This is a genomic window from Thioalkalivibrio sp. ARh3, assembly GCF_000377265.1.
Taxonomy (GTDB): Bacteria; Pseudomonadota; Gammaproteobacteria; order Ectothiorhodospirales; family Ectothiorhodospiraceae; genus Thioalkalivibrio; species Thioalkalivibrio thiocyanoxidans.
The window spans coordinates 1-57,671 of the sequence record NZ_KB897954.1 but is presented as its reverse complement, the minus strand read 5'-3'; the positions used below and the strand labels follow the sequence as shown (position 1 = coordinate 57,671).

Annotated in this window: 48 protein-coding genes and 1 pseudogene (1 of these 49 running past the window's edge); 23 read left to right on the top strand and 26 right to left on the bottom strand. The window is 67.4% G+C overall.

Going from position 1 to position 57,671, the window contains the following annotated elements; translation table 11 throughout:
* Positions 1–917, bottom strand: partial view of a DNA topoisomerase IV subunit A gene (gene parC / locus C995_RS0112805; protein ID WP_018865323.1) — the start only. 1,345 nt of this gene lie to the left of the window's left edge; the window shows 917 of its 2,262 coding nt (coding positions 1–917); the start codon lies at positions 915–917; its stop codon lies beyond the left edge, outside the window.
* A 108-nt stretch (positions 918–1,025) separates the two neighbouring features.
* Here parC and C995_RS0112800 point away from each other — a divergent pair, with 108 nt between their 5' ends.
* Together C995_RS0112800 and C995_RS0112795 are read left to right on the top strand one after the other, a co-directional pair.
* A complete protein-coding gene (locus tag C995_RS0112800) occupies positions 1,026–2,450 on the top strand; it encodes a phospholipase D-like domain-containing protein (protein ID WP_018865322.1) in 1,425 nt (474 codons plus the stop codon).
* Between the two features lie 107 nt (positions 2,451–2,557).
* Positions 2,558–5,449, top strand: a complete 2,892-nt coding sequence (locus C995_RS0112795) for an EAL domain-containing protein (protein WP_018865321.1) — start codon at positions 2,558–2,560, stop codon at positions 5,447–5,449.
* Here C995_RS0112795 and C995_RS0112790 read toward each other — a convergent pair whose 3' ends face one another.
* A complete protein-coding gene (locus C995_RS0112790) occupies positions 5,450–7,177 on the bottom strand; it encodes a diguanylate cyclase domain-containing protein (protein ID WP_018865320.1) in 1,728 nt (575 codons plus the stop codon). It abuts the gene before it with no gap.
* Between the two features lie 156 nt (positions 7,178–7,333).
* Here C995_RS0112790 and C995_RS0112785 point away from each other — a divergent pair, with 156 nt between their 5' ends.
* The gene (locus tag C995_RS0112785) at positions 7,334–7,813 is read left to right on the top strand and encodes a DUF3293 domain-containing protein (RefSeq protein WP_018865319.1); all 480 of its coding nucleotides are present in this window, start codon (positions 7,334–7,336) and stop codon (positions 7,811–7,813) included.
* A gap of 53 nt (positions 7,814–7,866) precedes the next feature.
* Here the strand turns inward: C995_RS0112785 and C995_RS0112780 are convergent, their stop codons facing one another.
* Positions 7,867–8,337, bottom strand: a complete 471-nt coding sequence (locus tag C995_RS0112780) for a CopD family protein (protein ID WP_018865318.1) — start codon at positions 8,335–8,337, stop codon at positions 7,867–7,869.
* Between the two features lie 147 nt (positions 8,338–8,484).
* Here C995_RS0112780 and C995_RS0112775 point away from each other — a divergent pair, with 147 nt between their 5' ends.
* Complete coding sequence (locus C995_RS0112775) at positions 8,485–9,561, top strand: SO_0444 family Cu/Zn efflux transporter (protein WP_018865317.1); 1,077 nt, start codon at positions 8,485–8,487, stop codon at positions 9,559–9,561.
* Complete coding sequence (locus C995_RS0112770; protein ID WP_018865316.1) at positions 9,533–10,195, top strand: O-methyltransferase; 663 nt, start codon at positions 9,533–9,535, stop codon at positions 10,193–10,195. Before C995_RS0112775 ends, C995_RS0112770 begins: the two co-directional genes overlap by 29 nt.
* Before the next feature lie 22 nt (positions 10,196–10,217).
* Here C995_RS0112770 and C995_RS13650 read toward each other — a convergent pair whose 3' ends face one another.
* Positions 10,218–10,634: a hypothetical protein gene (locus tag C995_RS13650; protein ID WP_018865315.1), complete on the bottom strand. Its 417-nt coding sequence runs from the start codon at positions 10,632–10,634 to the stop codon at positions 10,218–10,220.
* Positions 10,635–10,735: 101 nt separating this feature from the next.
* Between C995_RS13650 and C995_RS0112760 the strand changes: the two genes are divergently transcribed.
* The 3 genes from C995_RS0112760 to C995_RS0112750 all read left to right on the top strand — a co-directional run bounded on the left by C995_RS0112760 (position 10,736) and on the right by C995_RS0112750 (position 14,150).
* Positions 10,736–11,314 carry a hypothetical protein gene (locus C995_RS0112760; protein WP_019623688.1) on the top strand — a complete coding sequence of 193 codons (579 nt, stop codon included), beginning with the start codon at positions 10,736–10,738 and terminating at the stop codon, positions 11,312–11,314.
* A complete protein-coding gene (locus tag C995_RS0112755) occupies positions 11,311–11,877 on the top strand; it encodes a cytochrome c (RefSeq protein ID WP_018865313.1) in 567 nt (188 codons plus the stop codon). Before C995_RS0112760 ends, C995_RS0112755 begins: the two co-directional genes overlap by 4 nt.
* 215 nt (positions 11,878–12,092) lie before the next feature.
* Positions 12,093–14,150: a bifunctional diguanylate cyclase/phosphodiesterase gene (locus tag C995_RS0112750; RefSeq protein WP_018865312.1), complete on the top strand. Its 2,058-nt coding sequence runs from the start codon at positions 12,093–12,095 to the stop codon at positions 14,148–14,150.
* A gap of 25 nt (positions 14,151–14,175) precedes the next feature.
* Here the strand turns inward: C995_RS0112750 and C995_RS0112745 are convergent, their stop codons facing one another.
* Entirely contained in the window at positions 14,176–16,926 is a 2,751-nt protein-coding gene (locus C995_RS0112745) for a cation-transporting P-type ATPase (protein ID WP_018865311.1), read from the bottom strand.
* Positions 16,927–17,249: 323 nt separating this feature from the next.
* Positions 17,250–17,795: an outer membrane beta-barrel protein gene (locus tag C995_RS0112740; protein ID WP_018865310.1), complete on the bottom strand. Its 546-nt coding sequence runs from the start codon at positions 17,793–17,795 to the stop codon at positions 17,250–17,252.
* A gap of 317 nt (positions 17,796–18,112) precedes the next feature.
* On the opposite strand from C995_RS0112740, the gene C995_RS0112735 reads away from it, so the two are divergent.
* From C995_RS0112735 to C995_RS0112725, 3 genes are all read left to right on the top strand, one after another.
* On the top strand, positions 18,113–18,436 hold the full coding sequence (locus C995_RS0112735; protein WP_018865309.1) for a high-potential iron-sulfur protein: 324 nt from the start codon (positions 18,113–18,115) through the stop codon (positions 18,434–18,436).
* Positions 18,437–18,697: 261 nt separating this feature from the next.
* Positions 18,698–21,916, top strand: a complete 3,219-nt coding sequence (locus C995_RS0112730) for an EAL domain-containing protein (RefSeq protein WP_018865308.1) — start codon at positions 18,698–18,700, stop codon at positions 21,914–21,916.
* A 3-nt stretch (positions 21,917–21,919) separates the two neighbouring features.
* Complete coding sequence (locus tag C995_RS0112725) at positions 21,920–23,011, top strand: DUF3524 domain-containing protein (RefSeq protein WP_018865307.1); 1,092 nt, start codon at positions 21,920–21,922, stop codon at positions 23,009–23,011.
* Between the two features lie 10 nt (positions 23,012–23,021).
* On the opposite strand, the gene C995_RS0112720 is transcribed toward C995_RS0112725, so the two are convergent.
* The 4 genes from C995_RS0112720 to C995_RS0112705 form a co-directional block, all read right to left on the bottom strand.
* Positions 23,022–23,651 carry a triacylglycerol lipase gene (locus C995_RS0112720; RefSeq protein ID WP_026279114.1) on the bottom strand — a complete coding sequence of 210 codons (630 nt, stop codon included), beginning with the start codon at positions 23,649–23,651 and terminating at the stop codon, positions 23,022–23,024.
* Between the two features lie 21 nt (positions 23,652–23,672).
* Positions 23,673–25,457, bottom strand: coding sequence for an aspartate--tRNA ligase (gene aspS, locus C995_RS0112715; RefSeq protein WP_018865305.1), 1,785 nt, complete (start codon positions 25,455–25,457; stop codon positions 23,673–23,675).
* Positions 25,458–25,557: 100 nt separating this feature from the next.
* A complete protein-coding gene (locus C995_RS0112710; protein WP_018865304.1) occupies positions 25,558–26,208 on the bottom strand; it encodes a DUF502 domain-containing protein in 651 nt (216 codons plus the stop codon).
* 3 nt (positions 26,209–26,211) lie between these two features.
* Entirely contained in the window at positions 26,212–26,496 is a 285-nt protein-coding gene (locus tag C995_RS0112705; RefSeq protein WP_018865303.1) for an FmdB family zinc ribbon protein, read from the bottom strand.
* Between the two features lie 181 nt (positions 26,497–26,677).
* Between C995_RS0112705 and C995_RS0112700 the strand changes: the two genes are divergently transcribed.
* The 3 genes from C995_RS0112700 to C995_RS0112690 are packed head-to-tail and all read left to right on the top strand — an operon-like array spanning position 26,678 to position 29,322.
* Positions 26,678–27,055 (top strand): DsrE family protein, encoded by a 378-nt coding sequence (locus tag C995_RS0112700; RefSeq protein ID WP_018865302.1) that lies wholly within the window; start codon positions 26,678–26,680, stop codon positions 27,053–27,055.
* Positions 27,056–27,065: 10 nt separating this feature from the next.
* Positions 27,066–27,920 (top strand): SDR family oxidoreductase, encoded by an 855-nt coding sequence (locus C995_RS0112695; protein ID WP_018865301.1) that lies wholly within the window; start codon positions 27,066–27,068, stop codon positions 27,918–27,920.
* A gap of 28 nt (positions 27,921–27,948) precedes the next feature.
* Positions 27,949–29,322, top strand: coding sequence for a nucleoside recognition domain-containing protein (locus C995_RS0112690; RefSeq protein ID WP_018865300.1), 1,374 nt, complete (start codon positions 27,949–27,951; stop codon positions 29,320–29,322).
* A gap of 21 nt (positions 29,323–29,343) precedes the next feature.
* Here the strand turns inward: C995_RS0112690 and C995_RS0112685 are convergent, their stop codons facing one another.
* The 4 genes from C995_RS0112685 to C995_RS0112670 all read right to left on the bottom strand — a co-directional run bounded on the left by C995_RS0112685 (position 29,344) and on the right by C995_RS0112670 (position 34,262).
* On the bottom strand, positions 29,344–29,550 hold the full coding sequence (locus C995_RS0112685; RefSeq protein ID WP_018865299.1) for a hypothetical protein: 207 nt from the start codon (positions 29,548–29,550) through the stop codon (positions 29,344–29,346).
* A gap of 32 nt (positions 29,551–29,582) precedes the next feature.
* Complete coding sequence (locus tag C995_RS0112680; protein ID WP_018865298.1) at positions 29,583–29,801, bottom strand: hypothetical protein; 219 nt, start codon at positions 29,799–29,801, stop codon at positions 29,583–29,585.
* A 113-nt stretch (positions 29,802–29,914) separates the two neighbouring features.
* Positions 29,915–33,220: an efflux RND transporter permease subunit gene (locus C995_RS0112675; protein WP_018865297.1), complete on the bottom strand. Its 3,306-nt coding sequence runs from the start codon at positions 33,218–33,220 to the stop codon at positions 29,915–29,917.
* Positions 33,213–34,262 carry an efflux RND transporter periplasmic adaptor subunit gene (locus tag C995_RS0112670; RefSeq protein ID WP_018865296.1) on the bottom strand — a complete coding sequence of 350 codons (1,050 nt, stop codon included), beginning with the start codon at positions 34,260–34,262 and terminating at the stop codon, positions 33,213–33,215. Before C995_RS0112670 ends, C995_RS0112675 begins: the two co-directional genes overlap by 8 nt.
* Before the next feature lie 228 nt (positions 34,263–34,490).
* On the opposite strand from C995_RS0112670, the gene C995_RS0112665 reads away from it, so the two are divergent.
* Genes C995_RS0112665 through C995_RS0112655 form a run of 3 tightly spaced genes read left to right on the top strand, consistent with a single transcriptional unit; the run spans position 34,491 to position 38,482 of the window.
* Positions 34,491–34,832 (top strand): phenylpyruvate tautomerase MIF-related protein, encoded by a 342-nt coding sequence (locus C995_RS0112665; protein ID WP_018865295.1) that lies wholly within the window; start codon positions 34,491–34,493, stop codon positions 34,830–34,832.
* 58 nt (positions 34,833–34,890) lie between these two features.
* The gene (locus C995_RS0112660; protein WP_018865294.1) at positions 34,891–36,603 is read left to right on the top strand and encodes a proline--tRNA ligase; all 1,713 of its coding nucleotides are present in this window, start codon (positions 34,891–34,893) and stop codon (positions 36,601–36,603) included.
* Positions 36,604–36,619: 16 nt separating this feature from the next.
* On the top strand, positions 36,620–38,482 hold the full coding sequence (locus tag C995_RS0112655) for an SLC13 family permease (protein WP_018865293.1): 1,863 nt from the start codon (positions 36,620–36,622) through the stop codon (positions 38,480–38,482).
* A 30-nt stretch (positions 38,483–38,512) separates the two neighbouring features.
* Here C995_RS0112655 and dnaQ read toward each other — a convergent pair whose 3' ends face one another.
* Genes dnaQ through C995_RS0112640 form a run of 3 tightly spaced genes read right to left on the bottom strand, consistent with a single transcriptional unit; the run spans position 38,513 to position 40,458 of the window.
* Complete coding sequence (gene dnaQ / locus C995_RS0112650) at positions 38,513–39,229, bottom strand: DNA polymerase III subunit epsilon (RefSeq protein ID WP_018865292.1); 717 nt, start codon at positions 39,227–39,229, stop codon at positions 38,513–38,515.
* A 10-nt stretch (positions 39,230–39,239) separates the two neighbouring features.
* Complete coding sequence (rnhA, locus tag C995_RS0112645; protein WP_018865291.1) at positions 39,240–39,701, bottom strand: ribonuclease HI; 462 nt, start codon at positions 39,699–39,701, stop codon at positions 39,240–39,242.
* Positions 39,694–40,458 (bottom strand): hypothetical protein, encoded by a 765-nt coding sequence (locus tag C995_RS0112640; protein WP_020008834.1) that lies wholly within the window; start codon positions 40,456–40,458, stop codon positions 39,694–39,696. Before C995_RS0112640 ends, rnhA begins: the two co-directional genes overlap by 8 nt.
* On the opposite strand from C995_RS0112640, the gene C995_RS0112635 reads away from it, so the two are divergent.
* Positions 40,457–42,043: a LysM peptidoglycan-binding domain-containing protein gene (locus C995_RS0112635; protein WP_018865289.1), complete on the top strand. Its 1,587-nt coding sequence runs from the start codon at positions 40,457–40,459 to the stop codon at positions 42,041–42,043. The two genes, C995_RS0112640 and C995_RS0112635, sit on opposite strands and share 2 nt — an antisense overlap.
* A 39-nt stretch (positions 42,044–42,082) precedes the next feature.
* Here C995_RS0112635 and hflX read toward each other — a convergent pair whose 3' ends face one another.
* The 7 genes from hflX to C995_RS0112600 all read right to left on the bottom strand — a co-directional run bounded on the left by hflX (position 42,083) and on the right by C995_RS0112600 (position 50,289).
* Complete coding sequence (gene hflX, locus C995_RS0112630; RefSeq protein WP_018865288.1) at positions 42,083–43,408, bottom strand: ribosome rescue GTPase HflX; 1,326 nt, start codon at positions 43,406–43,408, stop codon at positions 42,083–42,085.
* Positions 43,409–43,443: 35 nt separating this feature from the next.
* Entirely contained in the window at positions 43,444–43,698 is a 255-nt protein-coding gene (gene hfq, locus C995_RS0112625) for an RNA chaperone Hfq (protein ID WP_018865287.1), read from the bottom strand.
* A gap of 92 nt (positions 43,699–43,790) precedes the next feature.
* A complete protein-coding gene (gene miaA / locus C995_RS0112620; RefSeq protein ID WP_018865286.1) occupies positions 43,791–44,738 on the bottom strand; it encodes a tRNA (adenosine(37)-N6)-dimethylallyltransferase MiaA in 948 nt (315 codons plus the stop codon).
* Positions 44,738–46,618 carry a DNA mismatch repair endonuclease MutL gene (gene mutL, locus C995_RS0112615; RefSeq protein WP_018865285.1) on the bottom strand — a complete coding sequence of 627 codons (1,881 nt, stop codon included), beginning with the start codon at positions 46,616–46,618 and terminating at the stop codon, positions 44,738–44,740. The genes miaA and mutL overlap by 1 nt, the downstream gene beginning before the upstream one ends.
* A gap of 124 nt (positions 46,619–46,742) precedes the next feature.
* Positions 46,743–48,086: an N-acetylmuramoyl-L-alanine amidase gene (locus tag C995_RS0112610; protein ID WP_018865284.1), complete on the bottom strand. Its 1,344-nt coding sequence runs from the start codon at positions 48,084–48,086 to the stop codon at positions 46,743–46,745.
* Between the two features lie 212 nt (positions 48,087–48,298).
* Positions 48,299–48,766 (bottom strand): tRNA (adenosine(37)-N6)-threonylcarbamoyltransferase complex ATPase subunit type 1 TsaE, encoded by a 468-nt coding sequence (gene tsaE / locus C995_RS0112605; RefSeq protein WP_018865283.1) that lies wholly within the window; start codon positions 48,764–48,766, stop codon positions 48,299–48,301.
* Positions 48,763–50,289, bottom strand: coding sequence for a bifunctional ADP-dependent NAD(P)H-hydrate dehydratase/NAD(P)H-hydrate epimerase (locus C995_RS0112600; RefSeq protein ID WP_026279113.1), 1,527 nt, complete (start codon positions 50,287–50,289; stop codon positions 48,763–48,765). The genes tsaE and C995_RS0112600 overlap by 4 nt, the downstream gene beginning before the upstream one ends.
* 19 nt (positions 50,290–50,308) lie before the next feature.
* On the opposite strand from C995_RS0112600, the gene queG reads away from it, so the two are divergent.
* From queG to C995_RS0112585, 3 genes are all read left to right on the top strand, one after another.
* Entirely contained in the window at positions 50,309–51,451 is a 1,143-nt protein-coding gene (queG, locus tag C995_RS0112595; RefSeq protein ID WP_018865281.1) for a tRNA epoxyqueuosine(34) reductase QueG, read from the top strand.
* A gap of 100 nt (positions 51,452–51,551) precedes the next feature.
* Positions 51,552–53,987: an EAL domain-containing protein gene (locus C995_RS0112590; protein WP_018865280.1), complete on the top strand. Its 2,436-nt coding sequence runs from the start codon at positions 51,552–51,554 to the stop codon at positions 53,985–53,987.
* A gap of 104 nt (positions 53,988–54,091) precedes the next feature.
* Positions 54,092–54,883 (top strand): ferredoxin--NADP reductase, encoded by a 792-nt coding sequence (locus C995_RS0112585; protein ID WP_018865279.1) that lies wholly within the window; start codon positions 54,092–54,094, stop codon positions 54,881–54,883.
* Between the two features lie 3 nt (positions 54,884–54,886).
* Here C995_RS0112585 and C995_RS0112580 read toward each other — a convergent pair whose 3' ends face one another.
* Both C995_RS0112580 and C995_RS0112575 read right to left on the bottom strand, forming a co-directional pair.
* Positions 54,887–55,492 carry a DNA-J related domain-containing protein gene (locus tag C995_RS0112580; RefSeq protein ID WP_018865278.1) on the bottom strand — a complete coding sequence of 202 codons (606 nt, stop codon included), beginning with the start codon at positions 55,490–55,492 and terminating at the stop codon, positions 54,887–54,889.
* Positions 55,489–55,896: a YchJ family protein gene (locus C995_RS0112575; RefSeq protein WP_018865277.1), complete on the bottom strand. Its 408-nt coding sequence runs from the start codon at positions 55,894–55,896 to the stop codon at positions 55,489–55,491. The genes C995_RS0112580 and C995_RS0112575 overlap by 4 nt, the downstream gene beginning before the upstream one ends.
* Before the next feature lie 132 nt (positions 55,897–56,028).
* Between C995_RS0112575 and C995_RS0112570 the strand changes: the two genes are divergently transcribed.
* A complete protein-coding gene (locus C995_RS0112570; RefSeq protein WP_018865276.1) occupies positions 56,029–56,874 on the top strand; it encodes an SDR family oxidoreductase in 846 nt (281 codons plus the stop codon).
* Between the two features lie 588 nt (positions 56,875–57,462).
* Positions 57,463–57,671, top strand: a pseudogene (locus C995_RS13645) (IS110 family transposase); the annotation flags it as partial.

Sequence of the window (57,671 nt, the reverse complement as noted above, 5' to 3'; positions counted from 1 at the left end):
AGGCGGGTCGGGTGCTCGTGGTCGGACTCGTCGCGCAGGTCCTCGACCATCGGCAGCTTCTTCGCGCGGATCTGGCTGGCGATCTGTTCCAGCAGCTTGGCCCCGGAGACCTGGTTCGGCAGCGCGGTGACCACGATGTCGTCGCCTTCGCGTTCATAGCGCGCCCGCGCGCGGATCGAACCCTGCCCGGTCTCGTAGACCTTTCGCAGCTCCGCGGGCGGGGAAATGATCTCGGCCTCGGTGGGAAAGTCCGGCGCCGGCAGGTGCTCGCACAGCTCCGCGACCGTCGCCTTGGGGTTTTCCAGCAGGTGCACGCAGGCCGCGGCCACCTCGCGCAGATTGTGCGGCGGGATGTCGGTGGCCATGCCCACCGCGATCCCGGAGCCGCCGTTCAGCAGCACGTTCGGCAGCCGCGCCGGGAGCATCTTCGGCTCCTCCAGCGCGCCGTCGAAGTTCGGCACCCAGTCCACCGTGCCCTGCCCCAGCTCCGAGAGCAGCAGCTGTGCGTAGCGCGACAGGCGTGACTCGGTGTAGCGCATCGCGGCGAAGGACTTGGGATCGTCCGGCGAGCCCCAGTTGCCCTGCCCGTCGACGAACGGGTAGCGGTAGGAGAAGGGCTGCGCCATCAGCACCATCGCCTCGTAGCACGCCGAGTCGCCGTGCGGATGGAACTTGCCGAGCACGTCACCGACGGTGCGCGCCGACTTCTTGTACTTGGCCGTGGCCGAGAGCCCCAGCTCGCTCATCGCGTAGATGATGCGGCGCTGCACGGGCTTGAGTCCGTCGCCGATGTGCGGCAGCGCACGGTCCAGGATCACGTACATGGAGTAGTCCAGGTACGCCTTCTCGGTAAAATCCTTCAGCGGCAGCTGCTCGCCACTGTTGGCGAACAGGCTGGGGGTCTCGATATCGGTCATCGGCTCTCTCGAAGGGCGGATGGATCACCATGGCGGCCTTTTACCGCACGCCCGGCCCGCGTACTGTAGCGATCACGCCGCCACCGTTCCATTCCCGGGGAGAATGCCGTGCTGGGTACCGGCTGGACCGCCAGTATCACTGCCTTTGCCGCTTTTGCACTGGCCGCCGCCAGTGTGATGCACGCACTGCTCCAGCGCCGCGAGACCGGCACTGTCATCGCGTGGGTGGGCCTGATCGTTCTGCTGCCGGTGGCAGGATCGATCCTGTACTGGATGTTCGGGGTCAACCGCATCCGGCGCCGCGCCCACGCCCTGCGCGAGGGCCATCTGCTGGTCGACCCCGCGGCGCACAACACCAACGAGACGGGCATTCCGCCACGCTGGTCACGACTGCTCGGCTGTGGCGATCGGCTCGCGCCGTTTCGCGCCAGCACAGGCAATTCGGTACGCCCGCTGCTCAGCGGAGACCAGGCCTACGCGGCGATGCTCGAGGCGATCGATGGCGCGTCACGGAGCATCACCCTGGCGACCTACATCTTTGATTACGACGTGGTCGGACAACGCTTCGTGCGCCACCTCAAAGCGGCCCGCGACCGCGGTGTCGAGGTGCGTGTGCTGATCGACGGTATCGGTGCCCGCTACAGCCGCCGCAATACCCTGCGTTTTCTCAGGCGGGCCGGCATCCCGGCCGCCGCCTTCATGCCCGTGCATCACCTGCCGCGCACCCTCGCCGCATTCAATCTGCGCAATCACCGCAAGATGCTGCTGGTGGATGGCGAACACGGCTTCACCGGCGGCATGAATATCCGCCGCGGGCACAGCGCGAGCGATCCGGGACCGCACCCTATACAGGATCTGCACTTCGAGGTTCGCGGACCGATCTGCCTGCAGCTCCAGCGGATATTCGCGGAAGACTGGCAATTCAGCACCCAGGAGAAACTGGAAGGTGCACCCTGGTTCCCGGAGATGTCGCGCCCGGCCGGTGCGCTCTTGTGCCGCGCCCTGCCGGACGGCCCCGATGAGGACTTCGAGGTCATCAAGTTCACCCTGCTGGCCGCAATCGCGGAGGCGCGCGAACGCATCACCGTGGTCACGCCCTACTTCCTGCCCGACCTGGAGCTGCTGGGGGCCCTCAAGGCCGCAGCGTTACGGGGTATCGAGGTTGATCTGCTCCTGCCCGCACGCAACAACCTGCGCCTGGTCGAATGGGCCGGCCGCCCGCTGCACGGAGAGATCCTCACGCGCGGGTGCCGCATCTGGCTAACGCCCCCTCCGTTCAACCACTCCAAGCTGATGCTGGTCGACCGTGAATGGATCCTGGTGGGATCGGCCAACTGGGACCCGCGCAGCCTGCGGCTCAACTTCGAGTGCAACCTCGAATGCCTGGACCGCGAGCTGGCACAACAGCTGGCCGACTGGGCGGAGGACCTGCGTTCGCGTTCCCACCCGCTGACGCTGGACGATGTTCACGCCCGCAGCCTGCCCGCCCGACTGCGCGACGGCGCCGCACGCCTGCTGACCCCGTACTTGTAAGTCGCCCCCGCGGCGCGCAAACCGGCCCCGGCTGTGCTTAACTCTCAAGAGAGTATGGGTTTTCGCCGCTAACACTAAAGGGAAAACCCTGACCCAGGGGGTCGATCATGGACGGTCCACTGATCGCAGCGCTGTACCTGCTCGCCGGGCTATGCGTATACGCCACGGCGACCCACCTGCTGCACGCCACCCAAAGCCTGCGCCGCGCGGAACACCTGCTGTTTGCCGCGATGTGCCTGCTGGTTGCAGGTGCCGCGATCAGCGTTGCCCTGTCGTACCAGGCAGCAACCATTGAGGCCTATACCGGCCCCATCAAGGCGTATTACGCCCTGATCGCGCCTCTGTATGTGCTGTTCGCTGCCTTCATCGCACGCTATACCGGCACCCCCGCGCGCGGCCTGCTCGTAATCCTGGGGGCCCTGGTGGTCGTCGTCTGGGTCGTCAATGTCCAACAGCCCTATGGGTTGCAGCTGGGCGAGGCCGCGGAGCTGCGCACGGTGACCCTGCCCTGGGGCGAGACGGTATCGCTCGCGGCAGGCCCCTCGAGCCCGTGGTTTCTGCTGGGGCTGTCCGGTCTGCTGCTGGTGTTCGGCTTCGCCCTGTGGGCACTGTTGCATCGGTGGCTGCGCGAGGGTGGCACGAGCCCCCTGGTCCTGCTGGGAGCGATCGTGCTGTTCCTGCTGGGGACGGCCCAGGGCGCCCTGGTACGGCTTGGTGCCATCGATTCCATTCCCCTCGCGGTGTTCGGCTATCTGGGTATGATCCTGGTCATGAGCCTGGCGCTGCACCGGGAGACCCAGGAACGCGTGCGTGAATCGGAACACCGCTTTCGCGACCTGGTGCAGCAAGCCCCCGTCGCGGTAGAGGTGCTGACGCCCGAGGGCCGAGTGCGCCAGGTGAACGCCGCCTGGGAAGCGATGCACGGGCGCGATGGCGAACGCGTGCGGGATTCCAGCGTGTTGCACTGCCCTGATCCCATCGACGGACGCATCACCGAGGCGGTCCGCGCAGCGGCTCGGGGCGAACGGCAGTACATCGGGCCGTTTGCTGATCGAACGGGGCTCGACCCTGTCACCCAACAGGCGGGGAACCGCTGGTTGAAGGGTTGCGTTTACCCCCTGAAGGACCACCGGGGCGAGGTGCAGGACGTCATCGTGATGCAGGAGGACATCACGCTCGCCCGGCGTGGCGAAGAGGCCCTGCGCGTGATCGCCCAGGGTTTTCGCGCCCACGACCGGGAGAGCTTCTTCCAGAATCTGGTACTGCGGCTGCGCGAGGTCTTTCGTGCCGACTATGCCCTGGTGGGTGTCAATGTCCCGGACATGCCTGGCCATATCGAGACAAAGGCACTTTGTCAGGGTGGCGAGCTGGTGGACAACATCCGCTACGCCCTGACCGGAACCCCCTGTGACGAAGTGCTCGCGCGCGGCCTGTGCGTCTACCCCGACCACGTTCAGGAGCTATTTCCGCAAGACGGGCTCCTGGTGGAGATGGGGGCTCGCAGCTATCTCGGGGCTCCCATGCTCGACAGCCAAGGGCGCGAGCTCGGACACTTCGCCATCGTCAATCGCTACCCGCTGGACGAGACCGAGCAGGCAGCCGGCATCCTCGAGATCTTTGCCGACCGGGCCGCGGCCGAACTCGAACGACTGGAAGGCGAGGAACATATCCGCCGACTTGCCTATCACGACCCGCTAACCGGCCTGGCCAATCGCACCCAGCTGCACGATGCGCTGACCCGGGATCTGGATCTGGCCTATCACGGGGGTCTGCATGGCGGGCTCATCCTGATCGATCTGGACCACTTCAAGACCATCAACGATGCCCTGGGGCACGCGGTCGGTGACACCGTGCTGGCCGCGGTCGCCGACCGCCTGCGCCAGAACGCACCCGAAAAGGCGCTGGTGGTACGCCTGGGCGGAGACGAGTTCGCCACCCTGATCCATCCCCGACGCGCATCACGTCAGGCGACCGAGGCCACGGTCAACGACGCGGCCCACCGGCTGCTGGACGCCCTGCAGCACCCGATTGTGGTGGGGGAACGCACCTTCAGCGTCGGCGCCAGCCTGGGCTGCGTGCTGTTCCCGGACGCAGGTCAGACCTCCTCGGATGCCTTGCGCCATGCCGACATCGCGCTGTATCAGGCGAAGCGGGCGGGACGCGGTGGAGTGCAGTTCTACCGCCATGCCCTGCAGGACGAGGCTCACGCCCGCCTGCAGATCGAGGAGGGGTTGCGCCAGGCCCTGGCGAACCGGGAGATGCATCTGGACTACCAGGCCCAGTTCGATGCCCAGGGGCATTTGATCGGTGTCGAGGCACTGTTGCGCTGGACACACCCGGGACTGGGCCCGGTCAGCCCGGCACTGTTCATCCCCATCGCCGAGGAGACCGGGCTGATCCACTCCATCGGCACCTGGGTCATCGAACACGCCCTGGATAACCTTCGGGGCTGGCACGCCCGGGGCCTGCCGCTGCCGCCTCGCGTGGCCATCAACATCTCGCCCTGGCAGCTGGCCCGCCCCGATTTCGTCGAACAGCTCAGGGAGCGCGTGGAGGCTACCGAGCTGGACCCCGGCCGGATCACCCTGGAGGTGACCGAGTCGGGTCTGCTGCGCGACCTGTCCGACGCCATCGCCAAGCTGCGGGCCCTGCGCAAGTTCGGTGTCCAGGTGGCACTGGACGATTTCGGCACGGGGTATTCGTCGCTGGCCTATCTGCGCGATCTGCCGCTGGACGAGCTCAAGATCGACAAGTCGTTCATCGACGAGCTGGTTCACAAGGGCGAACAGATGCTGATCGAGAACATCCTCGATATCGGCCACAACATGGGCCTGCGGGTGATCGCCGAGGGCGTGGCGCAGGAGGCCCAGCGCCAGCGCCTGCTGGCCCTGGGCTGCACACGTTTCCAGGGGTTCCTCTACGGCGAACCGATCGCGGAAGACGAATTCGCGGCCTGGCTGGAACGTAACGTCACCCCGGCCGTGCACCGCCAAGGCTGATTAGCGGGTCTCCAGACCAAGGCCACAGCCCAGTGGCCCGCGCCGGCGATGCCGCGTACCCGCCTGGCTGACGCGGCTGACATCGACCTGTTCGTGCAGCACGATTCCACCGCCCCCGGCCTCCTTGGCCGCATACATCGCACGATCCGCCTGCAGCATCAGGCCCTCCGGGTCCGCACTGTCATGCGGGTACAGGGCCGCGCCCATGCTGAGCCCCACCTGCACCGCCTCGCGATTGACCTCGATGGGCTCGGCAAAGCGTTCAATCAGTTTCAGCCCGACCCCGAGCAGGGCATCCGGGTCGTCCATGTTCTCCAGCAGGATCACAAACTCGTCACCGCCCATGCGGGCCACCACATCGCTCTCGCGCACCCCTTCGCGCAGGCGCCCGGCCACCGTCACCAGCACCACATCGCCCGCGTCGTGACCCAGGCGGTCGTTGATTGGCTTGAAGCCGTCCAGGTCGCAGACCACCAGGGCCAGCCCCGTCTCGTTGCGCTGGGCACGGCGCATGGCTTGGCGCAGGTGTTCCTGGAACAGGCTGCGGTTGGCGAGGCCGGTCAGCGAATCATGATGGGCCTGATGCCAGAGGCGTTCCTCGGAGGCCTTCTCGAGGGTGACATCCCGCACCATTCCCAGGACCTGCAATGGCCGACCCGTGTCGTCACGGGCGATCTCGCCTTCCACGCGCACATGACGCACCCCCCCATCCGGACGCACGACCCGGTGATCGACGCGATACACCGCCTCGCTGGCCAGCGCCTGGTTGATGGTGCGCCGTGCGCGCGCGCGGTCATCGGGATGCACCGCATGGATGTAGGACTCGAAGCCCGCCTCGTTCAGTCTGGGATCCAGCCCGAAGAGTTCGAACACATGGGCGGACCAGTTCAACTGACCGTTGCGGATATCCCAGTCCCAGAACCCCGCACCTGCGCTGCGTTGTGCCTCTTCCAGGCGCGCCGTGGTCTCCTCGAGCTCCGCCGTGCGGCGCGCCACTGCCGCCTCCAGCCCCCCCTGGGTCTCGCGCAGGCGCGCCTCCACTCGCGCACGCTCGCGCAACTCTTCCTGCAGCGCCTGGTGGTTGCGCCGCAGGCGATAACGCACACGCCCCCCGAGCAGAACGATCAGAACGGCCGCCAGAACAGTCGCCCAGAGCATCCATTCCTGGCTTTGTTCATGGCGTTGCGCCATGGCCTCGATCGCCTGGGCGTTGTCGCGGTGAAAGTTCTCCAGGATGCGTTCCATCTGCCCCAGGACTTCCTCCTGGATCGGCATCAGATCGGCGTACAGCATGCCCAGGGCCTCGTTACGGTCCCCGACCAGCGCGAGATCGACAATATCTTCGAGCAGCGGGGCGCCGATCGAAGTCAGCTCGCGCAACTCCTGCATGCGCTGGCGATCCGCGGCCCCTTCCGCCTGTGCCTCGGCCGCCGCCAGCGTCTCGACGAACTGGGGCGCGAGATCGCGAAACTCCCGGTGGTAGCGTTCCTGCAGCGCGGTGTCCTCCGCGCTCACCACCAGCGAGGCGCGCAGCACTCGCTCGCGCACCAGGCTGCGCATGCGGTGGACATGGTCGACTTTCTGGATGTGTTCCTCGGTGAGGGTCTGGATGTCCTGCTGCAGGTGTTGCACCCGCAACCAGCTGAAGACCGCGATTGCCGCGACCAGCAGCAGCACCAGCGCAAACACGCTGGTGATTCCCGGGACGCGCAGGCGATCAACGGACACGATCAGCCCGCCGGCCTTCCGGCCCCCGGGGCATGCGCCCGCGCAATCGTCGGGTCGTCACCGACCGCCCGGCAGGTCTGAGTCCAATCCTTGACGCGCATGCTGTCCCCCTGTGTGATCGTGAATCCACACGACCACACGCGAGAGTGCCCCGGGATGGCGCCAAACTCAAGAGGGGACGGGACACCGATCGACACGCCCGAGACAAAGGCGGCGCTGACCCGGGCCTACGCCGCCACGCACTACCGGATCGAGGCCCCCGGGCAGACGTTGTTCCTGCGCATCGGCCAGCGCGACCCGCGTCTCGAGGCCGCCCTGCAGGCACAGGGGGTGAGCCGGGCCAGCCTGCTGACCGCATGGAACCCGCGCAGCCACCTTGTACCGGAGCCGGAGAACCGCGCGCGACAGGCCCGCCTCGAACGCGATCTCGCGCAGGCCGGCTGGCACTGCTGGCCCACGGTCCACCGGGACCCGGCCGGCCACTGGCCCGACGAGCCCGGCTACTGCGTGCTGGGGATGGGCGCCTCCGAGCTGGATGCCTGGCTGGTCGGATTCGACCAGAACGCGGCCGTGGTGGTCGAACCGCCCAGCGTGCCACAACTGGTCTGGCATCCGGCCCTGCGAACAACGGATTGAGAGGGCGCAACGCGGGCAACGCTGCGCCTCCGGCCGGCTGCCCGGCGCAGGCCTTATTGCGGCATCAGCGGACCACCGGAGGCCACGATGATGGTGACCAGCCCGATCAGGGTGTTGATACCCACCAGCCGGCGGATCTGGCCCAGACGGCGCAGGCCCTCCGCGGTTTCACTGGCCGCGATCGCCTGGCGCATACGGCGGTACGGGGCGAATACCACATGGGCGAAGATCGCCATCATGATGAGGCCCAGCGCCAGCATCGTGTGCACACTGGGATGCACGCTGTCCATGCCGCCAAACACCAGGAAGATCATGTGGAAGCCGGTGATCAGCAGCGCCACGACCGCCGCCCACACCCAGGGGAAGAAGCGCTGAAACACCTCTTCCCACAGGCGCAGCCGCGCCATGTCGTCGAGCTGCCGCGCGGCCGTCGGCCGCAGGAACATCCAGGCGAAGAACATCCCGCCAACCCAGATCACGACCGCCAGCACGTGCACCACGGTGGCCAGTGCATACCCTTCCATATTCCGCTCCTTGTCCGTTTCGGATGATTCCGTGGCGCAGTGTAGCCGGGCACAGCGGACTCTGCCGACCCCTGTCTCGTTAACCACCATCCGTCGCTGCCCTCGCGGACTCTTGCAGCGGCGACGGCCCGAGGCGACGATCGACCAATGATCGCCGCGATCCTGAGCGCTACGCTGGAACTCGCCCTGACGGCCGCCCCGTGGCTGCTGCTGGGCCTGGCCGCGGCCGGACTGGTCAAGGCCTTCCTGCCAGGGGCGGCGCTGCAGCGCTGGCTGGGCGGCACGGGTCTGGCACCGACCGCCCGCGCCGCCATTGCCGGGGCACCCTTGCCGCTTTGCTCCTGCGGGGCGATCCCGACCGCCCTGGCACTGCACCGGGGCGGCGCCGGACGGGGCCCGACCACGGCGTTCCTAATCGGTACCCCGGGCGTGGGCGTCGACTCGGTGGCGATCAGCTATGCCCTGCTCGGCCCCCTGATGACCGTCGCCCGGGTCGCCGGCGCCGTGGTGACGGCCATCGCCACGGGCCTGCTGGTCGGGCGCACGCACGCTCCCGCGGCGCATGCGGACGATACGCGGACCCCACAAGACGGCTGCACCGCGGCTTCCTGCGACGAAGGGGGCGCAGCATCCGCCACGGCGCCGGGCCCATGGACGCGCCTGCTGGAGGGCCAGCGCTACGCGTTTGGCGACGTGCTGGATGACATCCGTCTCTGGCTGGTGATCGGACTGTTCGTTGCCGGGGCGTTGCTGGCCCTGGTGCCACCGGCCGCACTGGCGGAATATGGCAGCGGGCTGCCGGCCATGCTGCTGCTCGCCGTGATCGGCATCCCGATGTACCTGTGTGCGACCGCGGCCACCCCCATCGCGGTCGCCCTGCTGGCGGCCGGGGTTTCTCCTGGCGCCGTGCTGGTATTCCTGCTGGCCGCCCCGATCACCAGCCTGGCGACCCTGGGCGTGTTCCGGCGGGAACTGGGCAACGCTGCGCTGAGTCTTTACTTACTGGGCATTGGCGCCAGCACCATCGCGCTGGGTCTGATACTGGATGCCGGGCTGAGCGCGACCGGGCTGAGCCCCGGGATCACCCCGGGACAGGCCACCGAATGGATCCCGCCCGCTGTCGAGTGGGCCGCACTGGTCGTGCTGATGGTGCTCGCCCTGCATCCACTACGCTGGCCATTGATAAGGAACCGTGATGTCCAACCGTTCGATCGGACTCGATGACCGCCTCCAGGCCTATGTGCTGGACCGCTCGCTGCGCGAGTCCAGCCTGCTCGCGGAGCTGCGTGCGGAAACCGCGGGGATGCCAGAGCACAACATGCAGATCGCCCCCGAACAGGGGCAGTTCATGGCCCTGCTGGCGCGTCTGATCGGGGCCCGGCGCTATCTGGAAGTCGGCACCTTTACCGGCTACAGCGCACTGGCCGTAGGGCAGGCCCTTCTCGAAGGCGGCGAGGTCGTCTGCCTGGACAACAGCGAGGCCTGGACCGCGATCGCCCGGCGTTACTGGGACCGGGCCGGCCTGGACGCGCGCATGGACCTGCGCCTGGGCGATGCACGCGCAAGCCTGCAGCAACTGGAGGCCGAAGGGCAGAGCGAGCGCTTCGATCTTGCATTCATCGACGCGGACAAGACCGGTTATCCGGCGTATTTCGAGGCCTGCCTGCGACTGGTCCGCCCGGGCGGACTGATCATGGTGGACAACACGCTCTGGCATGGCCAGGTGGCCGACCGGGACTGCGATGACGAAGACACCCGGGCCATCCGCGACTTCAATCAGGCGCTGCATCGCGACGAGCGCATCGACCTCTCGCTGGTACCGATTGGTGACGGCCTGTCCCTGGCGCGCCGCCGCTAGCGACCGGTCGCGAAACGACAGATCAGCGGCAAAGCCCGTCGCCGGACAGTCCTCGGCGGCAGATCACGCGCCGCTCCACCCCGGTCACCGCCCAGCCGTCCTCGCGTTCACGGAGGGTCAGCCGGTATTCGTGATCGCGCACGGCATCGTCGCGCAGGTTCTTGACGAAGACCTCGGCCCGCTCCCGCCGCTCGTAGCGGATTTCGAGGCTGGAATAGTCCGTGCCCAGACCCTCGCGCCAGCCGCTGGCATCCACCCAGTCCATCACCGCCGCCCCCGGCGTCGCGGCCGGTTCGAGTTCCGGGATCTCGAGTGGCTTGCGTTCGGTCGGCTGCGGCTGGAACACGTCGGTCGCGCCCTTCTGCTCCGAGGGAAATGGCGCACACCCCGCCAGCAGGCCCATTACCAGCACCGCCCCGATAACCCGTTTGTCGCCCATCGCGTGCCTCCGGTCGCAAATCCATCGCCGATTGCAACAAATTGCACGGCGCAAACGTCCTATCATCACATGACCACAAGCCCATTCCCACGGGGGATACGATGATGGACCACATCCGCACAACAGGACTCGCCCTGGTGGCCGCTGCCGCACTGGCGCTCAGCGCACCACTCGTGCTGGCCGAGGAGCAGGCCGCCGAGGACGAAACCGCGACCGAAATGGAGGAGCTGCGCGAAGACTGGGCGCAGACACGCGAAGAGATTCAGGCCGATGCCGAACAGGACCGCGAAGCGGCCCGCTCGCGCTCCCGCGAAACCCTGGACACAATGGACCAGCAGCTTACGACCCTGCGCGAACGCACCCGCGAGGGCTGGGACGATCTGAGCGATGCCACCCGCGAGCGCCGCGAACAGGCCTATGACGCCCTGGTACGCGAACGCGACAACCTGGCCGAATGGTCCGCCGAGACCCGCGATCGCTCCGCCGGTGCATGGGAGGGAGTGCGCGAAGGGGCCCGCGATGCCTGGGGCGGCGTACGCGACGGTTCACGCCAGGCCTGGGATTCGGTACGCGACGCCTTCCGCGGCGAACGCGCGCCAGCCGAACAGGACGACCCGGACGCTGTGGAGGCCCCGCAAGAACCGGCCGACACCGACGATCCGGCACTGGAGGGCGAATGAGCCCAAGCCGACACGGACGCCGGCTACCCTCGCTCCTCCCTTCCCTGGCCGCGCTGTTCGCCAGCGCGGCCCTGGTCGGGTGCGACGGTCTGCCAGGCCTAGACACCACCCCAGAACACCATAAGCAGGACTGGGACGAAGAAACCCTGCAATTCGGTGAACGGCTGTACATGCAGCACTGCGCGGTCTGCCACGGCGAGAATCGCGAGGGGGCGGAGAACTGGCGCCACCGCGACGAAGACGGCTACCTCCCGCCCCCGCCCCTGGACGGCAGCGCCCATACCTGGCACCACCCCTACTGGCAACTCCGGGACATGATCCGCTACGGCGCCGAACCGCGGGGCGGGGCCATGCCCAGCTTCGAAGACACGCTCTCCTACGACGACGTGGAGGCCATCATCGCCTACCTGCAAGCGCAGTGGCCCGACGAGATCTTTGAGGCGTGGACCCAGTACGACCGCAACCACCCGACCCAGGAGGCCTGGGAGGAAGAAATGGGCGAACCCTGGATCACCCACGAGTCGGATCCGCGCAGTCATTCCACGGGACACGAACATCCCTGAAGGGTTGTCTGGCAGGGATTGCCCGCACCCAACTGCGGCTCGCGAGGGCCATAGCCACCTCCAGGCAGGGGAATAGCGGCTTGCGCCAAGGCGTCTCCCGAGATGTAACGCCCGGAAAGGGTTATGATCCGCCGCGTTCACACCCAGGGTATGGAAACACCAGGGACGCCCATGCACGATGCAGCCAGTGGCCGCCGCGAACACGGAAACCGCCCATGAATCGCCGCCGTAGCGACGTAATCCAGGAGGATGAGCGGTTACGTCTGGAAGACCTGGTCCGGGAGGAGCGCGAGGCCCGTCGACGGGCCGAATCGCTGGCGGAGACCCGCCTGCAGGACCTCTATGCGAAGCAGCAGCAGATCGAGCTGCTCAACACCATTGCGTCCGCCGCCAATCAGTCCGACTCCATCGCCGAAGTCCTGCGTACGGCGTTGTCCGCAATCGGCCAATTCCTCGACTGGCCGGTGGGCCATGCCTACCTCGCGCGCAAGGCCGCGAACGGCGAACTGGAACTCAGCCCTACCGGCATCTGGCACCTGCACACGCCCGACCCCGTCGAGGCTTTCCGCGAATGCACGGAGGAGACGAACTTCGCGCCTGGACAGGGCCTGCCCGGACGGGTCCTCGAACAGCGTGCCCCGGTCTGGGTCGAGAACCTGGAACGCGACCCCGATTTCCGCCGGCACGCGGCGGCGGCCCTGAGCGGCCTGCGCTCCGGCTTCGCCTTTCCGGTCCTGATCGGACACGAGATCGCCTGTGTGCTGGAGTTCTTCGCCGCCGAGACCGAGCCCGAACAGCCGGAGGTGCTGGCCCTGCTGGCTCAGACCGGTGTGCAGCTGGGCCGGGTCGTCGAGCGCAACCGCCACGCCGAGCGGCTGATCCACCATGCCTCGCATGACCCGCTGACAGGACTGCCCAACCGGCGGCTGTTCCACGATCGTCTGGAGCACACCATCGCCCGTTACACGCGGGAGCCGGAATCCCTGTTTGCTGTACTGTTCGTCGACCTCGACCGCTTCAAACTCGTTAACGACAGCCTCGGGCACACGGCCGGCGACGAACTGCTGACCCAGGTGGGGCAGCGCCTGCTGACAGCCCTGCGCCAGAACGACACCGTCTCGCGTCCCGGCAGCGACCACAACACCCGGCCCGACGACACCCTGGCACGTCTGGGCGGCGACGAGTTCACCATCCTGCTGGAGGGGCTGCACGATCCGGTGGATGCGCTGCGCGTCGCCGAGCGCCTGCAGGCGGTACTGCACGAACCTTTTTCGGTGGCCGGCCAGACGGTCTATGTGACGGTCAGCATCGGTATCGCAACGCGCCCCTACGGCCGCGCGTGCCCGGTCGCCGGAACGGATGGGGAAGGCCCGACCCGCGCCGAGGACCTGATGCGCGAGGCGGACATGGCCATGTACCGTGCCAAGTCGCTCGGCAAGGCCCGTTGCGAATTCTGCGACCCCGGCATGCAAACCGAGGCCCTGGAGAGCCTGCGCCTGGAAACCCTTCTGCGCGAATCGGTGGAACGCAACGCCTTTGTCGTGCACTACCAGCCGATCATGTCCCTGGCGAACAACCGCATTACCGGGTTCGAGGCCCTGGTGCGCTGGCAGCGAGACGGCGAACTCCTGTTCCCGGACCGCTTCATCCCGATCGCGGAGGATGCCGGGCTGGTCCATCTGATCGACATGCAGGTGCTGTACGCGGCCTGCGCCCAGCTACAGACCTGGAATGCGCAACGCAGCGGTCCGCCGCTCACGATCAGCACCAACCTCTCGGCGCGCCAGCTCACCCGCCCCGAGCTGGTGGACGAGGTCGCGATGATTCTGCGCGGAACGGATACGCCACCGGAGCAACTGCGCCTGGAAATCACCGAGACCGCGACCCTGGGCAACCTCGACGAACTCATCGCAACCCTGAAAGGCCTGAAGGCCCTGGGCGTCAGCCTCGCCATGGACGATTTCGGGACTGGCTATTCGTCGCTCAGCTATCTTCACCGCCTGCCACTGGACATCCTGAAGATCGATCGTGCCTTCGTGGCCGGGCTGGACCGCGACGAATACAGCCAGCGCCTCGTGCAAACCGTGATCAACATGGCGCGCAATCTCGGCCTGGAGGCGGTGGCCGAAGGGGTCGAGAGCAATACCCATGCGGCTACCTTGCGGGCGCTCGGATGCGCGCGTGCCCAAGGGTACTATTACTCCCGCCCCGTCCCTGCCGCAAAGGCCGACGCGCTCCTGGCGGCCGACCAGCTCCCACTGGCTACCACCTGAGGTTATCGACGGGCCCAGACCGGCGCTACACCGCCGTCGGGGCGACCCCCCGACGGCGGGCCAGCACCTGACGCACAACCAGTTTCTCCAGCTCCACGATCACGAACACTGCGAGGCCAAAGGCCAGGATTCGCAGCCAGTCGGCCAGATCGATGGTGGTCGTGCCGAACAGGGCATGCATCACCGGGACGTAGGTAAAGGCCAGCTGGAGCAGGACCAGGACCCCGATCGCGATCCACATGCTGTGCGAGCGCAACAGCTCGAGCCCCGGCAGCACCGGCTGGTGGATCAGGCGCAGATTCAGGAGGTAAAAGGCCTGCCCGGCCACCAGGGTATTGATCGCAATGGTACGCGCCAGCTCCTCGTCTACGCCGACCACCGTCTCCATGTAGACGAAATGCCCGAAGGTCCCGAGCCACAGCAGGACCGCAACAAACGGGATGCGCCACAGCAGAAAACCGGACAAGAGCGGCGTATCGGGGTCTCGGGGCGGGCGCTGCATCACCCCCGGCTCGGGCCGTTCGAAAGCCAGGGCCATGGCCAGGGTCACCGAGGTCACCATGTTCACCCACAGCACCTGCACCGGCGTCAGCGGCAGGGCCAGCCCCATCAGGATCGCCATCATGATGGTCAGCGACTGCCCGGCGTTGGTCGGCAGCATGTGCAGGATGGCCTTGCGGATGTTGTCGTAGACGGTGCGCCCTTCCTCGACCGCATGGGCAATCGAGGCGAAATTGTCGTCCGCCAGCACCATCTCCGAGGCCTCCTTGGCGGCTTCGGTCCCCTTGCCACCCATCGCGACGCCAACATCGGCCCGCTTGAGCGCCGGGGCGTCGTTGACCCCGTCCCCGGTCATGGCGACGATCCGGCCGCGACCCTGCAGGGCCCGCACCAGCCGCAACTTGTGCTCGGGCGAGGTACGCGCGAACACGTCGGTGGCCTCGGCCATCTGCGCCAGGCGGTCGTCGTCCACGTCATCCAGCTCGTGCCCCGCATGCGCCTCGGCATCGTGTCCCAGCCCCAGCTGCTCGCCAATAGCGCGCGCGGTCGCCAGATGATCGCCGGTGATCATCTTCACGCGGATGCCGGCCTCGCGGCATTCGGCCACTGCCTGAATCGCCTCGTCCCGCGGCGGGTCGATAATCCCCACCAGGGCGAGCAGGGCAAACCCGCCCTCGTCGACGTGTTCGAAATGGAGCTCGCGCTGACCGGGCTCAACATGGCGGGTCGCAATGGCCAGCAGCCGCTGCCCCCGAGCCGCAATGCCCTCCATTGCCTGGTACCAGGCATCGCGGTCGAGGTCACCAATCCCCTTGCGCGTACGGATCCGATCGCATAGCTCCAGCACGCGTTCCGGGGCCCCTTTCAGATAAATCCATGCATGCCCCTCGTGGTCATGATGCAGGGTCGCCATGTAGCGGTGATCGGACTCGAACGGGATCACGTCGGTACGCGGCAACCGCTCCGACTCCAGATGCGGATCGAGTCCCCCCTTGCGCGCGGCCACCACCAGCGCCCCCTCGGTCGGGTCGCCCTCCATCACCCACTCGCCCTCGCGCTCGAAGACCTGCGCGTCGTTGCACAGAAGGCCCGCGCGCAACACCTCCTGCAGCACCGGCTGTTCGTCGGCCTCCACCTCCTGCTGATCCAGGGAGAAACAGCCCTGCGGGACATACCCCACCCCGGAGACCTGATACTCCGCGTCCGCCGTGCACACGGTCTGCACCGTCATCTCGTTGCGTGTCAGCGTGCCGGTCTTGTCGGAGCAGATCGCGGAAACCGAACCCAGCGTCTCCACTGCGGGCAGACGGCGGATAATGGCATTGCGCCGCGCCATTTTCTGTACACCGATGGCCAGCGCGATGGTCATGATCGCCGGCAGCCCCTCGGGAATGGAGGAGACCGCCAGACTGGCCGCCGCCAGGAACATCTCGTCCAGCGGGTAGCTGCGCACCCAGTAGCCGAAGGCAAAGGTCGCCGCGGAGATCACCACGACGACCGCCGCCAGCCAGCGCCCGAACTGCTCCATCTGCCGTACCAGCGGAGTCTGCAGGCTCTCGACCTCGCCCAGCATCGACGAGATACGACCGATCTCGGTGAACTCTCCGGTGGCCACCACCACCCCGTGCCCGCGCCCGAAGGCAACCAGCGTGCCCGAGAAGGCCATGCAGGTACGGTCCCCCAGGTCCGCCTCGCGTTCGGTCGCATCGGGGGTCTTGTCCACTGCGACCGATTCCCCGGTCAGCACCGCCTCCTCGATGCGCAGATTCTTGGCCTCCAGCAGGCGCAGGTCCGCCGGCACACGGTCGCCCGCCTGCAGGTACACGACATCGCCCGGGACCAGCTCCTCGGCCGGGACCTCGCGTCGATGGCCATCGCGCAGCGCCAGCGCGCGCGGTGAAAGCATCTTGCGGATCGCATCCAGCGCCTTCTCCGCCTTGCCCTCCTGGACAAAGCCGATCAGGGTGTTGATCAGCACTACGGCCAGGATCACGCCGGTATCGACCCAGTGGCCGAGCAGTGCCGTCCCGGCCGCGGCGGCCAGCAGGATGTAGATCAGGATGTTGTGGAAGTGACGGAAAAAGCGCCGGACCAGCCCTGCCTGCTCCGGCGGACGCAGCTGGTTCTTGCCATAGCGCTCCAGCCGCTCGCGGGCCACGTCACTGGAGAGCCCCTCACGGGAGCTGTCGCGCTCGCGCAGGGCCGCATCGGGATCCAGGGCGTGCCACGCGGTGGGCCCGCTTTGCGGGGCCTGCACGTCTTGTGAATCGTCCATACGATATCGATGCCGGGAGGCCAGCCTCTCTCTGTGGAGACGCCGGTCAATGTACACGTTCCAGGACCGGGCGGGTCGCGCAGCGGATCGTGGTTCTACCGGCCGCCCGACGCAGGATCGATGGCAGGGGCACCCCCCAGCTTCTTGCGCAAGAGGCTCGCACGCCCACACCTGATGGCAACGGGCCAACGCGCGCGGCTGCAGTTCCCTTGTAGAGGGTGACTGCACGGCAGCCACCGCGCCTTGTTCCCACGCAAAAGCGACTCGAGCGCGGACGCGCGATTAAATCAGCGTCTCCCTAGAGCGCCGAAGCGGGCGTCTCCCTAGAAGTTGACGCCCACCTTGGCCATCACCCGGAAGTTGTCGACATCCTCGCGACCATTGCGAAAGCGATCGCTTTCGGTGAACTGATGGCGTGCCTCCAGGCCGAGGAACATGCGGTTATCCATGTTGTACTTCAGACTGGCCCCCAGCTGCGCCGCCCAGACGCCGTTGGTTTCGTCGCCCAGCTTGGCGCGTACGTAGCCGATCCCGGGACCAAAACCGATCTGCAGGTTCGATGTCGCATCGAACATCCAGTGGCTGTTGAGCTCGGCGCTGGTCATGCGCAGCGGATCCTCGCTGTAGCGGCTGACGCTGAGGTTATGCCGAAGCACCCCGACCTGCGGCTGCAGCAGTCGGCAGTTGTGCCCGAACTCGACGCCATAGCCCCAGTCCGAGCTGGTCCCGGAGGGGTCGGGCGAGACCGAGCCAGCCATCACCGCCAGGCTTGGCTGCGCACCCCGTTCCTGTGCCTGCGCCACACCGGTGGTGCCCAGTGCAACGGCACCTGCCGCAAGCACCACCCAGAACGAACGACTCTTCAACATAGCCCACCTCCGCGTCTTTCCATCCAGGATTCCCTTCGGGCGGGCTCGATCCTCGGATCGCCACCACCCGACGGCACGACTTGAATCCTAGATCATCCATCCATAGTCGGGAACCTTCGCGGAACCCTGGGCGGCGGATTCCGCCCACGATGGAATTTTTCGTGACGCCGATGCATCTTCCGGGGCGGAGTCGAACCGGGGCCCATTTGTCCGGGAACACCCGTGCAGTCCCGCACTCAAACGGACAGATCCGCTGGTATTCCGCGTACCCCGGATCGGTTTCAGACTCAATTCAAATGTTTTACGGAGGTCACTCCATGTCCGATCAACCGAACGCGAATCGTCGAGCCTTTCTCCGCCGCGCTTCCGTGGCCGTGGCAGCCATCCCGCTCGCCAGTTTGACCACCTTCGGCGTCGCCTATGCCAAACCGAAGGCCGAGGATGGCCACGCGCACGACTACGTGAACGATGCCGCCGACGCGGCCGACCACGACGCCTACGAAGACGGAGCGATCTGCGAAAACTGCGCGTTCTGGGCGGGTGAAGAAGAGAACGGCTGGGGCGGCTGCCACCATCAGGCATTCCAGGACGTCCTGGTCAACGCCGAGGGCTGGTGCGATGCCCATGTCCGTGGTGGCTGATCACCACACCGCCTGACGGCGTTTGTGAACACCGCCTTCGGGCGGTGTTCACGCTTCTGGCACCCCGGCTGGCCCACAAAACTTGCGCACCGGGTCACAAACAGGCCAGTCTTGGGCCGGAATTACTCAACTTCTCCCCTGGCTGGACGTTATCGGACGATGAACCGCCCGTACAAGGACTTCTGCGTGTCCAATCCCCGTCGGCTATCAACCGCACCGGTCGTTCCAGACACCACTGCAATCAGGGCCTCTCGCTAGCCAATGGCTCTGGACACCACCCAGCTAACGCTGCTGTACGCACTCAACGGGCTCGCCTTTTTCACCCTCGGCATCGTGGCGCTGATGCTGCCGCGCCGCGAAAGCTTTCTGCCCTTCACCGCTCATGCCGGATGGCTGGTGCCCTTCGGCCTGCTGCACGGGGCCTACGGCTTCCTCAATGCCATCGGGCTGCACCATGCATACGGCATTCTCGCCGATCGCTGGTTCATGGCAGCCTGGCTGGCCATCTCCTATCTGCCCCTGCTGGAGTTCGGCCGCCGCGCACTGCTGGATGTCCGCCCCAACCTGCATCTACCGGGCTGGGCCGTATACGGACCCGTAGCCGTCGGTCTGGGCGCGGTGTTCCTGGCCGCCAGTGAACCGGCGCTGGCACTCGCCAACGGCGCCCGCTATCTGATCGGGTTCCCCGGAGCAGCCCTTGCGGGATTCGCCTTCCTGCTGCACTTTCGCTACCCGGGATCACAACCCGGGGTGCAGCGGCATGTCCCGGCGCTGGGCATCGCCGCCATCGCGTTTCTCGCCTATGCTGCGTTCCTGCCCTTCCCGGCACAGGTCGATTTTGGACTCCCTGCCTGGCTGCCCGCCCAGGGGGATTTCCTGTCCGCCACCGGAGTGCCCATCCAGGTGCTTCGTACGGCAGCCGCGGTGCTCTTTGCCCTGGCACTGATCAGCCTGACCCGCAGCATCGGTGCGCAGCACAGCGATGACCTGCTGCGGGTACTGGAGACGGTCAATGGCTTCGTCTATCGCTGCCGCAACAACCCGCAGTGGGACGTGATCTTCGTCGATGGCGGCGTCCGCGAATTGACCGGTTACGACGCCCGCGACTTCTACCGTGGTGACATCACCTTCGCGGCCTGGGTCCACCCAGAAGACACCGACCACGTCTGGCAGGGCGTGCAGGAAGGGCTTGGACGCGACGGCACCTACCAGATCCAGTACCGCGCCGTCAGTCGAGACGGGGCCGTGCGCTGGGTATTCGAGCGAGGTGCCGGCATCTACGATGCACACGGGCGCCTTGCCTACCTGCAGGGCCATGTCTTCGACGCAAACGAACTGGTCACCACCTCCCGCGAGCTCGAACGCCGCAGCGACGAGCTCGAGGCCTTCCGCAGCACGCTGGACCTGACGCTGGACGGCGTCTTCCTGTTCGATGTGGACAACCTGCAGTTCATCTATGTAAACCAGGGTGCGATGGACCAGACCGGGCGCAGCCGCGAGGAACTGCTGCAACTGCACCCCTACGACATCAAGCCGGAATTCCCGGAGACCCGCTTTCGCAGCCTGCTGGAGCCCTTGCGCCGGGGCGAGCGTGACCAGCTGCTGTTCGAGACCACGCACCAGCATGCGGCCGGCCACGAGGTACCCGTGCACATCTCGCTGCAGCTGGTCGCGCCCAAGGGCGAGCGTCCGCGCTATGTCGCGATCGTCCACGACATCACCCAGCGCAAGCGTAACGAAGCCGCACTGCTGGAGGCGCTGGCAGACCTCGAGGCCTCGCGCGACGAACAGGCGCGTCTGCTGGAACTCACGCGGCGCGAGCAAGGCCGCATGGCGTCGCTGCTTTCGGCCATGAGTATCGGCATCCTGTTCGAGGACCGCGAAGGGCGCATCGAGTACGTAAACCCGGCCTTTCGGCGCATGTGGGCGATCTCCGACGAGATCGAACTCGTCGGACAACCCTCGCGGGCCGTGCTGGAGCACTCCACTCATCGCTTCGCCCGGCCCGACCACGCCTCGCGCCATGTGCTGCACGTACTCGACACCCACGAGATCAGCGAACGTTTCGAAGTGGACCTCTACGACGGCCGCATACTGACCCAGCTGTCCTATCCGGTACACGACACCGACGAGCGTTCCATTGGCCGGCTCTGGCTGTACGAAGACGTCACCCACGAACGCCAGACGGCCCAGCAGCTGGTCTACCTGGCCGAGCACGACCCGCTGACCGGCCTGTACAACCGCCACCGTTTCCAGCGTCAGCTGGAACGGGCGATCCAGACCGCCCGCCGTCGCGGGACCCACCTCGCGCTGATCTACTTCGACCTGGACGAGTTCAAGACCATCAACGACACCTTCGGCCACCGAGCGGGGGACACGGTACTCGTACGTGCAGCCGGGGAGATTGCCAGCCTGGTACGCAGCGAGGAGATTCTGGCCCGCCTCGGCGGCGACGAGTTCGCCATCCTGATCGACCACGCATCCGAACGCGAACCGGAGGCACTGGCCGAACGCGTGGCACGCACGATTTCCGCAATCCCGTTCCGTTTCCGTGGTCAGAACTACCGCCTGACCGCGAGCATCGGGATCGCCTACTATCCCGAGCACGGTGACAATGTCGAGGACCTGGTGGCACATGCCGATGCCGCGATGTATCAGGCCAAGGATGCGGGCAAGAACACCTGGGCCGTATTCGATCCGACCCGCAACACCGCCGAGCGCATGCTGGAACGCATGAGCTGGAGCCAGCGCATCGACAATGCCCTGGAGAAGGGGCAGTTCGAACTGCACTTCCAGGGGATCTACCACCTGGACAGCGGGGCACTCAATCACATGGAGGCCCTGGTGCGCATGCGCGATCCGCTCGCACCCGACGAGGTGGTGATGCCGGGACAGTTCATACCCGTGGCCGAAAAGACGGGGCAGATCCTGGACATCGACCGCTGGGTGATCCGCGAAAGCATCGCGCGCCTGGCCGCCCACCCCGAGCTCCCGGGAATCGCGATCAACATCTCCGGGCGCAGCTTCGACGAGCCTGGGCTGCCGCAGTACATCGAACGCGAATTGAGCCAACAGCAGGTTGATCCACAGCGCCTGATCATCGAACTCACCGAGACGGCGGCGGTATCCGAGATGCAGGATGCCCAGCGCTTTATCGAGGCCCTGCAGCACACCGGCTGCCTCGTATGCCTGGATGACTTTGGCTCCGGGTTTTCCACCTTTGCCTACCTCAAGTACCTGGGCGTCCAGGTGCTCAAGATCGACGGCATGTTCGTGCGCGATCTGCCGCACAATCGTGACAACCAGGCATTCATCCGTGCGATGGTCGATGTCGGTCGCGGCCTGGATAAATGGACCGTGGCCGAGTGCGTGGAGGACGCCGCCACCCTCGCGATGCTGGCCGAACTGGGCGTCGACATGGTCCAGGGCTACCACCTGCACCGCCCCTCGCCGGAGTTCCCGCCGGATCACGCCCCGTAAGGTGTGAGATCCGCACCCCGCATCCTGCTGCTGTCCGCCTACCGCGCGGACAGCCATGCCGCCTGGGCCGACTGGCTGACCCGGCAGTTTCCCGCGTTCGACTGGGATCGCCTCGAGCTGCCCGGCCGCCACTTTCGCTGGCGCATCCGGGGCAACCCGCTCTCCTGGCTCGAGACCCTCCGCCATGCCCGCCCCGATGCCATCATCGCGACCTCGATGGTCGACCTCGCTACACTGCGCGGCCTGCACCCGGCGCTCGCGCAAACGCCCGCGCTGTACTACTTCCACGAGAACCAGTTCGCCTACCCCACAAGCCCGCGCCAGACCCGCTCCGTGGACCCGCAGATGGTACAGCTCTACGGCGCCCTCGCCGCCGACCGCATCGCGTTCAACTCTTGCTACAACCGTGATTCCTTCCTCGATGGCGTCGACGCCCTGCTCGCGCGCATGCCGGACCAGGTACCCCCGGGACTGCGCACGACGCTCGGCGGGCACAGCGAGATCCTTCCCGTGCCGATCAAGGCCATCGCGACCCGGGGCCGCGTGGAGCGCGATCCCAACCTGATCCTGTGGAACCACCGCTGGGAATACGACAAGGCCCCGGAAGACTTCGCGGAGGCCGCGCTGCAACTGGCCCGCGAGGGGGTCGATTTCCGGCTGGCACTGCTCGGCCCTCGGCCCGCCAGGGTCCCGGATGCCCTCGCTCGACTCCGCACCCATCTGGCGGACCGCATCGCAGTGGATGCCCGATGCTCGCGCGAGGAATACGAATACTGGCTTTGCCGGGCGGGGATCGTGGTCAGCACGGCCCGCCACGAGTTCCAGGGTCTGTCGCTGCTGGAGGCCACCCGCGCCGGGGTATTGCCGCTGGTGCCCGACGCCCTGGTATACCCGGAGCAGTACCCGGACAGCTGCCGCTACCCCTGCGGTGACACCGGGGCGCTGGCTGCCCGCCTGGGCGCATGGCTGACCGGCCAGCGCCCGCCCGTGCCCGATGTCGGCTACTGCGACACCCAACAGGTGGAGCCGCAATGGCGGCGTCAGATCGAAGGCCTGCTGGAGACCCGACGGGGCGTTGACCGAGGGAGAGGCTGAGCGGATTCGCTCAGGGAAGGAAGTCGCCGCAGTCGAGAAAGTGCAACGTCTCGCGGGCCACCGTGGTATCGAACAGCATTCCCGTATGCGAGATCGGCAGCGTCAGGTGGCGCGTGACGTCCGGGCCGCGCGTCTCGTCGACGGCAACGAAACCATCGTGCGGGGGCGGCATGTGCGCGAACAGCGGTGCCGGCCCAAGCGCACGGCTGCCGGCAATCATCCCGATTTCGCGCCCGCGCAGGACGGGGCTGCCGCCCAGCAGCCCCCGGTCCAGCGCCGCCCCCAGCCACCAGCGGCCGAGCCGGTTCCGAGCCAGGCGCGCGGCCACCCGGCTACCGGCCAGCGGCGAGCCCAGCATCACGATGCGGCCGGGCCGCTGGACCGGGGCGACGGTAAACAGATGACGCACGATGATGCCGCCGAGGCTGTGGGCGACCAGATGGACCAGGTCTCCGGGGACTTCCTCGAGGAACGCGGCCAGGGCGCGCGCGGCCTGTTCCGGCGTCTGCCGGCGCGAGGCGTAATGAAAACGATGGACGTTCAGGCCGGCCGCACGGAGCCGCCTTTCCAGCAGGGCCATCTCCAGGCCCGGCATGTGCCAGCCATGGACTGTGACGACAGTGGCGTGCATCCCGGTCATGGCGAGCGACCGGCGCCTGCCCTACCCCGCCTGCTGGGCCGCACTGGCGCGCAGACGGATACCCAGCTCGCGCAGCTGTTTCTCGCCCACCGGCGCCGGGGCATCGGTGAGCAGGCAGGCCGCCGTCTGGGTCTTGGGGAAGGCCATCACGTCGCGGATGGAGTGTGCGCCGCTCATCAGCATCACCAGACGGTCCAGACCGAAGGCCAGGCCGCCATGCGGCGGGGCGCCGAATTCCAGCGCATCCAGCAGGAAGCCGAACTTCTCGCGCGCCTCGTCCTCGCCAATGCCCAGGGCCTCGAATGCGGCCCACTGCATCTCGGGGTTGTGGATACGGATGGAGCCACCGCCGACCTCGGTGCCGTTGAGGACCATGTCATAGGCGCGGGACAGGGCCTCGCGCGGGTTGTTGCGCAGATCGTCCGGGCGGTCCACCGCCGGGGCGGTGAACGGGTGATGCAGGGCGTACAGACGCTTGTCCCCGTCGTCGTACTCGAACATCGGGAAGTCGACGATCCACAGCGGCTGCCAGCCCGCCTCGACCATGTCCAGGTCGTGGCCGAGCTTCACGCGCAGCGCACCGATCGCCTCGTTGACCACGGAGGCCTTGTCCGCGCCGAAGAAGATCAGGTCGCCGGCGGCGGCCGCGGTCTTGTCCAGGATCTGCCGGGTCACGTCCTCCGGCAGGAACTTCAGGATCGGCGACTGCAGCCCGCCCGCGAGATCCGCCGGGTCGTTGACCTTGATATAGGCCAGGCCCTTCGCGCCGTAGCGACCGACGTACTCGGTGTAGACGTCGATCTCCTTGCGCGTGAGCTTCGCCCCGCCCGGCACGCGCAGCGCGGCCACGCGGCCCTCGGGGTCGTTCGCCGGGCCGTTGAAGACCTTGAACTCCACCGCCTGCATCACCTCGGTCAGCTCGGTGAACTCCAGCGGGATGCGCAGATCGGGCTTGTCGGAGCCGAAGCGGGCCATCGCCTCGGCGTAGGCCATGCGCGGGAACGGATCGGGCAGCTCCACGCCCTGCACCTCGCGGAACAGGTGACGGATCAGGCCCTCGGTCACGTCCATCACGTCGGCCTCGTCGACGAAGGCCATCTCCATGTCCAGCTGGGTGAACTCCGGCTGGCGATCGGCACGCAGGTCCTCGTCACGGAAGCAGCGGGTGATCTGGTAGTAGCGGTCCATGCCGGACATCATCAGCAGCTGCTTGAACAGCTGCGGCGACTGCGGCAGGGCAAAGAAGCTGCCCGGATGCGTGCGGCTGGGCACCAGGTAATCGCGTGCGCCCTCCGGCGTGGCCTTGGTCAGCATCGGCGTCTCGAGGTCGAGGAAATCGCGTTCCTCAAGGAAGCGGCGCATGGCCGCGGAGACCTTCGCGCGCAGCCGCAGGCGCTCCTGCATCACCGGGCGGCGCAGGTCCACGTAGCGATAGCGCAGGCGGGTGTCCTCGCCGACGTCCTCGTCGTCCAGCGGGAACGGCGGGGTCTTGGCGGCATTCAGGACCTCGAGCTCCAGACCCAGGATCTCCACCGCACCGGTGGACAGGTCGGGGTTCTCGGTGCCCTCGGGGCGGCGGCGCACGCGGCCGGTCATGCGGATCACGAACTCGCTGCGCAGCTGCTCGGCGCGCGCGAACACATCCTCGCGGTCGGGGTCGAACACGACCTGCACCCGCCCCGTGTGGTCGCGCAGGTCGACGAAGATCACGCCGCCATGGTCACGCCGGCGATTCACCCAGCCGCAAAGGGTCACCTCCGAGTCGAGTTCGTTCTCGGTGACACGTCCACACAGATGAGTTCGCATTGCGCTGTTCCAGCCGAAGGGCACGCCCGCAAGGGCCTGCACGGTTAGTCGGGAAAACGGGGCAAACGTCGCGCCTGCGCCCGCGAAAAGGCCGGAAATCTTACGATTTGCCCTGCTCTCGCGCAACCGGAGCCGGCGCCTCGGACGGGCTCGACAGCGGCGTGACCACCCCCATGGACATCACGAACTTGAGCCCGTCCTCCACCGTCATCTCGAGCTCGACCGCCTCCTCGCGCGGAACCAGCAGCACAAAGCCGGAGGTAGGGTTGGGGGTGGTGGGGACGAACACGGTAATCACCTCGCGCTCGGTACGCTCCTGCACCTCGCCGTAACCAACGCCGGTCATGAAACCGACCGACCACAGCCCGCGACGCGGGTACTCGATCATCACGACCTTGCGAAAGGCCTGGCCGCCATCGGTCAGCACCGTCTCGGTGACCTTCTTCACCGCCCCGTAGATCGAGCTGACCAGCGGGATGCGGTGCACGATGGATTCGCCCACCGAGACCAGCTTGCGCCCGACAATATTGGCCACGATCACGCCGGTGACGAACACAACCACGATCGCGACCACGATCCCGGCACCGGGGATCGAGAAGCCGAGCAAGGCCTCCGGCCGCCAGGCCGGCGGCAGGAGGAGGATGGTGAAGTCCAGCAGGTCGACCAGCAGCTTGATGACGAAGCCGGTGACGATCAGCGGCAGCCAGACCAGCAGCCCTGCAATCAGGTAGCGGCGCAGGGAGACCAGCATCGATCAGGTGCCGGTCGCCGCCGCTGTGGGGGTTGCTTCGGACTTGCCGGACGCCGCGGAATCACCCTTGCCGGCCCCGCCGCCATCCTTCAGATTGCGCTTGCCGTCCTTCTTGAAGTCGGTCTCGTACCAACCGCCCCCCGCCAGACGAAAGCCGGCGGCAGAGACCTGCTTGGTCAGGGCCTCGGCGCCACATTCGGGACAGGTGGTGGCCGGCGGATCGGAGATCTTCTGCAGGATCTCGGAAATCTCGCCACAGTCCTTGCACTGATACTCGTAAATGGGCATGCGTCTATTCCTCAGGCTTCGCGTCCGCGACAACGGCCGCAACAAAACGGTTCGAGGCGTATTATGCGGGCGTTTCACGGGAATAAAAGGCTTTCCCCGGTGGCAATCCGTGTTTGCGCCGCGAGGCCGCAGCGCCGATCATTCGCCCCATACCCGAACGTACTGCCCGCAAGGACCCGTCATGGCCGAAAAGATCGTGATCATGCTGCTGAACCTGGACCTGGACCGCCCCGGCACGCTGGGGGCCCCGTTCTTCCAGGCGACCGTCGCCGCCGCGATGGATCTGGAAGTCGAGATGTACTTTGCCGCCGGCACCACGCGCCTGCTGCGCCAGGGCGTGGCGGACAAGATCTACCCCGGCGAGGCGCAGGAGAAATCGGTCTACAGCTTCATGCAGGATGCCCACGAGGCCGGCTGCCGCTTCTACGCCTGCGCCGGCGCGATGGACGAAAACGGCCTGACCCTGGACAACGCGATCCCCGAACTGGACGGCATGCGCGGCGGGGGCGCCTTTATCGGCGAGGTGGTCGAGGACGACGTGGCCACCCTGACCTACTGAGCCGCGACCGGTGAGCGAGTCCCAGCCCCGTGCCGTCCTGATTACCGGCTGCTCCAGCGGGATCGGGCTGCACGCCGCCCGTGCGCTGCGCGAACGCGGCTACCGCGTGTTCCCTACCGCCCGTCGCGGCGAGGATGTTGCGCGCCTGAAGAAGGAGGGCTTCGAGGCCCTGCAGCTGGATCTGGACGACTCCGCCAGCATCCACAGCGCGGTCACCGAGATCCTGCACCGCACCGACGGCCATCTCTACGGCCTGTTCAACAACGGCGCCTATGGCCAGCCCGGCGCGGTGGAGGACCTCTCGCGCGCCACCCTGCGCGCCCAGCTCGAGACCAACCTACTCGGCTGGCTGGAGCTGACCAATGCGGTACTGCCCGCGATGCGCCGTGCCGGGGAGGGCCGCATCATCCAGAACTCCTCGGTGCTGGGCTTTGCCGCCCTGCGCCTGCGCGGGGCCTATGTGACGTCCAAGTTCGCGATCGAGGGCATGAGCGACACCCTGCGCCAGGAGCTGCACGGCACGGGCATCCATGTGAGCCTGGTCGAGCCCGGCCCGATCCGCAGTGCCTTCCGCGCCAACGCCCTGAAGGCCTTCCGCCGCCACATCCACCGCGAGCACAGCCCCTGGGCCGAGACCTACCGCGCGGCCGAGGCGCGCATGGCCAATGCCGAGTCCGATGCCCCGTTCACCCTCGGCCCGGAGGCCGTCACCCGCTGCGTGATGCATGCCCTGGAGGCCCGCCGCCCGCGGGTGCGCTACCGCATCACCTTCCCGACCAAGCTGTTCGCCTTCCTCAAGTGGCTGCTGCCGGCGCGCGCGATGGACGCCGTGCTGCGCGGGGTATCGCGCGGGGAGAACCGCTGATGCGCGCGCGGCCAGGGGCGGGCGCCGCATGAATCTGATCTTTCTCGCGCTGATCGTGATCGCCGTGGCCACGGCCGCGATCCGCGAGTTCCAGTCCACCGACCCCGACGAACAGCCAATGCAGGCCCTGTCCGAGGGCGCGATCGACGCCGCCGGCTCGGCAGTCGAACTGGCGCTCGGGCTAGTCGGGGTAATGGCGCTGTTCCTCGGGCTGATGAAGATCGCCGAGGCCGGCGGCCTGCTGACCGTCCTCGCCCGCCTGCTGCGCCCGCTGATGACCCGCCTGTTCCCGTCGGTCCCGCCGGAGCACCCGGCGATGGGCGCGATGATCCTGAACTTCTCCGCCAACATCCTGGGGCTGGGCAACGCCGCGACCCCGTTCGGCATCCGCGCGATGCAGGAGCTGGAGAAGCTGAACCCGCACCCGGGCACCGCGACCAATGCGATGGCGCTGTTCCTGGCGATCAACACCTCCAGCATTACGCTGCTGCCCACCGGGGTGATCGCGCTGCGTGCCTCGCTGGGTTCCGAGGCCCCGGCGGCGATCCTGCCGACCACGCTGTTCGCCACCCTGTTCGCGACCATCGCCGGCATCACCAGTGCCCTGATCCTGCAGCGCTATTTCCGCAGTCCGGCCCCCACCCGCTCGATCGACGCGGATGCCTCCGCCGGCTCCGACGAACTGGAAGACACGATCCGGGAAGCGAGCCAGGACAGCACCGAACCGGCGAAGGCCGAGAATCGCGAGCAGGACAGCGCCCAACCCGATCAGCAGCCGATGAACATCGAGGTCCCCACCGAGGGCTACCCGGCCTGGGTCTCGATCCTGGTCCTGCTGGGGGTGCTGGCGATCATCCCGCTGACGATCGTGTACGGCCAGGCAATCGCCCCCTGGATCATCCCCGGGCTGGTAGTGGGGTTCCTGTCCTACGGGGTGATCCGCGGGGTGCCGGTCTACGAGGTCTTCGTCGAGGGGGCCAAGGAGGGCTTCAACGTGGCCCTGCGCATCATCCCCTATCTGGTGGCGATCCTGGTCGCGGTGGGGATGCTGCGCGAGAGCGGCGCTCTAGGCATGTTCGTCGGGCTGGTCGGGCCACTGACGACCCCGTTCGGCCTGCCGGCCGAGGCCCTGCCGATGGCCCTGCTGCGTCCGCTGTCCGGCTCCGGCGCCTACGGCATCATGGCCGGCATCATGCAGGACCCGGCCACCGGCCCGGACACCCATGTCGGCATCCTGGTCTCCACCCTGCAGGGCTCGACCGAGACGACCTTCTACGTGCTCGCCGTGTACTTCGGCGCGATCGGCGTCAAGCGCGTACGCCACACCCTGGCCGCGGCGCTGACGGCGGACGCCGTCGCGGTGATCGCGGCCGTGACCATCGTAGCCATCCTGTTCCTGTAACGCGTCTCCCGCGCAGCGCGGTCAGTTCGGCGGACCGCCGGGATTGATGTCCTTGTCCTTGACGATGAAGTAGACACCGATCGCGGCCAGCGCCATCCACAGCACCAGCGCGATCACCCCGAGGTATTCCCACAGGGTGACAAAGAAGAACAGCATCAGCGCGGCCGCGCCGAGGAAGATATTGCCGATCACGAAGTTCGAGGGACGGTGGGATCCGTTGTCGGACATTCCAGGCTCCTGAGGGAACAGCGCGCGAGTCGCTACTGCTTCTTGTAGGGGGCGAAGTCGAACTGTCCGGCGGTCATGTCGTCCCACAGGTCGCTCTGCAGCACGGCCAGCAGCTTGAACAGCTTGCGCAGTTCCGGGTCGTCCATGAAGCGCTGGTCCTCGCTGGTCTTCAGCGCCTCGACCAGTGTTGCACACTGCTCGCGGCTGATCCCGAGGACATTCAGGCCCTCTTCTCCCATCTCGACATCCATCGGGCAACTCCGGTTCGGTCAGAGCCGGGATTGTAGCGGCTCACACACCGGCAGCGAAAACGCCGGACCCGGACTCCGGCATTGCACCCGCGGGTGCAATGCCGGATGGGGCCTTACGCCGTCTGGGCACGAATCACCTCGGTGCGGTTGCGCACGTACAGGTAGTACAGCACCGGGATGATCACCAGCGTCAGCAGCGTGGAGACGAACACGCCGAAGATCAGCGAGATCGCCAGGCCCGAGAAGATCGGGTCATCGAGGATAAACCCGGCGCCCACCATCGCCGCCAGCCCGGTCAGGATGATCGGCTTGGCACGCACCGCCCCGGCATGCACCACCGCGTCGATCACCTCCACGCCACGGCGAATCTCGTCATTGATGAAGTCCACCAGCAGGATCGAGTTGCGCACGATGATCCCGGCCAGCGCGATCATCCCGATCATCGAGGTCGCGGTGAACTTGGCATCCATGAAGAACGCATCCATGAACGCATGCCCCGGCATCACCCCGATCACCGTCAGCGGGATCGGGGCCATGATGATCAGCGGCACCATGTAGGAGCGGAACTGCGCGACCACCAGCAGGTAGATCAGGATCAGGCCCACCGAGTAGGCGATGCCCATGTCGCGGAAGGTCTCGTAGGTCACCTGCCACTCGCCATCCCACTTCAGCGAGAAGTTGTACGGGTTGTCCGGCTGGTTGATGAACAGCTGCTCCAGCGGCTCGCCATAGGCCATCGGCGTGTCGCGCAGACCGAAGAACATGTCGAACATGCCGTACAGCGGGCTGTCCAGCCCGCCGGCCAGGTCGCCCACCACGTAGACCACCGGCAGCAGGTTCTTGTGGTGGATGGAGTGCTCGAGGGTCGAGTCCACCACGTTGACCACCTCGGACAGCGGCACCAGGGTGCCGTCGCGCGAGCGCACCTTGAGCCCCAGCACCGGGTCCAGGCTGCCTTTTTCGGCCTGGTCGAACTCGAGCCGCACGGGGACCGCGTACTTCACGTTGGAGCCATAGAGGTAGGTCACGTCCTCGCCGGACAACGCGGTCTCGATGGCCTTGACCACCGCCTGCTGCGACACGCCCAGGCGCGCGGCCCGTTCGCGATCCACCTGCAGGATCTTCTTCGGCCCCGGGTATTCCACCGAGTCGTCGATGTCGGTGATGCCCTCGGTGTTCTCGAATACCTCGCGCACCTTTTTGGCGACCTCGATCTGGCCCGCATAGTCCGGGCCGTAGATCTCGGCCACGATCGGCGACATCACCGGCGGCCCCGGCGGCACCTCGACCACCTTCACCGCCGCATCGTGGCGGTCGGCGATCGCGTTGATCGCCTCACGTACGCCGAGGGCAATGTCGTGGCTCTTGCGCGAACGCTCGGACTCATGGGTCAGGTTCACCTGGATGTCCCCGACATGCGAACCCTCGCGCAGGTAGTACTGCCGCACCAGGCCGTTGAAGTTGATCGGTGCGGCCGTGCCCGCGTAGGTCTGCACGTTGTCGACCTCGGGCACGGTCTTCAGGTAGTCGCCCATCTCGGACAGCACCATCGAGGTGCGCTCCAGGCTGGTCCCCTCCGGCATGTCCAGCACCACCTGGAACTCCGACTTGTCGTCGAAGGGCAGCATCTTCATGACCACCAGCTGGAAGTACGCCAGCGAGACGGAGCCCAGGATCAGCACCAGGGTGCCGACCCACAGCGCGAGACGATTGGCCTTCTTGCGCCCGCCGGTCCCCAGGAACGGCAGCAGCAGGGTGTTGAAGACCTTCATTAGCCCGGCGGAGGCGCTCTCGCCCTGCGGGGCGTGGCCGCCGGCGGCCGGGGCCGCGTGTTCGTGCTGCTCGGCCTGGCGCCGCAAGACCTTGTAGGTTAGCCACGGCGTGACCACATAGGCCACGGCCAGCGAGATGATCATCCCCATCGAGGCGTTGATCGGGATCGGGCTCATGTACGGCCCCATCAGACCGGTGACGAAGGCCATCGGCAGCAGCGCCGCGATCACGGTGAAGGTCGCGAGGATCGTCGGCCCGCCCACCTCGTCGACCGCAAGGGGAATCGCCTCGAGGAACTTCTTGCCGCCCTGGACCATGTGCCGATGGATGTTCTCCACCACCACGATCGCGTCGTCCACGAGGATCCCGATGGAGAAGATCAGCGCGAACAGCGACACGCGGTTGAGCGTGAAGCCGTAGGCCCAGGAGGCAAACAGCGTGATCGCCAGCGTAATCACCACCGCCACGCCGACGATGAAGGCCTCGCGCCAGCCCAGCGCGATCCAGACCAGGATCACCACCGAGGCGGTCGCGAGGATCAGCTTCTGAATCAGGGTATTCGCCTTGTCGTCGGCGGTCGCCCCGTAGTTGCGGGTGATCGTGGTCTCGATACCGTCCGGGATATAGGTGCCGCGCAGCTGCTCCAGCCGCTCGATCAGGGCATCGGCGATGTCCGGGGCGTTGGTGCCCGGCTGCTTGGCGATCGCCACGGTAACCGCCGGGTGGCTCTCGCCGACACGCGCGTGATCCCCGGCCGCTGCGCCATGGGCAAAGCGCACATGCTCGGTCGCATACGCCGGGCCCTGGATCACCTCGGCGACATCGGACAGGTAGATCGGGCGGTCGTCGTGCATGCCGACCACGAGGCCGGCAAAGGCCTCCGGTTCGGTGATGAAATCGCCGGCCTGGATCAGGACCTCCTGGTCGTCCTGGTAGAGCCGGCCGGCATCGCGCGAGAAGTTCGAGGCCTGCAGGCTGTCGCGCAGGTCATCCACCGACAGGTTGTAGGCGGACAGCGTCTCTGGCTTGAAGCGCACATGCACCACATGATCCGGACCACCGACGGTATAGATGTCACGGGTGCCGGGGACACGCTTGAGTTCGGATTCCAGCGCATGCGCCACCCGCAGCAGGTCATGACCGCCGCGGGCCTCATCCTCGGTCCACAGCGTCACGTTGACGATCGGCACGTCGTCGATACCCATCGGCTTGATGATCGGCTCGCCAACCCCCAGGCCCTCGGGCAGCCAGTCCTGGTTGGAGAACACCTGGTTGTACAGGCGCACGAGCGCCGCGGTGCGGTCCTCGCCGACCTCGAACTGGATGGTGACCTGCGCCATGTTCGGGCGCGAGGTCGAATAGATGTCGTCGATGCCCTCGATCTCCGAGAGCACCTGCTCGGCCGGTGTCGCCACCAGTTGCGCGACCTCCTCGGCGCTCGCCCCGGGGAACGGGATGAACACATCGGCCATGGTCACGTTGATCTGCGGCTCTTCCTCGCGCGGGGTCACGAGGATCGCGAACAGGCCCAGCAGCAGGCCCAGCAGGGCCAGCAGAGGCGTGATCTGGGTCGTCAGGAAGGCCTGGGCGATGCGCCCGGAGATCCCCATGCGGCCGGATGCCGCGTCCGTGCTGGCATCACTCATCGGCGCCCACCTGCTGATGCTCCTTCAGGTAGATCGCCGCATGCACCGGGTCCAGCGCCACGCGCTCGCCCTCGCTCAGGCCTCCAAGGATCTCGATGTACCCGTCGTGCGTGCGCCCGACACGGACCTGACGGAAACGCACCCGGTCCTCGTCGTCGATCACGTACACAGCGGTGACCTCGCTGCGATAGACGACGGCATCGCGCGGGACGGTCAGGCGCTCGACCTCGTCCAGGAAGAACGCTGTCTTCACGAACATGCCGGGGAACAGACCCAGGTCCTCCTGCTCCGGCAGGTTCACGCGGATACGGAAGGTGGAACTCGCCGGATCGGCATAGGGGAAGATAGTCAGGCTCTCGGCCGCGAGCCGCTGGTCGTCATTCAGCAGCACCTCGGCCTCGCGGCGCTCGCGCACCGCGTGGATCAGGCGCTGCGGGATATCCACCTCCACGCGCAGACGGTCCAGGCTAATCCCCGAGAGCAGCGGCGAGCCGGGGCTGACCGACTCCCCGAACTCCACGTGGCGCTCGGTAACGATTCCGGAAAACGGCGCGAACACTTCGGTGTAACCAAGCTGCTCGCGGGCCTCCTCGACGCGGGCCTCGGCCGAGCGCAAACGCGCCCGGGCCGATTCCAGCTCGGCCTCCGCGCGCTCGAATTCCGAACGCGATACCACACCCCGCTCGAATACGTCCTGGATGCGGTTGAACTCGGAGCGTGCCTCGCCAAAGCGGGCACGGGCTTCGGCCAGATCGCCCTCGGCCTGGCTCACACGCGCCTGCTGCTCGGAATCGCTAATGCGCAACAGCAGCTCGTCCGCCTCGACGAAGTCGTCTACGTCGACGTAGATCTCGCGCACCCGGCCGGAGGTCTGCGCCGAGATCGTGGAACGCTGCACGGCCTCGACTCGGCCATCCAGAATGCGCTCCTGCGCGAGCGTCTGACGCTCTGCGGTCGCGGTCTCGAACGGGAAATCCGCCTGGGCGGAGAAGGGCAACAACAACAGGCCCCAGAGGGCCGGGCGCATCCACTTGAGTGTCATCGGCTTCGTTCCTTGCGTGCTATCGAGCCCCTTGGGTCGAGATAAAGTGGGGTCGACATATATTAGCGTTTTCTAATTTATACGCCGATTGTGCGCCGACGGCAACGCCGACGCCCGGAAATACCTTGCCGTGAGTATAGCTATATCGTCAGGCAGCGCACCCCGGACTGCACGGCCCGTCCGCTGGCCGTATCATGTGGCGCCGTAGCCAACCGAAGGGGAACCGAGATGCCGCTGCTGCGAGTCGAGACCAACACCGTCCTGCCCGACGATCCCGCGGGCCTGTGCCAGCGCCTGTCTGCGCAGGTCGCCGACTGGCTGGGCAAGCCCGAGGGCTACGTGATGGTCGCCTGCACGCACAACCCGGCGATGTGCTTCGCCGGCAGCAGCGACCCGCTCGCCTACTGCGAGCTGAAGAGCATCGGTCTGCCCGAAGGCCTGACCCGCGAGCTGTCGCGCAAGCTGTGCGACGCCCTGCAGGCCGAACTGGGCCTGGACCCGGCCCGCGTCTACATCGAATTCGCCGACGCCCCGCGCCATTTCTGGGGCACCAACGGCACCACGTTCTGATCCTGCCCGGCACCGCCGGGCCCGACTCCACCCCTCAACCCGACAAGGCACTGCCCCGATGCGCGTCTCGCAATTCCCGCTGAACACCCTGAAGGAAACCCCGGCCGACGCCGAGATCGTCTCCCACCAGCTGATGCTGCGCGCCGGCTATGTCCGCCGCCTGGCCGCCGGGCTGTACACCTGGCTGCCGCTGGGGCTGCGCGTGCTCCGCCGGGTGGAGAACATCGTGCGCGAGGAGATGGACCGCGCGGGCGCGCTGGAGGTGCTGATGCCGGCCGTGCAGCCAGCCGAGCTGTGGCAGGAGTCCGGTCGCTGGGACTTCTACGGCGCCGAGCTGCTGCGCCTGAAGGATCGCCACGAGCGCGACTTCTGCTTCGGCCCGACCCACGAGGAGGTCATCACCGATCTGGTGCGCCGCGAGATCCGCAGCTACCGCCAGCTGCCGGTCAACTACTACCAGATCCAGACCAAGTTCCGCGACGAGCGCCGCCCGCGCTTCGGCGTGATGCGCGCGCGCGAGTTCCTGATGAAGGATGCCTACTCCTTCCACCTGGATGCCGAGTCGCTGGCGCAGACCTACCAGCAGATGCACGACGCCTACTGCCGCATCTTCGAGCGCTGCGGCCTGGACTTCCGCGCGGTGGAGGCCGACACCGGCGCGATCGGCGGCAACGCCTCGCACGAATTCCACGTGCTCGCCAGCTCCGGCGAGGACGCGATCGCCTTCTCCCCCGGTGGCTATGCCGCCAACGTCGAGCTGGCCATGTGCCCGCAGCCGGCCCAGGCCCCGCCCCCCAGCGGTGACATGGAGAAGATCGCCACCCCCGGGGTGCATACCATCGAGGACCTGGCGAACTTCCTCGACATCCCGGCCGCACAGACCGTCAAGACCCTGGTCGTCGCCGCCTCCGACGCGATCGATGCCGATCTGGTCGCGCTGGTCCTGCGAGGCGACCACGAACTCAATGCGGTAAAGGCCGAGAAACACCCGTGGGTCGCCGAACCGCTGCGCATGGCCGAGGCAGCCGAGATCCGTGCCGCCTTCGGCGCCGAGCCCGGCTCCCTGGGGCCAGTGGGCAGCCCGATCCCGGTGCTGGCCGATCAGGCCGTGCTGGGCATGGCCGACATGGTTGTGGGGGCCAACGAGGACGGCCACCACCTGAAGCACGTGAACTGGGAACGCGACCTGCCGCAGCCGGAGAGCGCCGATCTGCGCAACATCACCGAGGGCGAGCCGGCCCCGGACGGCTCCGGCCCGATCGAGATCCGCCGCGGTATCGAGGTCGGCCATATCTTCCAGCTCGGCGACAAGTATTCGCAGGCACTGGGCGCCCGCGTGCTGGACGAAGACGGCCGCGAACAGGTCGTGACCATGGGCTGCTACGGCATCGGCGTCTCGCGTGTGGTCGCCGCCGCGATCGAGCAGAACTCCGACGAGCGTGGCATCTGCTGGCCCACGGCGATCGCCCCCTTCGACATCGCCCTGTGCCCGATCGGCGCCAAGAAGTCGCAGCGCGTGCGCGAGGCCGCGGAGCAGCTGCACGACGAGCTGGAGGCCGCCGGCTTCCAGGTCCTGCTGGATGACCGCGAACAGCGCCCCGGCGTGATGTTCGCCGACATGGAGCTGATCGGCATCCCGCATCGCCTGGTGATCGGCGAACGCGGCCTTGATGCCGGCGAGCTCGAATATCAGGCGCGCACCGCCAGCGAGGCCGAACACCTCCCGATGGACGGCCTGCTCGACGCCCTGCGCGAACGCCTGCGCGACTGAACCCGGGGCGACCACGATGGAGGAGGTCGCCTTTACCCTGGAGATGGGGATCGTGTTCGGCCTGCTGGGGCTGACGATCCTGCTGTTCGTCACCGAGGTCATCCGGATCGACCTGGCGGCGCTGAGCGTGCTGTTCCTGCTCGGCATGGTGGCGCTGGTACCGGGCGTGGCGCCGATCGTCGAGGGCGACGAGCTGTTCTCGGGCTTCGCCTCGAACGCGGTGATCGCGATCATCGCGGTGATGATCATCGGCACGGGCCTGGACCGCTCCGGAGTGATGAACCGCCTGGCCGACCTGATCCTGCGCTTTGGCGGGCACACCGAACGCCGGGTGATGGCCACGACCTCGGGTGCCGTGGGCATCGTCACCAGCTTCATGCAGAACATCGGGGCCGCCGCTCTGTTCATGCCGGTGATCAACCGCATCGGCGCGGCCGCGCGCATCCCGCGCTCGCGGCTGCTGATGCCGATGGGCTTTGCCGCGATCGTCGGCGGCACCCTGACGCTGGTCGCCTCCAGCCCCCTGATCCTGCTCAATGACCTGATGCCCGGGCACCTGGACGACTTCGGGCTGTTCGACGTGACCCCGATCGGGCTGGCGCTGCTGGCCACCCTGATCCTCTACTTTGCGATCCTCGGGCACTGGGTTCTGCCAGCCCGCGAACCACACGACGAGGACCCGGACGAGAGCCGGGTGCAGACCACCTCGGCCTGGTTCCGCGATGTCTACGGGATGGACTTCGGCGTGCGCGAGGCGCGCCTGGGCGAGGAGAGCTCGCTGGTCGGGATGCGGGTGGGCGATTTCGAGGCGGCCTTCGGGGTGCATGTGGTGGGGGTAACCACGGGTGACGAGACGCGCATCGAGCCGAACCGCGACATCGAGCTGGAGCGCGGCGCCCACCTGGCCATCCTGGGCCCGGTCACCACCATCGAGAAGACCTGCGACAGCACCGGGACAATCCTCAAGGACCAACTCGACGTGTTTGCCAGGGCGATGTCCGCCCGCTACGCCGGCATCGCCGAGGTGATCGTGCCCCCCGGCTCCGACCTGATCGGCCAGAGCGTGCGCGACAAGGGGATGCGCCGGACCTACGGCATCTCGGTCCTGCGCATCCAGCGTGGGGACGACCGCATCGTCGACGAGGTCCCGGACACCCCGCTCAAGGCCGGCGACACCCTGGTCGTGCATACCCCGTGGGAGAACCTGCAGGCGCTGGAGGACGACCGCGACTTCGTCGTGGTCACCAGCCGCTACCCGCGCCGCCGCCGCGAAGCACCCGCCAGCCATCGGCCGCTGGCCGCGCTCGGCTCGCTGGCGCTGGGCCTGGGGCTGGTGCTGTTCACCGACCTGCCACTGGCACTGGCCCTGCTGGGGGGTGCGCTGGGGATGATCTTCACCGGCGTGATCGCGATGGACGAGGCCTACCGCGGCATCAGCTGGAAGACGGTGTTTCTGCTGGCCTCGCTGATCCCGCTGGGGCTCGCGGTGGAGAACTCCGGCGCCGGCGAGTGGATCGCGACCAACGGCATGGCGCAGCTGGAGGGGATGCCGGTCTGGGTCCTGCAGGTCGCCGTGTTCCTGCTGGCCACCTTCTTCACGCTGGTGATGTCGAACGTGGGGGCCACGGTACTGCTGGTGCCGCTGGCGGCCAGCTTCGCCACTGTCGCCCAGGGCGTGGGCATCGACGCCGATCCGCGGGTGTTCGCGCTGATCGTCGCGATTGCCGCATCCAACTCCTTCCTGCTGCCCACCCACCAGGTGAATGCCCTGATTATGGACCCGGGCGGCTACCGCGTAGCCGACTACCTGCGCGCCGGCTCGCTGATGACCTTGCTGTTCATGGTCGTCTCGCTGATGGTCATCAACCTGATCTTCTGACCGCGATCGGACGCGCCGCGACGTCCGCCGTCAGGAGGTGGTCGCACGCCAGCGGCAGGCGCCGCCCGCGGCCTCGTCCAGCGTGCGCAGCAGGGCCTCGTGCGCGGCCTGCTCGTCGGCGTCCGGCTCGATCACCGGCAGGGGCTTGCCGGAGCGCTGCGCACGCACCGGGGCGCCGGTCTCCATGCCGCCCTCGCCCCCGGCATCCAGCCCCAGGGCGACCTGCCCCCCGGTCATCGCCAGATAGACATCCGCCAGCAACTCGGCATCAAGCAGCGCGCCATGCAGCGTGCGCCCGGAGGCATCGATCTCGTAGCGCTTGCACAAGGCGTCCAGTGAATTGCGTGTGCCCGGGTGCATGCGTCGCGCCATCACCAGCGAATCGAGCACGGTACAGGCCTGTGCGAGCTCCGCTACCGGTGCGGCATCGCCCAGCAGCCGCAGCTCGTGATTGATGAAACCGACATCGAACGGCGCGTTGTGGATAACCAGCTCGGCCCCGCGCACGAAATCGATGAACTCTCCGGCAATGTCGGCAAAGCGCGGCTTGTCAACGAGGAACTCGTTGGTGATCCCGTGGACCTCGATGGCCCCGGCATCGATCTCGCGGTCCGGCTGCAGGTACTCGTGCAGCTTGCGTCCGGTCGGACGCCGGTTGTCCAGCTCCAGGCAGCCGATCTCGATGATGCGATGGCCCTCGGCCGGCTCCAGGCCGGTGGTCTCGGTGTCCAGCACGATCTGTCGCATGCTAAAGGTCTCAGTTCTCGATAGGTTGGCCGGCGAGCAGGGCATCGATCCCCGCATTGGCCAGCTGGTCGGCACGCTCGTTCTCCGGGTGACCGCTGTGACCGCGCACCCAGTACCACTCGATGTCGTGGCGCGCGGCCTGGGCGTCCAGCGCCTCCCACAGGTCGCGGTTCTTCACCGGGGAACCGCTGGCGGATTTCCAGTTACGACGCTTCCAGCCGGGCAGCCATTCGGTCACGCCCTGCTTCACGTACTTCGAATCCGTGACCAGTTCCACCTTGCAGGGGCGCTTGAGCGTCTCCAGGGCGCGGATCGCGGCCGTCAGTTCCATCCGGTTGTTGGTGGTCTCGGCCTCCGCCCCGTGCAGCTCGCGCTCGGTCCCGCGATAGCGCAGGATCGCGCCCCAGCCGCCGGGGCCCGGGTTGCCACGACAGGCGCCGTCGGTATAGATGTACACACGCTCTTCATCCATGGACTGACTTTGATTCGCTGCGGCTCGAGGTGCGCGAGGATACCAGCCCCGGCCGCAGGCGGGGGCCCGGAGTGGCAAAGCGATACTGCGTAGCCGGACGCAATGGCAGATCCACCCGCTTGTGCGCGACCGTAAGGATCACGCTGGCCAGTGGCGGCAGGCCCCGCCGGGTCCAGGCGTCCACCGGGGCCAGCCGTTGCTGCCAGGTCTCGGACAGACCGGGCGGCAGCAGGCTGAGACTCCACTGCTCCAGCACCTCCAGGTCGGCCGACTCCACGAACTCGCGGTACTGTCGACGTCTGAGCCCCTCGGGCAGCGGCGAGACCCGCACTCCGCCCTGATCCCCCAGTTGCAGGCGATTACCCTCCAGCATGAAGACCATACCCTCCGGCTCCAGCACACGCGCCGCTTCCGCCACCACGGCGGCGGGAAGGTCACTGTAGGCGCAGGGGTGGGCCAGCACGATGCGGCGCGCACAGTCCGATTCCAGCGGCCAGAACTCCGGCTCCATCAATAGCCCGGGCCGCGAGGAGTCCATGCGCACGATCGGCCCCCCCAGGGTATCGGACTCCTCCAGCATCGGGACCGGTGAGAGCTCGATCGCCACCTCTCCGGGGCCGGGTGCCGCATGTTGCCGAATGCGTTGCAAAAGCCGCTCGCGCACCCGCCGACCCTGCGGCTTCTCGTACCAGTGAGAAAGCCAGCGCAGAAAAGGGTCTTGGTGATATTCCGCGTGTGGTTTATCCTTCAGCGCCATGATGATCCGACCCCGCTCCCGACTGCCGCTTGGCATAACCCTGGGCCTGACAACCCTGCTGGCCTCAGCCTGTAGCCTACACGACTCCGACCGCGCGCTGGATACCTCCCAGGTCGACAAACCCGTCGTGGAGGGGCCGAGCCAGGCCGACGTCCAGGCCGCCATGGAACGCCAGGCGCGCGAGGCCGCCGACCAGGCCGCGGAGACCGACGACCTCTGGGAACGCACCCGCCTGGGCTTCGGCTTTACGGACGATCTGCGCCACGAGCGGGTGGAACAGTACATCGAGCACTACCGCAACAACCCGCGCATCGTCCAGCTATCGACCGAACGAGCCGAGCCATTCGCCTATTTCATACTCTCCGAGATCGAGAAGCGCGACATGCCGGCCGAGCTCCTGCTGCTGCCGATCGTGGAAAGCGGCTTTGCCGCCGAGGCGACCTCCAGCGGCCGCGCGGCCGGGATCTGGCAGTTCATCCCCGCAACCGGCGACCATTTCGACCTGGCACGCGACGACTGGTACGACGGCCGCCGCGACGTCTACCAGTCCACCCTCGCTGCGCTGGACTACCTGGAGGCGCTTTATCACCGCTTCGATGACTGGTACCTGGCCCTGGCCGCCTACAACTTCGGTCAGGGCAACGTGACCCGGGCGATGGAGCGCAACGCCGCACGCGGGGAACCCACCGACTACTGGAGCCTGGAGCTCTCGGCCGAGGCGACCGCCTATGTGCCACGCCTGCTGGCCCTGCGCGAGCTGTTCCTGAACCCCGACGAACACGGGACGCAGATCACGCCGATCGCCAATGAGCCGGCCCTGGAGCGGATCGAACCCGGCCGCCAGGCCGATCTCGCCCTGATCGCCGAGATGGTCGGACTCGAGGCGGACGACCTGAAACGCCTGAACCCGGGCTATCAGCGCCACGCGACCCACCCGTCCAGTGCCCAGCACCTGTTCGTTCCGCACGATGCCGCCGAGGCCCTGGAAGTGGCGCTGGCCGAACACGGTGACGATCCGCTGATCCGCTTCCGCGAATACACGGTGGCCAGCGGCGACAACCTTGGCTCCATTGCCCAGCGGGCCGGCACTCGCGTGGCCGTGCTGCGCGAGATGAACGAGCTCAATGGCGACAACATCCGTGCCGGACAGACCCTGAAGCTGCCGGTGACCGGGCAGGAAGACGCCGAGATCCAGGTCGCGGCCGCCGCCGAGGCAGGCGAGCTCGACAGCTACGAAATCCAGGAAGGCGACAGCCTGTGGACGATCAGCGAGCGCACGGGCATGACCATCAGCGAGCTGCGCGCGGCCAACGAGCTGGAGCGCGATGCCATCCTGCGTCCGGGCGATACGTTGCAGGTCGCCCAGGCCGATGCGGGGAGTTCGTCGGATAACGGCCGCAGCGTGGCCTACGAGATCCAGCCCGGGGACTCCCTGTCCAGCATCGCCCGCCAGTTCCAGGTCTCGGTGAGCGACCTGCGCCGCTGGAATTCGCTCAACGGCGACGGCATCCGTGCAGGAGAGACCCTGACGCTCTACGTCGCCGAGGGCGACGACGAGGCCCTTGCACGGGCCCGCGATACCTGAGCTGCACCCACGCGGCTCACAGCCCCCCCGGCCGCAGTCCTACTGACCCACCGCGGTCGAAGGGGTCTCGTCGAACGCGATCTCGATCTGCTCCGGGTTCAGACCGGCATCACTCACCAGCTGCCGGAAACGCCGCTGCGGCAGGCTCAGGCGTAGCTGGATCTGACCGTCCGCGGTGGTCTGCTCCGCCTCCACGGCCTTCTCCTCGTACAGCTGGGCCCGCAGGCGACCGGCGGCGGCCGGAAGCTCTACCCAGCCCCGCATCATCGACTCGGTAAAGGTCTCGGCCAGGCGCTCTTCCAGTGTGGCAATGCCCTCGCCCGTATATGCGGACACCCAGAAGACGTCATCGCTGGAGCCGAAACGGGATGCGTCCGCATCGGGAGTCGATTCCAGCCGGTCAATCTTGTTGTAGACCCGCCAGCAGGGGACATCCTGCGCACCGATCTCCTCCAGCACGGCCTCGACCTGGCGGATGCGCGCCTCGCGCTCGGGGTCGGCGGCGTCGATCACGTGCAGCAGCAACGCGGCCTCGCGGGTTTCGGTCAGCGTCGCCTTGAAGGCCGCCACCAGTTCGTGTGGCAGGTCACGCACGAACCCGACGGTGTCTGCCAGGATCAGCGACTGGTGCGGGGCCAGGTCCAGCCGCCGCAGGGTCGGATCCAGGGTCGCGAACAGCTGATCCGCCTCGTACACATCCGAATGCGTCAGGCGGTTGAACAGCGTGGACTTGCCGGCGTTGGTATAGCCCACCAGGGACACGGTCGGGATCTCGTTGCGCAGGCGCGCCTGACGGCCCTGCTCGCGGGTGCGCTCGACCTTCTCCAGACGCCGTTCGATGTGCTTGATGCGCGCGGCCAGCAGGCGGCGGTCGGTTTCCAGCTGGGTTTCCCCCGGCCCGCGCAGACCAATGCCGCCCTTCTGGCGTTCCAGGTGAGTCCAGCCGCGCACCAGCCGGGTGGCCATGTGCCGCAACTGGGCCAGCTCGACCTGCAGCTTGCCTTCGTGCGAACGTGCGCGCTGGGCAAAGATGTCGAGGATCAGCCCCGCACGGTCCAGCACCCGGCATTGCAGGTGACGTTCGAGGTTGCGTTCCTGACTGGGCGAGAGGGCGTGGTTGAAGATGACCACATCGGCGCCGTGGGCCTCGACCGCGGCACGAATCTCGTCGGCCTTGCCGGCGCCCACGAACAGGCGCGGATGCGGGCGGTCTCTTGAACCCCGCACGAGCTCGAGCACATCCGCGCCGGCGGAGCGGACCAGCTCGTCGAATTCCTGGACCTGGGCCTCGATGTCGGGGTTTTCGCCGATGGCCAGGGCCACCAGCACGGCGCGATCGCCGGCGCTGTCGGGGCGCTCAAACAAGAAGGATGAACCTCCCGCGCATAATCACTGGCTGCTCACGCCTCCGCCTCAGCGGTGGCGGTCGCTTCACCTTCGTTATTCATGCGCACCTGACGGGACGGGACGATGGTCGAGATCGCGTGCTTGTACACCATCTGCGAGACCGTGCTGCGCAACAGGACCACGAACTGATCGAAGGACTCGATCTGCCCCTGCAACTTGATGCCGTTGACCAGATAGATCGAAACGGGAATACGGTCTCGACGCAGCGCGTTCAGGAAGGGTTCCTGCAGCATTTGCCCTTTGGCCATCAGTGCATTCCTTGGTTGTTATTCTTCAATCTCGCCACACGCCAGAGGCTCCTCCACCAAACCCTGACGGGGCCTCTTCAGAGAGTAGCACATCAGCGGTCGAAGTCCGCGGAGCGAATCGCGCTCAGTACCTCCGACCAATCGACCGTGGGCGCGTTCAATCGGGCATGCAGGGGGAACCGCCGCAGGCCCGTCAGCTGGCGCTTGGCCAGTTGCCGGGTAGCGGCGATCGCCCGCTCGCGGAACTGCGCAAAATCGAGCTCTCCCGCCAGCCACTGCCAGCCCTGACGGTAGCCCACCGCACGCTGGGAGGGATGCTCCGCCGTCAGCCCCGGGCGCTGTTGCAGGGCCACCAGTTCGTCGACAAACCCGGCCTCCAGCATCGCGTCGAAGCGGCGGGCGATGCGGTCGCGCAACGCCTCGCGATCCTCCGGCCACAGAGCCAGTGACACCCAGCCCTCCGGCACACGGGCCGCTGCACCCTGCTGGAAGCTCGACAACGGACGCCCGGTCGCCTCGAAGACCTCCAGGGCCCGCAGGATGCGTTGCGGGTCATTCGGGTGGATGCGCGCCGCGGCCGCGGGATCCACCCTGGCCAGTTCGCGATGCAGGCCCTGCCCACCCTCCACGTCCAGGCGTGCACGCACCCGTTCGCGCACCGCATCCGGTACCTCGGGGATCGCGTCGAAGCCATCCAGCAGTGCACGCAGGTACAACAGGGTGCCACCCGCCAGCAGGGCCACCCGGCCACGCGCGTGGATACCGGCGATCGCCTCCCGGGCGTCGCGCGCGAAGTCGGCGGCGCTGTAGGTGTCCTCCGGGTCGCGGATATCCAGCAGATGATGTGGTACGCGGGCACGTTCCTCCGCGGTCGGCTTCGCGGTGCCGATATCCATGCCGCGATAGACCAGCGCGGAATCAACGCTGACGATCTCGGCTTCCAGCGCCTCGGCCAGTGCCAGCGACAGCGCGGTCTTCCCCGAGGCCGTCGGTCCGGCCAGGATCACCACCGGCGGGCGGCCGGACTCGACTGCACCCATTACCGGCCTCGCAGGAACAAGCGATCCAGCGCCTGGTGATCGAGCTCCACCCAGGTCGGGCGGCCGTGGTTGCACTGGCCGGAGCGTTCGGTCGCCTCCATGTCGCGCAACAGCTGGTTCATCTCCGGGAGCGTCAGACGCCGGCCGGAACGCACCGAACCGTGGCAGGCCATGGTGCCCAGCACCGCATTCATCGCGCCCTCGGCGCGGTGGCTGTAGCCGACGGCCGCGAGGTCCGCGAGCACATCGCGCACCAACTGCGCGGTGTCACGCCCGCGCAGCAGCGCCGGGACCGCCCGCAGGGTCAGCGCCTCTGGCCCCGACCGATCCAGTTCGAAACCCAAAGCACCCAGTACACCGGCATGCTCCTCGGCCAGTGCGGCCTCGGCGGGCGTCACCTCCAGCGTCTCCGGGACCAGCAGGGGCTGCGAGGTAATGCCCTGTGCACCCCATTCCCGCTTGAGGCGCTCGTAGGTAATGCGCTCGTGCGCCGCATGCATGTCGACCACGATCAGGCCGCGCGCATTCTCCGCGAGGATAAAGGTCTCCGCGACCTGCCCCAGCGCGAAGCCCAGCGGTGGCATACCTTCCTCACCATCACTTTCACTCGCACCGACTGCCGCCGCGAACGAACGGGGTGCGGGCTCGGCCACCGCGGCTGGCCCGCGGAACTCGGCCCAGGCCGCCGCATAATCTGATGATATGCCAGGCGCATACTCGCGGCGATCACCCAATCCGGCCGCAGGCGACCGGCCTTCGGCCCGGGACTCGGGCACCCCCAGCCCGCTCAGGGCGCGTTCGCGCGGGAACCCCGGCGCAGCCTGCTCCTGCGGCGACCGGGCAGCACCGGGCTCGGCCGGGAGATGCCCGGGCATCCCGCCGTCGCCGGGACGCACATCGGCCAGCGCCTTGTGCAGGGCGTGAAAGATGAAGTCGTGCACCATCCGCGACTCGCGGAAACGCACCTCCTGCTTGGTGGGATGGGCGTTCACGTCCACCTGCACCGGGTCCAGTTCGAGCTCCAGCACGAACATCGGGTGACGGCCGTGGTAGAGCACGTCCTGGTAGGCCTTGCGCACGGCTGCCGCCAGCACACGGTCGCGAATCGCGCGGCCGTTGACGAAGAAATACTGCTGGTCGGGCTGGGCCCGGGACTGGGTCGGCGCCCCCAGCCAGCCGGAGAGCTTGAGGCCGGCACGCTGCTCGTCCACCGGCGTCGCCGCGTCCATGAAGGCCTCGCCCAGCAGGGCACGCACACGTTCGGCGGGGTCCGCCGCGGCGGGCAGGTCCAGTACCACGCGATCATTGTGACGCAGGGTGAAGGCCACCTCCGGGCAGGCCGCCGCCTGGGTGCGGATGACCGTCTCGCAGTGATTGAACTCGGTGCGCTCGGTGCGCACGAACTTGCGCCTTGCGGGGACATTGAAGAACAGGTCGCGCACCTCGACCGTCGTGCCCACCGGGTGCGCGGCCGGGGCCGCCTCGCGAAAGACATCCGAGCCGTCCCCGGTCAACCGCCAGCCATTGCGCTCACCTTCCACCGTCGAGGTCATGGACAGGCGCGAGACGGATGCGATCGATGGCAATGCCTCGCCGCGAAAGCCCAGGGTGTGCAGGGCCTCCAGATCCTCCATCGAACGGATCTTGCTGGTCGCGTGGCGTGACAACGCCAGCGGTAGCTGGTCGCGATGGATGCCGCAACCGTTATCGCTGATCTGGATCAAACGAATGCCGCCCTGCTCCAGACGGATCTCGATGCGGGTCGAGCCCGCGTCCAGGGCATTCTCCACAAGCTCCTTGACCACTGAGGCCGGGCGCTCGACCACCTCGCCCGCCGCGATCTGGTTGATCAGTTGCTCGGAGAGTTTCTCGATGGACACGCGCGAATCCGAGGGCCGGAATGGGCCCACAAGCCTAGGGAAACACGGCCCGATTTGCACGCTTTGGGGCCCCAATGGCGTTACCAGTGGGATACGGTGGCCTGAAACCGTGAATGCCTGCGTATCAGGAGTCGCGCGGGATCTGCAGGACCTGGCCGGCGTAGATGCGATCGTCCCTGACATCGTTCGCCGAACGCAGATCGGTCAGCGACAGGCTGTAGCGGTCGGCGATCCCCGAGAGCGTCTCCCCAGGGCGAATGATGTGCTGATCCGGCTGGCCGTCGGCGATCAGCGTGCCCGGACGCGCGTGGGTCGAGAAGTACGACCGCAGCCCGGTCAGCAGCGCGTCCGCCAGCGAGTTCTGGAAGTCCGTACTGCGCAGCTTGCGCTCCTCGGACGGATTGGAGATAAACGCCGCCTCGACCAGGATGGACGGGACATCGGGCGAGCGCAGCACCGCGAAGTTGGCCCGCTCGACCTCCGGCTTGCGCACCTTGCCCACCCGGTGCAGTTCGGAGATCATGCGCTCAGCCAGGGTATTGCTCGCCTCGAGACTGCCGCTCTGAGCGAGGTCCAGCAGGACGTTGGTCAGGGAGTCATCCTTGCCGTTGATCGGCACACCACCCAGCCGCAGGTCGGCCTGGTTCTCGCGCTGCGCCAGGAACCGGGCGGCCTCGCTGGAGGCCCCGCGTTCGGAGAGCATGTATACCGAGGAGCCCTGCACGTTGCGGTTGGCGATCGCGTCGGCGTGGATCGACATGAACACGTCGGCATCCGCCTCGCGCGCGCGCTCGATGCGCTCGCGCAGGGGCAGGAAGTAGTCCCCGGTACGGATCATCACCGCCTTCATGCCGCGTTCGTCATCGACGCGTTCGGCCAGACGCCTGGAGATCTGCAGCACCACGTCCTTCTCGCGGGTCCCGCCGGGACCGATCGCCCCCGGGTCATGCCCGCCATGGCCGGCGTCGATCGCGACCACGACATCACGCAGGTCCTCCTGCGAACGACCGCGGCGCGGTTCGCCGTTGTCGCCGGACTCCTCGCGGGCCGACTGTGTGGGGGCACCCTCGCGGCTGGTCAGATCCAGCACCAGACGGTGCGGGGAATCCTGGGCCGGCATCAGCTTGAAACTGCGCGGCTCGATCGGCTTGCGCAGGTCGAACACCACCCGCAGATCGCCGCCATCCCGCGGGGCGTGACGAATCGACTCCACGACCGAACGTGGATTGGAGCTGAGCTTCAGCTCGTCCACCGCGCGGGCGTTCTTGATGTCCACCACCAGGCGATCGGGCGACTCGAGCTTGAACATCGAGTACTCGGCATCGCCGTCCATGTCGAAGACCAGGCGCGTGGTGTCGCCATCCACGGACATGCGCACCCGCTCGACACCCGTGCGCGCGAGCGCGGGCAGCGGCAGCCCGACCAGCCCCAGGGCAGTCAGGGCGCGCAGCACCTGGCGGCGGCGCATATCCGGAATCGTGCTTTGGCCCACGGCGAATCCCTTTTTAATTCAGGGGGTCTGACTCCATTGTGGACGCTTTTTCTGGAAAAGCAATAGCAAAATTCGTTCTTTATGAGCGAGATATCGCGGTTTTTGCGTGTGCCATTGCAACTGAGACCTCGCCCGACAAGAACCGAAGCCCCTCTCAGAAACTCGATTTTTTACGTTTTTTCATTGGGTTATAAGGATGGGGAGTGTCGCTCGAGGCGCGTGCGATACTCGCCGGCGGCCGGGCCGGAGACATAAAGCATGCGCCCGTCCGGCTCGCACGGCTCCAGCCGCACCCTTAGGTCCGGCTCCGGCAGCCAGCCCGCCCCGCGCTCCGGCCACTCCACCAGCCAGAGGGCCTGCTCGCCAAAGGCCTCGCGCACCCCCAGATACTCCAGCTCCTCCGGGTCCGCCAAGCGATACAGATCGAAGTGCAGCACGCTGCGCCCCTGGAGTTCGTAGGGCTCCACCAGCGTGTAGGTGGGGCTGCGCACGTTGCCCGCATGCCCCAGCGCCTGCAGGAGGCCGCGCGCCCAGGTCGTTTTGCCCGCGCCGAGATCCCCCTCCAGGTAGACGATCCGCAGGCCTTCCATTCCTGCAAGCACTGCACCGGCCCGCTCCGTGGCCGCGGCGTCCGGCAGCCGGATCCCTTCGTTCACGCCCCTTCCTCCCCGGCGGCGGCCGGCAGGGCATCCGCCAGCTCGCCCGCCAGCAGCCCGCGCCAGCTGCCCAGCCGCGCGCGCAGGACCTGGCCCGCGGCACAATGCCAGGCTGCCCCGATCTCGGCCGCGGCACGCGCCTCGAGCCCCTGCGCCCGCAGCGCGACGATAATCCCCGTGAGCACATCCCCGCTCCCGGGGACCGCCATGCCGGCATGGCCTCCGGTCACACAGGTCAGCGGCCCGCCCCCAACATCGGGATCGGCGTCGGCGACCAGCGTCCCGGCCCCCTTGAGCAGCGACACGCCGCCGAAGCGCTGCGCCAGCTCGAGCACAGCCGCCGGTCGATCGGCCTCGACCTCCGACGCCGGGCGGTTCAACAGGCGACCGGCCTCGCCCGGATGCGGCGTCAGGACCCAGGAGTCCATCTGACGGGGTGTCGCGGCCAGCAGATTGAGGGCATCGGCATCCACCACCAGGGGCACACCGGCATCCGCGACTGCGTGCCACAGGCGGCGCCCCCATTCCTCGGTACCCAGACCCGGACCTGCCGCGATCACATCCACCTGACGGGCCAGACGCAACAGATCGGCCGGCGCGCGCACCGCCCGCACCATGATCTCGGGCCGGTCGGCATTGGCCCAGGCCGCATGGTCCTCGTGCGTGGCCAGCGTCACGCGCCCGGCCCCGGCGCGCAGGGCCGCCAGCGCCGTCAGACGGGCCGCCCCGGAGAACCCCGGCGCGCCCCCGACCACCAGCACATGCCCGGCGTCGCCCTTGTGCGCCCCCGGCCGGCGGGCCGGCAGGCGGGCCCGCCAGCCCTCCGGGCCCAGATGCCGGGCCCGCGGCATCACGCCCCGGGCGATCTGCTCGGGCAGATCCAGCCGTGCCACCTCCACGCTACCCGCGCAGTCCACGCCTGCGCCGGTGCGCAGGCCCAGCTTGTCGGCAATCATGGTCACGGTAAGCCGGGCGCGCACCGCGGGTCCCGGCACCGCGCCGGTATCGGCATTGACGCCCGAGGGGATGTCCGCGGCCAGCACGGGCCGTCCGGAGGCATTCAGGCGCTCGACCACCTCGCCGTAGGCATCATGCAGCGGTCGCTCCAGCCCGATACCGAACAGGCAGTCGACCCACAGCTCGGCGTCCGCCGGGTCGAAGGCCTCGAGCGGCGCCGTCGCACCCCCGTGCTCGATCCAGCGCCGATGTGCCTGACGTCCGTCCGACTCCGGGCGCGCACGCGACGGGCCGCCGTGGAGCCGCACATCCAGGCCGGCCTGTGCCGCCAGTCGCGCCAGCACATAGCCGTCGCCCCCGTTGTTGCCGGGGCCGCATAGGATGCCGAGCCGGCGCACAGCGGGCCAGTGGGCCCTGACGGCCGCCAGCAGGGCCGCCCCGGCCCGCTCCATCAATTCCCCGGGCACGATCTCCGGCAGGGCCATACCGGCCGCATCCAGGGCCCGCATGCCCTCGCTGTCGTAGAGCGCGCTGGTCAGGGGGATCACCCCGGGTCCATCATTCACGTTTCTTGCCCCGATCGTAATGATTGCCGAAATCGTGCCTGAGCCTCTCGATCCACGCCAATGTGCCGCGCTGGCCGAACAGATTCGCGTCTGGGGCCGCGAACTGGGCTTCCAGGCACTGCGCATCGCGCCCGCCACCGTCCCGGAGGCGGATCGCCAGCACCTGGACCGCTGGCTGCAGAAGGGCTCGCACGGCGAGATGGACTGGATGGCCGACCGCGCCGCACTGCGCCACGAGCCCGCGCAACTGATGCCGGGCGTGGAGCGCGTGATCAGCGTACGCATGGACTATTTCCCGCCACGCACCCGGCGCCCGGCCATCCAGCTGGCCGAACGCGACCGCGCCTATGTCTCCCGCTACGCCCTCGGCCGCGACTACCACAAGCTGATCCGCAAGCGCCTGACCGAACTGGGCCGGCGCATCGAAGCCGCGGCAGGACCGCACGGCTATCGCGCGTTCACCGACAGCGCGCCCATCCTGGAAAAGGCCCTGGCCGCCCGCGCCGGGCTCGGCTGGATCGGCAAGAACACCAACCTGCTCGCCCGCGAGAGCGGCTCCTGGTTCTTCCTTGGCGAGCTGTTTACGGACCTGCCGCTCCCGGTCGACGACCCGGTCGGCGAACACTGCGGGGCGTGTACCGCCTGCCTCGACATCTGCCCGACCCAGGCCTTTCGCGGGCCCTACGACCTGGATGCCCGACGCTGCATCTCCTACCTCACCATCGAACTGAAGGGATCGATCCCCGAAGAGCTGCGTCCGCTGATCGGCAACCGCATCTACGGCTGCGATGACTGCCAGCTGGTCTGCCCGTGGAACCGCTTTGCCGAGGTCTCCGCGGAGCCCGACTTCGTTGCCCGTCACGGGCTGGATGCCGCCAGCCTGGTAGAGCTGTTCGGCTGGGACGAGTCCACCTTCCTGCAACGCACCGAGGGCATGGCCATCCGCCGCATCGGCCATGAACAGTGGCTGCGCAATCTGGCGGTCGCCCTGGGCAATGGCCCGGCCTCCGCGGAGGCCGAGGCGGCCCTTCGCGCCCGTGCCGACCACCCCTCCGCCCTGGTACGCGAACACGTCGGCTGGGCACTCGAACAATTGCGCCGCCGCCCCCCCAACCCCCCCGCGAAGCACCTCTCCCGTCTCACGCAGGCCCCCGGGCCTTGAGCAACGACCGGCGCTTGCCAGCACCGGCGCAACAGGGGACACTCGGAACCGGATTGCACCCCCGGCCCCGGCACCCCACGAAAGGATTCACCCCGTCGCCATGCCCCACCACCCGGACAGCACCCGCTTCCAGCGCCTGTTTGAACAGGCACCAGAGGCGCAGCTGGTGCTCAATCGTGCGGGCAATATTGTCGCGGCCAACCAGGCCGCAACGCGCCTGCTGGGCTACCCCCGGGACGAACTGACGGGCGGTATCCACATCACCGCGATCGACCTCGAGGCCACCCCGGCCGACGTCGACCGTGCGCACGGCCAACCCGAGGAGCGTCTGCCAGCCCGCTTCGAGACGCGGTTCCGCCGCCGGGACGGCACAGAGTTCCCGGCCGAGATCCACACCAACGCGATCCACACCGGGAAAGACATCGAGGTCCTGACCACGGTCCGCGACATCACCCGGCAGCAGCAATCCGAGCAGGCCCTGCACGAGCTGGAGACCCAGCTCTCGGCCACGATCCGCCACGCGCCGCTGATCCTGTTCGGGCTCGGGCCGGACGGGGTCTTCACCCTGTCCGAGGGGGCCGCGCTGCACAGCCTGGGTCTGCAACCCGGCGAGGCCGTCGGGCAGGACGCACGTCGGTTGTACGCCGAACATCCGGCCATCCTGTCCGCAATCGACCGCGCGCTCGCGGGAGAGCAATTCCAAAGCGAGGTCAAGGTCGGCGACAGCCACTTCGCCATCTCCTGGATGCCGATGGAGAGGGTCCGATCGCAACAGCCGGGCGTACTCGGCGTCGCCTGGGACATCAGCTCGCTGCGTGTAGCCGAGGCGACCACCGCCTCGGAGCGCGATCGGCTGCTGACCACCCTGCATTCCATCAGCGACGGCGTGCTAACCGCGGACACCACCGGGCGCCTGACCTACCTCAACCCGTCGGCCCGCGACCTGCTGGGCGTGGATGCCACGGCGGTCCAGGGCCAGCGCCTCGACGAGGTGCTGGAGCTCGAGGATACGCATACCGGTCACCGGGTCCTGAACCCGGTCGCGCAGTGCCTGGAGACGGGCATGACGCTGGAGTCCCCCGAGCGCGTGCTGCGCCGTCCGGACGGTGCGGCCCGTGTGGTCCGGCTGCTGGTCTCGCCCCTGCGGCGGCCGGACCACCACAGCGAGGGGGTCGTGGTCGTACTGCACGACCACACCGAACTGTGGCGAATGACGCAGCAACTGAACCACCAGGCCACACACGACGAACTCACCGGCCTGTGCAACCGGCGCGAATTCGAACGCCGCCTGGACGAGGCCCTGCGCACCCTGGACGAGGGCGACACGCCCCACGCGCTGTTCTACATGGACCTGGACCAGTTCAAGATCATCAACGATACCTGTGGCCACCAGGCCGGGGATGCACTGCTGCGCGAACTGGCCGACCTGCTGCCCGCCCATATTCGCGACAGCGACATCCTTGCGCGGCTCGGCGGCGACGAGTTCGGCCTGCTGCTGATGCATTGCCCGTTGGAACGCGCGGAGGCCATCGGCAAAAAACTGCTGGCCACCGCCCAGGGCCTGCGCTTCTCCTGGGAGGGTCGCCGCTTCGATGTCGGCATGAGCATCGGCCTGGTCCCGATCGAGGGCCCCGGGCGGAACCTTCCAGAGGTCCTCAGCCAGGCGGATTCCGCCTGCTACGTGGCCAAGGACCTCGGGCGCAACGGCCTCTATACCTGGAAGCCCTCCGACCAGATCCTGCGCCGGCGCCATGGCGAGATGGAATGGGTCGGCCGTCTGCGTGCGGCGCTGGAGGAGGCCCGTTTTGTCGCCTTTGCCCAGCCGGTCAAGCCCCTGAACGGCACCGACCTGCCGCTGGATCATGTCGAAATCCTGCTGCGCCTGCGCGGCGAAGACGGAACCCTGATCACGCCGGGCGCCTTCATCCCGGCCGCCGAGCGCTACCACCTGATGCCCGAGATCGATCGCCATGTGATCGATCTCGTATTCCGGCAGCTGGCCGACTACCGTGACCGGAACCCGCATCACGCCCTGATCGTGGTGTCGATCAATCTGTCCGGACAGTCGCTGGCGCAGGACGGGATGCTCGAGTTCATCACCAGCCGCTTGAGCCAATTCTGCATTCAGGCCCAACAGGTCATCTTCGAGATCACCGAGACCGCCGCGATCAGCCATCACGACCGCGCGCAGGGGCTGATCCGCGCGCTGCGCTACATGGGCTGCCGCTTCTCTCTGGACGACTTCGGCAGCGGGTTGTCCTCGTTCGGCTACCTGAAGAACCTGCCGGTCGACTTCCTCAAGGTGGACGGCAGCTTCGTGCGCGACATCGCGACCAACGCGGTCGATGCGGCGATGGTGACCGCGATCCACCGCGTCGGCCATGTACTCGGGCTGCGCACCATCGCCGAATGCGTGGAATCCAAAGAGACCATGCATCACCTGCGCGAGATCGGGCTCGATTTTGTCCAGGGCTATCACCTGGCCAGGCCGATGCCCCTGGCCGACTACCTCGCGGATCTTGCCGGTCAGGATTGAATCCCCGCCTGCCGCCTCAACCCTTTAGATATCCGACGCTTTCGCCTTGCCAACGGCAAGCTGTTAGCGTGAATCCATCCGCAATCAATCAACCGTGGGAACCCATGCCGTACTCGGAAGAACAGATCACCTCGACCCATCGCTGGTCGGACAAGACCTTCAGCTTCAAGACCACGCGCCCGGAAGGCCTGCAGTTCAAGAACGGGCAGTTCGTGACGCTGGGGCTGCGCCCCGAGGGCAAGCTGATCCCGCGCGCCTACTCGATCGTCTCCGAACCCGACGCCGAGGAACTGGAGTTCCTGAGCATCCACGTGCCCGACGGCGCGCTGACCAGTCGTCTGGCCCAGGTTAGCCCGGGCGACTCGATCTGGATCAACACCAAGGTCACCGGTTCGCTGACCTTCGACTACGTGCAGCCCGGGCGCACCCTGTACATGCTGGCCACCGGCACGGGCCTGGCCCCGTTCATCTCGCTGATCCGCAGCCCGGAGCTGTTCGAGCACTTCGAGAACGCGGTGCTGGTACACAGCGTGCGTACCGTCGAGGAGCTGGCCTATCGCCAGGAGATCGAGTCGCGCATCAGCGACCGCCTGCGCTACGTACCGACGGTGACCCGCGAGAACCACGACTTTGCCTGCCCGATCGCACAGCAGCCGTATGACAACAACCAGCGCGGCGCCGACATGTTCCGCTCCGGCGAACTGTTTCAGATCCTCAACCTGCCGCCGGCGGATCCCGAGCACGACCGCGTGATGCTCTGCGGCAACCCGGCGATGAACCGCGAAATGACCGAGTGGCTGGTCGAACACGGCTGGACCCAGACCAACTACAAGGGGGTCGGCAACTTCACCGTGGAACAGGCGTTCGTGACCACGATGTCCGACTCGGACGACTAGTCCCTATCCCTGTTCCAGCAGCACCCAGCGGGCCGCGTTGATGCGCTGCAGGGTGGCCGTGTCGCCCCCGCGATCCGGGTGGTGACGCTGCGCCAGCCGCCGATACTGCTGCCGGATCGCCGCCGCATCGACCGGATCCTCCAGCCCCAGCACCTCGAGCGCCTGTCCGCGCCGCTGATCGCGTGCCAGATGCGACCAGAACTCGCCCAGCAGCGCTTCCACCGCGGCCGCGTCCATCCCCTCCAGCCGCCTCAGGTCCAGGTAGTAGGCGCGCAGCGGATCAGCCCGCGCCGGCAGGCTTGATCCCGTATCCGCCACCGGTAACGGCTCGATCCCGATATCCAGGCAGTGGATGCGCAGCCATTCGCCCTGCTCCACCAGCGTATCGCGCAGCCGGTGCAGGCAGTGGAACAGCACAAAGTGGGTCTGGAACAGGCTCAACGGCTCCTGCAGGCAAGCCGCGGCGAACGGCTCCCCCCCCTGATCGCGAAGCCGCGCAATCAGCTCGTGCTCCGTACATCCGCGAGGGTATTCGCGCAGCGCCTCCAGCACCCGCTCCAGCAGTGCCGTATCCACCGGCGAACCGGCCGGGCGATCCTCATCGATCATGCGCCCGGGAACTCGCCGTCCACATAGACCCAGCGCCCGCCCTCGCGGCGAAAGCGGCTGCGCTCATGCAGACGCACCCCCTGCCCGCGCACCCGTGAGCGGGCGACGAACTCGACCCAGCCCTCCTGATCCTTCGGCCCGCCCGCCTCGGTCGCGCGGATCGCCAGACCCAGCCAGCGCTGGTCCGGCTCCAGCGCCAGGGATTGCGGTCGCGTCGCGGCGGCCCAGGTCGCCAGCAGGTAGTCCTCGCGCCCCTCGACGAACGCGGCATAGCGCGAGCGCATCAGCGCCTCCGCCGTCGGGGCCGCAGCCTCGCCGTCGAGAAACGGCCCGCAGCACGCCGCCCGGCCCAGCCCGGATCCGCAGACGCATCCATCCCCCTTGCTGCGGCTGGCCTTGCCCAAGCGATACCTCCCCTCATCGAAGTCCCCGCCAGCATGCCCGAGCCATCGCCCCGGGTCGAACCCTTACTCTGGGGCTGGTCTTCCGCACGCCGAAACGTTAGCTTGCAAAAGTGCCCAGAGAGATACTGATTAATGGCCAACATCCTGATCATGGGCTGCGGCGATCTTGGCTGCGGCGTCGGAGAACAGCTCGCCGCAGCCGGGCACACGGTCTGGGGCCTGCGCCGTCAGCCGGAGCGCATCCCGGAACCGATCCACCCGCTGGCCGGCGACTTCGCCCGCGCGGACGCCCTGCCGCCACTCCCCCCGGATCTGGATACCGTCTACTTCATCGCCACCCCCGGGGAGTTCACCGAGCCCGCGTACCGCCGCGCCTATGTCGACGGCCTGCGCAACACCCTGGCCGCGCTGGAGCAGGCCCACCAGCACCCGCGCCGCACCGTGTTCGTCTCCAGCACTTCGGTCTTTGGTGCCGACGACGGGCGCTGGGTGGACGAAACCAGCTCCGCCGAGCCCACCCGCTTCTCCGGGCGCTGCCTGCTGGAGGCCGAGCAGTTGCTGGCCGACAGCCCGTTTGCCGGCGTGGTCGTGCGCTTTGGCGGCATCTATGGTCCGGGGCGCGAGTACCACCTGCGCAAGGTGCGCGAGGGCGTGCGCGGCCAGCACGAGGCGCCGGTCTGGACCAACCGCATCCACCGCGAGGACTGCGTGGGTCTCCTGACCCACCTGTTTCATCTGGCCGACCCCGAGGCGCTTTATCTGGGCGTCGATGACGAACCGGCGCTGCGCCACGAACTGCTTGGCTGGCTGGCGCAAGAGATGGAGCTCGATCCCCCGGGGCCGCCGCCGATGCCGGCCGGCGACGTCCGCGGCAAGCGCTGCCGCAACGCGCGGCTGCATGCCAGCGGGTATCACCTGCGCTACCCCGACTACCGCACCGGCTATCGCGCGCTGCTCGACCAGCTCGCCACCACCTGAGCCAAGCTCTCACGTCTTTCAGGCTGGGCCTGGTTCGGCATCCGGTGTTTAAGTGCCTTCGGTCTGCCGCCTGCCGTGCGCTCACTCGCGAGCGCGCCGCGAGTTACTTCTTTGCTCGTGCAAAGAAGTAACCAAGAAACACGCCCGGGATTCGCCCAGGAACCTTGCTCCGGACGCGCCAGGCCGGCGGCGCTGAAACTCGCTGCGCTCAGACAGTCAGCGCCTTCTCCCGGCCTGTCACGCCCTCCACAAGGGGCTCATATCGGGAGGGTAGGTCGAAACAGGCGGTGTTCCCGCACCTGTCTTGGGCCCCGAGTTGTAGGGTGCGTTGAGCGAAGCGAAACGCACCGTTCCAGCGTCGGGGCAATCCTGATGCGATTCGCTCCGCTCATCCGCATCCTTGTGTCTTGCGGTTCACGGATCGCTACCATGGACCGCACCGGACTCGGGGTAACCCGATCGCATCCTGAGGTCACAAACCTGTTTTGTAGATGGGCCCCCGAGTCCTTTTTCATCTCGAAGTTTGAACGGTATCCAAGCTCCCCGTGAAGGGCGGGTGAAGCTGTACGGACAAGGTGAGAGGACGAGATGGCTCATATTGGCATTGATGTCAGCAAGAACAAGCTCGACTGCATGTGGGTCCGGGATCTGGAGGCGGGCAAGGTCAAGCCGAAGGTATTCCCGAACCGCCAGGACCAGTACCCGGAGTTGCTGCGCTGGCTGCAGCGCAACACGGGTGAAGCGCCCGAGACGCTTCAAGTGTATCTGGAAGCCACCGGCATCTATCACGAACCGCT

What these genes read in the sequence shown, in the direction of transcription:
- C995_RS0112785 (WP_018865319.1), top strand. Translation starts at nt 7,334, where the DNA reads ATGGCGCCAAACTCAAGAGGGGACGGGACACCGATCGACACGCCCGAG.
- C995_RS0112635 (WP_018865289.1), top strand. Translation starts at nt 40,457, where the DNA reads ATGATGATCCGACCCCGCTCCCGACTGCCGCTTGGCATAACCCTGGGC.
- C995_RS0112705 (WP_018865303.1), bottom strand. Translation starts at nt 26,496, where the DNA reads ATGCCCATTTACGAGTATCAGTGCAAGGACTGTGGCGAGATTTCCGAG.
- C995_RS0112570 (WP_018865276.1), top strand. Translation starts at nt 56,029, where the DNA reads ATGGCCAACATCCTGATCATGGGCTGCGGCGATCTTGGCTGCGGCGTC.
- C995_RS0112590 (WP_018865280.1), top strand. Translation starts at nt 51,552, where the DNA reads ATGCCCCACCACCCGGACAGCACCCGCTTCCAGCGCCTGTTTGAACAG.
- C995_RS0112710 (WP_018865304.1), bottom strand. Translation starts at nt 26,208, where the DNA reads ATGCTGGTCTCCCTGCGCCGCTACCTGATTGCAGGGCTGCTGGTCTGG.
- C995_RS0112735 (WP_018865309.1), top strand. Translation starts at nt 18,113, where the DNA reads ATGTCCGATCAACCGAACGCGAATCGTCGAGCCTTTCTCCGCCGCGCT.
- C995_RS0112750 (WP_018865312.1), top strand. Translation starts at nt 12,093, where the DNA reads ATGAATCGCCGCCGTAGCGACGTAATCCAGGAGGATGAGCGGTTACGT.
- C995_RS0112760 (WP_019623688.1), top strand. Translation starts at nt 10,736, where the DNA reads ATGATGGACCACATCCGCACAACAGGACTCGCCCTGGTGGCCGCTGCC.
- C995_RS0112700 (WP_018865302.1), top strand. Translation starts at nt 26,678, where the DNA reads ATGGCCGAAAAGATCGTGATCATGCTGCTGAACCTGGACCTGGACCGC.
- queG (WP_018865281.1), top strand. Translation starts at nt 50,309, where the DNA reads ATGATTGCCGAAATCGTGCCTGAGCCTCTCGATCCACGCCAATGTGCC.
- C995_RS0112745 (WP_018865311.1), bottom strand. Translation starts at nt 16,926, where the DNA reads ATGGACGATTCACAAGACGTGCAGGCCCCGCAAAGCGGGCCCACCGCG.
- C995_RS0112660 (WP_018865294.1), top strand. Translation starts at nt 34,891, where the DNA reads ATGCGCGTCTCGCAATTCCCGCTGAACACCCTGAAGGAAACCCCGGCC.
- C995_RS0112755 (WP_018865313.1), top strand. Translation starts at nt 11,311, where the DNA reads ATGAGCCCAAGCCGACACGGACGCCGGCTACCCTCGCTCCTCCCTTCC.
- C995_RS0112770 (WP_018865316.1), top strand. Translation starts at nt 9,533, where the DNA reads ATGTCCAACCGTTCGATCGGACTCGATGACCGCCTCCAGGCCTATGTG.
- C995_RS0112775 (WP_018865317.1), top strand. Translation starts at nt 8,485, where the DNA reads ATGATCGCCGCGATCCTGAGCGCTACGCTGGAACTCGCCCTGACGGCC.
- C995_RS0112685 (WP_018865299.1), bottom strand. Translation starts at nt 29,550, where the DNA reads ATGTCCGACAACGGATCCCACCGTCCCTCGAACTTCGTGATCGGCAAT.
- C995_RS13650 (WP_018865315.1), bottom strand. Translation starts at nt 10,634, where the DNA reads ATGGGCGACAAACGGGTTATCGGGGCGGTGCTGGTAATGGGCCTGCTG.
- C995_RS0112640 (WP_020008834.1), bottom strand. Translation starts at nt 40,458, where the DNA reads ATGGCGCTGAAGGATAAACCACACGCGGAATATCACCAAGACCCTTTT.
- aspS (WP_018865305.1), bottom strand. Translation starts at nt 25,457, where the DNA reads ATGCGAACTCATCTGTGTGGACGTGTCACCGAGAACGAACTCGACTCG.
- hfq (WP_018865287.1), bottom strand. Translation starts at nt 43,698, where the DNA reads ATGGCCAAAGGGCAAATGCTGCAGGAACCCTTCCTGAACGCGCTGCGT.
- C995_RS0112675 (WP_018865297.1), bottom strand. Translation starts at nt 33,220, where the DNA reads ATGAGTGATGCCAGCACGGACGCGGCATCCGGCCGCATGGGGATCTCC.
- C995_RS0112690 (WP_018865300.1), top strand. Translation starts at nt 27,949, where the DNA reads ATGAATCTGATCTTTCTCGCGCTGATCGTGATCGCCGTGGCCACGGCC.
- miaA (WP_018865286.1), bottom strand. Translation starts at nt 44,738, where the DNA reads ATGGGTGCAGTCGAGTCCGGCCGCCCGCCGGTGGTGATCCTGGCCGGA.
- C995_RS0112740 (WP_018865310.1), bottom strand. Translation starts at nt 17,795, where the DNA reads ATGTTGAAGAGTCGTTCGTTCTGGGTGGTGCTTGCGGCAGGTGCCGTT.
- C995_RS0112720 (WP_026279114.1), bottom strand. Translation starts at nt 23,651, where the DNA reads ATGACCGGGATGCACGCCACTGTCGTCACAGTCCATGGCTGGCACATG.
- dnaQ (WP_018865292.1), bottom strand. Translation starts at nt 39,229, where the DNA reads ATGCGACAGATCGTGCTGGACACCGAGACCACCGGCCTGGAGCCGGCC.
- rnhA (WP_018865291.1), bottom strand. Translation starts at nt 39,701, where the DNA reads ATGGATGAAGAGCGTGTGTACATCTATACCGACGGCGCCTGTCGTGGC.
- C995_RS0112680 (WP_018865298.1), bottom strand. Translation starts at nt 29,801, where the DNA reads ATGGATGTCGAGATGGGAGAAGAGGGCCTGAATGTCCTCGGGATCAGC.
- C995_RS0112665 (WP_018865295.1), top strand. Translation starts at nt 34,491, where the DNA reads ATGCCGCTGCTGCGAGTCGAGACCAACACCGTCCTGCCCGACGATCCC.
- C995_RS0112655 (WP_018865293.1), top strand. Translation starts at nt 36,620, where the DNA reads ATGGAGGAGGTCGCCTTTACCCTGGAGATGGGGATCGTGTTCGGCCTG.
- C995_RS0112780 (WP_018865318.1), bottom strand. Translation starts at nt 8,337, where the DNA reads ATGGAAGGGTATGCACTGGCCACCGTGGTGCACGTGCTGGCGGTCGTG.
- C995_RS0112670 (WP_018865296.1), bottom strand. Translation starts at nt 34,262, where the DNA reads ATGACACTCAAGTGGATGCGCCCGGCCCTCTGGGGCCTGTTGTTGTTG.
- C995_RS0112730 (WP_018865308.1), top strand. Translation starts at nt 18,698, where the DNA reads ATGGCTCTGGACACCACCCAGCTAACGCTGCTGTACGCACTCAACGGG.
- C995_RS0112795 (WP_018865321.1), top strand. Translation starts at nt 2,558, where the DNA reads ATGGACGGTCCACTGATCGCAGCGCTGTACCTGCTCGCCGGGCTATGC.
- C995_RS0112610 (WP_018865284.1), bottom strand. Translation starts at nt 48,086, where the DNA reads ATGCGCCGCCGCCAGGTGCTGCGCGCCCTGACTGCCCTGGGGCTGGTC.
- C995_RS0112585 (WP_018865279.1), top strand. Translation starts at nt 54,092, where the DNA reads ATGCCGTACTCGGAAGAACAGATCACCTCGACCCATCGCTGGTCGGAC.
- C995_RS0112580 (WP_018865278.1), bottom strand. Translation starts at nt 55,492, where the DNA reads ATGATCGATGAGGATCGCCCGGCCGGTTCGCCGGTGGATACGGCACTG.